Annotated in this window: 45 protein-coding genes (2 of these 45 cut by a window edge); 23 read left to right on the top strand and 22 right to left on the bottom strand. The window is 64.0% G+C overall.

Annotated features, from left to right (window positions below):
- Positions 1-74, top strand: partial view of a CapA family protein gene (locus WG900_RS02870; RefSeq protein ID WP_339964527.1) — the final stretch only. The gene continues 1027 nt to the left of window position 1, outside the view; 74 of the gene's 1101 nt are visible here — the last part of the coding sequence; the start codon falls outside the window, past its left edge; the stop codon is at positions 72-74.
- Here WG900_RS02870 and WG900_RS02865 read toward each other — a convergent pair.
- Positions 43-2052 carry a CocE/NonD family hydrolase gene (locus WG900_RS02865; protein WP_339964526.1) on the bottom strand — a complete coding sequence of 670 codons (2010 nt, stop codon included), beginning with the start codon at positions 2050-2052 and terminating at the stop codon, positions 43-45. The genes WG900_RS02870 and WG900_RS02865 overlap by 32 nt on opposite strands.
- A gap of 105 nt (positions 2053-2157) precedes the next feature.
- Between WG900_RS02865 and WG900_RS02860 the strand changes: the two genes are divergently transcribed.
- Complete coding sequence (locus tag WG900_RS02860) at positions 2158-4932, top strand: TonB-dependent receptor domain-containing protein (protein ID WP_339964525.1); 2775 nt, start codon at positions 2158-2160, stop codon at positions 4930-4932.
- A gap of 28 nt (positions 4933-4960) precedes the next feature.
- Here WG900_RS02860 and WG900_RS02855 read toward each other — a convergent pair whose 3' ends face one another.
- Positions 4961-5665, bottom strand: a complete 705-nt coding sequence (locus tag WG900_RS02855; RefSeq protein WP_339964524.1) for a GntR family transcriptional regulator — start codon at positions 5663-5665, stop codon at positions 4961-4963.
- A 40-nt stretch (positions 5666-5705) separates the two neighbouring features.
- Entirely contained in the window at positions 5706-6968 is a 1263-nt protein-coding gene (locus WG900_RS02850) for an alpha/beta fold hydrolase domain-containing protein (RefSeq protein WP_339964523.1), read from the bottom strand.
- A 108-nt stretch (positions 6969-7076) separates the two neighbouring features.
- On the opposite strand from WG900_RS02850, the gene WG900_RS02845 reads away from it, so the two are divergent.
- Both WG900_RS02845 and WG900_RS02840 read left to right on the top strand, forming a co-directional pair.
- Positions 7077-8075, top strand: coding sequence for a LacI family DNA-binding transcriptional regulator (locus WG900_RS02845; RefSeq protein ID WP_339964522.1), 999 nt, complete (start codon positions 7077-7079; stop codon positions 8073-8075).
- A gap of 100 nt (positions 8076-8175) precedes the next feature.
- A complete protein-coding gene (locus tag WG900_RS02840; protein WP_339964521.1) occupies positions 8176-9054 on the top strand; it encodes a poly(ethylene terephthalate) hydrolase family protein in 879 nt (292 codons plus the stop codon).
- A 12-nt stretch (positions 9055-9066) separates the two neighbouring features.
- Here the strand turns inward: WG900_RS02840 and WG900_RS02835 are convergent, their stop codons facing one another.
- From WG900_RS02835 to WG900_RS02795, 9 genes are all read right to left on the bottom strand, one after another.
- Positions 9067-9522, bottom strand: a complete 456-nt coding sequence (locus tag WG900_RS02835) for a DUF3237 domain-containing protein (RefSeq protein WP_339964520.1) — start codon at positions 9520-9522, stop codon at positions 9067-9069.
- On the bottom strand, positions 9506-10822 hold the full coding sequence (locus WG900_RS02830; RefSeq protein ID WP_339964519.1) for a flavin-dependent oxidoreductase: 1317 nt from the start codon (positions 10820-10822) through the stop codon (positions 9506-9508). Before WG900_RS02830 ends, WG900_RS02835 begins: the two co-directional genes overlap by 17 nt.
- A gap of 100 nt (positions 10823-10922) precedes the next feature.
- Positions 10923-11453, bottom strand: coding sequence for a DUF3237 domain-containing protein (locus tag WG900_RS02825; RefSeq protein WP_339964518.1), 531 nt, complete (start codon positions 11451-11453; stop codon positions 10923-10925).
- Positions 11450-12850: an aldehyde dehydrogenase gene (locus WG900_RS02820; RefSeq protein ID WP_339964517.1), complete on the bottom strand. Its 1401-nt coding sequence runs from the start codon at positions 12848-12850 to the stop codon at positions 11450-11452. The genes WG900_RS02825 and WG900_RS02820 overlap by 4 nt, the downstream gene beginning before the upstream one ends.
- Before the next feature lie 68 nt (positions 12851-12918).
- On the bottom strand, positions 12919-14415 hold the full coding sequence (locus tag WG900_RS02815; protein WP_339964516.1) for an alpha/beta hydrolase domain-containing protein: 1497 nt from the start codon (positions 14413-14415) through the stop codon (positions 12919-12921).
- Between the two features lie 3 nt (positions 14416-14418).
- Entirely contained in the window at positions 14419-15864 is a 1446-nt protein-coding gene (locus tag WG900_RS02810; RefSeq protein WP_339964515.1) for a tannase/feruloyl esterase family alpha/beta hydrolase, read from the bottom strand.
- Between the two features lie 44 nt (positions 15865-15908).
- Complete coding sequence (locus tag WG900_RS02805) at positions 15909-17678, bottom strand: CocE/NonD family hydrolase (protein ID WP_339964514.1); 1770 nt, start codon at positions 17676-17678, stop codon at positions 15909-15911.
- Entirely contained in the window at positions 17678-20425 is a 2748-nt protein-coding gene (locus WG900_RS02800) for a TonB-dependent receptor plug domain-containing protein (protein WP_339964513.1), read from the bottom strand. Before WG900_RS02800 ends, WG900_RS02805 begins: the two co-directional genes overlap by 1 nt.
- Before the next feature lie 205 nt (positions 20426-20630).
- Positions 20631-21134 carry a MarR family winged helix-turn-helix transcriptional regulator gene (locus WG900_RS02795; RefSeq protein ID WP_339964512.1) on the bottom strand — a complete coding sequence of 168 codons (504 nt, stop codon included), beginning with the start codon at positions 21132-21134 and terminating at the stop codon, positions 20631-20633.
- A 139-nt stretch (positions 21135-21273) separates the two neighbouring features.
- On the opposite strand from WG900_RS02795, the gene WG900_RS02790 reads away from it, so the two are divergent.
- The 8 genes from WG900_RS02790 to WG900_RS02755 are packed head-to-tail and all read left to right on the top strand — an operon-like array spanning position 21274 to position 31225.
- Positions 21274-21807: a TRAP transporter small permease subunit gene (locus tag WG900_RS02790; RefSeq protein WP_339964510.1), complete on the top strand. Its 534-nt coding sequence runs from the start codon at positions 21274-21276 to the stop codon at positions 21805-21807.
- Complete coding sequence (locus tag WG900_RS02785; RefSeq protein WP_339964508.1) at positions 21804-23111, top strand: TRAP transporter large permease; 1308 nt, start codon at positions 21804-21806, stop codon at positions 23109-23111. The genes WG900_RS02790 and WG900_RS02785 overlap by 4 nt, the downstream gene beginning before the upstream one ends.
- 5 nt (positions 23112-23116) lie before the next feature.
- Entirely contained in the window at positions 23117-24181 is a 1065-nt protein-coding gene (gene dctP, locus WG900_RS02780; protein WP_339964506.1) for a TRAP transporter substrate-binding protein DctP, read from the top strand.
- Entirely contained in the window at positions 24178-25428 is a 1251-nt protein-coding gene (locus WG900_RS02775; protein WP_339964504.1) for a CaiB/BaiF CoA transferase family protein, read from the top strand. Before dctP ends, WG900_RS02775 begins: the two co-directional genes overlap by 4 nt.
- Positions 25428-27788 (top strand): 2-hydroxyacyl-CoA dehydratase family protein, encoded by a 2361-nt coding sequence (locus WG900_RS02770; protein ID WP_339964502.1) that lies wholly within the window; start codon positions 25428-25430, stop codon positions 27786-27788. Before WG900_RS02775 ends, WG900_RS02770 begins: the two co-directional genes overlap by 1 nt.
- Entirely contained in the window at positions 27775-28935 is a 1161-nt protein-coding gene (locus WG900_RS02765) for a CaiB/BaiF CoA transferase family protein (RefSeq protein WP_339964500.1), read from the top strand. Before WG900_RS02770 ends, WG900_RS02765 begins: the two co-directional genes overlap by 14 nt.
- Positions 28932-30116: a CaiB/BaiF CoA transferase family protein gene (locus tag WG900_RS02760; RefSeq protein ID WP_339964498.1), complete on the top strand. Its 1185-nt coding sequence runs from the start codon at positions 28932-28934 to the stop codon at positions 30114-30116. Before WG900_RS02765 ends, WG900_RS02760 begins: the two co-directional genes overlap by 4 nt.
- Complete coding sequence (locus WG900_RS02755; protein WP_339964496.1) at positions 30116-31225, top strand: CapA family protein; 1110 nt, start codon at positions 30116-30118, stop codon at positions 31223-31225. The genes WG900_RS02760 and WG900_RS02755 overlap by 1 nt, the downstream gene beginning before the upstream one ends.
- Here WG900_RS02755 and rhaI read toward each other — a convergent pair.
- Genes rhaI through WG900_RS02740 form a run of 3 tightly spaced genes read right to left on the bottom strand, consistent with a single transcriptional unit; the run spans position 31222 to position 35573 of the window.
- Complete coding sequence (gene rhaI, locus WG900_RS02750; protein ID WP_339964494.1) at positions 31222-32514, bottom strand: L-rhamnose catabolism isomerase; 1293 nt, start codon at positions 32512-32514, stop codon at positions 31222-31224. The genes WG900_RS02755 and rhaI overlap by 4 nt on opposite strands.
- 4 nt (positions 32515-32518) lie before the next feature.
- Positions 32519-33442 (bottom strand): alpha/beta hydrolase, encoded by a 924-nt coding sequence (locus tag WG900_RS02745; RefSeq protein WP_339964492.1) that lies wholly within the window; start codon positions 33440-33442, stop codon positions 32519-32521.
- Between the two features lie 19 nt (positions 33443-33461).
- Positions 33462-35573, bottom strand: a complete 2112-nt coding sequence (locus tag WG900_RS02740) for a bifunctional rhamnulose-1-phosphate aldolase/short-chain dehydrogenase (RefSeq protein WP_339964491.1) — start codon at positions 35571-35573, stop codon at positions 33462-33464.
- 127 nt (positions 35574-35700) lie between these two features.
- Between WG900_RS02740 and WG900_RS02735 the strand changes: the two genes are divergently transcribed.
- The 3 genes from WG900_RS02735 to WG900_RS02725 are packed head-to-tail and all read left to right on the top strand — an operon-like array spanning position 35701 to position 39156.
- Entirely contained in the window at positions 35701-37131 is a 1431-nt protein-coding gene (locus WG900_RS02735) for an FGGY-family carbohydrate kinase (RefSeq protein ID WP_339964490.1), read from the top strand.
- On the top strand, positions 37128-38375 hold the full coding sequence (locus WG900_RS02730; protein ID WP_339964488.1) for an MFS transporter: 1248 nt from the start codon (positions 37128-37130) through the stop codon (positions 38373-38375). The genes WG900_RS02735 and WG900_RS02730 overlap by 4 nt, the downstream gene beginning before the upstream one ends.
- A 7-nt stretch (positions 38376-38382) precedes the next feature.
- Positions 38383-39156 carry a DeoR/GlpR family DNA-binding transcription regulator gene (locus WG900_RS02725; RefSeq protein WP_339964486.1) on the top strand — a complete coding sequence of 258 codons (774 nt, stop codon included), beginning with the start codon at positions 38383-38385 and terminating at the stop codon, positions 39154-39156.
- Positions 39157-39161: 5 nt separating this feature from the next.
- On the opposite strand, the gene WG900_RS02720 is transcribed toward WG900_RS02725, so the two are convergent.
- Entirely contained in the window at positions 39162-39875 is a 714-nt protein-coding gene (locus WG900_RS02720; protein WP_339964484.1) for a Crp/Fnr family transcriptional regulator, read from the bottom strand.
- 178 nt (positions 39876-40053) lie between these two features.
- On the opposite strand from WG900_RS02720, the gene WG900_RS02715 reads away from it, so the two are divergent.
- Positions 40054-40578, top strand: a complete 525-nt coding sequence (locus WG900_RS02715) for a response regulator (RefSeq protein WP_339964482.1) — start codon at positions 40054-40056, stop codon at positions 40576-40578.
- An 82-nt stretch (positions 40579-40660) separates the two neighbouring features.
- Entirely contained in the window at positions 40661-41656 is a 996-nt protein-coding gene (locus WG900_RS02710) for a DNA topoisomerase IB (RefSeq protein WP_339964480.1), read from the top strand.
- 20 nt (positions 41657-41676) lie between these two features.
- Here WG900_RS02710 and WG900_RS02705 read toward each other — a convergent pair whose 3' ends face one another.
- Complete coding sequence (locus WG900_RS02705; RefSeq protein ID WP_339964478.1) at positions 41677-42618, bottom strand: CorA family divalent cation transporter; 942 nt, start codon at positions 42616-42618, stop codon at positions 41677-41679.
- A 309-nt stretch (positions 42619-42927) separates the two neighbouring features.
- On the opposite strand from WG900_RS02705, the gene WG900_RS02700 reads away from it, so the two are divergent.
- From WG900_RS02700 to WG900_RS02690, 3 genes are all read left to right on the top strand, one after another.
- The gene (locus WG900_RS02700) at positions 42928-45327 is read left to right on the top strand and encodes a glycosyltransferase family 4 protein (protein ID WP_339964476.1); all 2400 of its coding nucleotides are present in this window, start codon (positions 42928-42930) and stop codon (positions 45325-45327) included.
- Positions 45328-45358: 31 nt separating this feature from the next.
- Positions 45359-46591: a glycoside hydrolase family 130 protein gene (locus WG900_RS02695; RefSeq protein ID WP_417596744.1), complete on the top strand. Its 1233-nt coding sequence runs from the start codon at positions 45359-45361 to the stop codon at positions 46589-46591.
- 132 nt (positions 46592-46723) lie between these two features.
- On the top strand, positions 46724-47539 hold the full coding sequence (locus WG900_RS02690; protein WP_339964474.1) for an enoyl-CoA hydratase/isomerase family protein: 816 nt from the start codon (positions 46724-46726) through the stop codon (positions 47537-47539).
- A 9-nt stretch (positions 47540-47548) separates the two neighbouring features.
- Here the strand turns inward: WG900_RS02690 and WG900_RS02685 are convergent, their stop codons facing one another.
- The 4 genes from WG900_RS02685 to WG900_RS02670 are packed head-to-tail and all read right to left on the bottom strand — an operon-like array spanning position 47549 to position 51969.
- Positions 47549-49066, bottom strand: a complete 1518-nt coding sequence (locus WG900_RS02685) for a malonate--CoA ligase (protein ID WP_339964472.1) — start codon at positions 49064-49066, stop codon at positions 47549-47551.
- 59 nt (positions 49067-49125) lie between these two features.
- On the bottom strand, positions 49126-50541 hold the full coding sequence (locus WG900_RS02680) for an MFS transporter (protein ID WP_339964470.1): 1416 nt from the start codon (positions 50539-50541) through the stop codon (positions 49126-49128).
- Between the two features lie 31 nt (positions 50542-50572).
- Positions 50573-51568, bottom strand: coding sequence for a sugar phosphate isomerase/epimerase family protein (locus WG900_RS02675; protein ID WP_339964468.1), 996 nt, complete (start codon positions 51566-51568; stop codon positions 50573-50575).
- A 20-nt stretch (positions 51569-51588) separates the two neighbouring features.
- Positions 51589-51969: a C-glycoside deglycosidase beta subunit domain-containing protein gene (locus tag WG900_RS02670; protein ID WP_339964466.1), complete on the bottom strand. Its 381-nt coding sequence runs from the start codon at positions 51967-51969 to the stop codon at positions 51589-51591.
- Between the two features lie 131 nt (positions 51970-52100).
- Here WG900_RS02670 and WG900_RS02665 point away from each other — a divergent pair, with 131 nt between their 5' ends.
- The 3 genes from WG900_RS02665 to xylA are packed head-to-tail and all read left to right on the top strand — an operon-like array spanning position 52101 to position 56492.
- A complete protein-coding gene (locus tag WG900_RS02665; RefSeq protein WP_339964464.1) occupies positions 52101-53720 on the top strand; it encodes a GMC family oxidoreductase in 1620 nt (539 codons plus the stop codon).
- Between the two features lie 7 nt (positions 53721-53727).
- Positions 53728-55167 (top strand): xylulokinase, encoded by a 1440-nt coding sequence (gene xylB, locus WG900_RS02660; RefSeq protein ID WP_339964462.1) that lies wholly within the window; start codon positions 53728-53730, stop codon positions 55165-55167.
- Positions 55168-55178: 11 nt separating this feature from the next.
- Positions 55179-56492 carry a xylose isomerase gene (gene xylA, locus WG900_RS02655; RefSeq protein WP_339964460.1) on the top strand — a complete coding sequence of 438 codons (1314 nt, stop codon included), beginning with the start codon at positions 55179-55181 and terminating at the stop codon, positions 56490-56492.
- A 551-nt stretch (positions 56493-57043) separates the two neighbouring features.
- On the opposite strand, the gene WG900_RS02650 is transcribed toward xylA, so the two are convergent.
- On the bottom strand, positions 57044-57671 hold the 3' portion of the coding sequence (locus WG900_RS02650) for a sugar MFS transporter (RefSeq protein ID WP_339964458.1). The gene runs 644 nt beyond the window's last position; only the last 628 of its 1272 coding nucleotides appear in the window; its start codon lies beyond the right edge, outside the window; the stop codon is at positions 57044-57046.

Genomic DNA, 57671 nt, shown 5'->3' with positions numbered 1-57671 from the left:
CTGGTCTCGCGACAAACTATGCCGTCCGCAGCGACGGCCTTGTCACTTGCGCTCCGGCACCACCGGCAGGGTAATGGCCGAGAGGCCGGGCCCTCGGTAGACCGTCCAGACTGGCGCGCGGGTGCCCGGTGCCTTGGGATCATTCGCCGGGCTGAGCCCCGGATGAAGCGCAAAGCTGGGCCAGTCCGCCGCGGCAAAGGACAACCGGATGCGGTGGCCTTTCCGGAACACCCACGAGGTCGGCATCATGTCCATCCGCAGCGTCAACTTGCGCCCATCGGCGAGCGGTGCGGGCTGGTAATCGGTCTTGGCAAAGCCCTGCCAGGGCAGCGAGGGCTTCGCCATCGGATGCGGGCCGCCGGGTTTCAAGCGGTGGTAATTGGCCCGCAGCTGACCTTCGGTCACGATCAGCGACGTGCCATCCGGCGCAACGTCCTCAAGATAGGCGAAGACATCGGTTTCCGCCGTGTCGGAGGACAAGGTGAGGGCAACGAGCGGATGGCCGGTCACTTCGGTATCTTTGGCCAACGGCGCTGTCAGGTACTTGAGCCGGCTTTGCGGCGGACCGTAAAAGGTCATCGGCTCCTTCGCGGTCGACAGCGCGAAATTCCAGCGATTGGCGCCCTTGGAAAGCGAGGAGGCGGCAAGGACCGTCTCGAACCTGTCCTCCCCCGCAACTGACCGCCCGGAGACCAGTTGGTTGCCCGGCGCCAACGCCAGCCGCAGCGGTTTGGCCCGTGCGATCGGCCATGTCTGCTCATAGCGCCAACCCTTGCCCATGACATAGAGCAGCACCGGCGGGCGGCGATCAAAACCGTTGGCCAGTCCCTTCACATAGCGATCGAAGAAGGCCAGCTTCTCGCGGTTCATCACCTCGTTAGTCGATACCTTGTCGCCGAACAGCGCGAGGTACGGCCCGGAACGATAGATCGCATCACCGCTTTCCGCCGGCAGGCCGCCATGCCCCACGGGTGCCATCATCACGCGGCTCGGCGTCTTACCGGCGAGCGCTGCGTGCCACATCAGCGTGTCACGCGCATGGTAATCGAACCAGCCGCCGCGGCTATAGACCGCGATGCCGCTCTTCGCGATCGATTGAGGTTTATCGCCCGGATCGAGATCGATGTAGCGATGCGGCGTGCCGGCAATCGGCGAATCCCGGAACGGTGCGGCGGTGATCCATTCGACCGGCAAGTTGCGGTTCTGCAGGTGCGCCATGCTGGCCTTGTAATAGATATCCTGCCGCTTTCTGCCGTCGGCATAGGTCGGCGGGCCGTCATCGACGAAGCTGCCGTTGCCGTTCTTGTCGATCGGGATTTCATCGACCAGTTCGCCGTCGCCATCCTCGTCGATCACCGGCACCGAAGGCAGGTGCTTGCGCGCTGAGTCCGGTAGGTAATCGTTGAGGTCGTCACGCCGGATCGAGGTCGATGCGGTTTCCGACAGCGCTACGACCTGAATGCCGCCGGGGTGGAACATCGAGCTGTAATCGTCGAACCCGGCGATCTCGGGGAAGATCGCCTTCAGCGCCGCGGGCCACTGGCTGGCGACGGCATACTGCGCAAAGCCCTGATAGGACGCGCCGATCATGCCGACCTTGCCGTCGGACCAGCCCTGCGCCGCCAGCCAGTCCACCAGATCCTCCCCGTCGCGCGCGATCTGCGGTCCGCGATCCAGTTCGCGCGTGCCGTGGGAGGCTCCGCTGCCGCGCATCTCGGCGATTGCCACGGCATATCCGTGCGAAGTGAACCAGGCGATGTCCGATGGCGACATTGTCGGGCGGATGGTTCCGGTTTTGATGTCGATGCTCTCGCGGTGACCGGGGTGATACCAGAGCAGCACCGGATAGCGGCCAGCGCTTTTCGCGGCACCCGGCAGATAGACAGTCACCGCCAACTGCGTGCCATCACTGGTTGGCGCATAATGCGCGGTGCGATGCCATTCGGTAAAACTGGCGGCAGGTGCCCTTTGCTCGAGGAAATCCGGCTCGCCGGCTTGCGCCCAAGCACTTGATCCCACAGCCAACAGCAGGAAAGCGGCAGTTGTCCGCATTATAAATACTACCTCATATAGCAAAATTTTAGTCGATGAAATCGTCGACAATCTTGCCTGAAACCGCTTTCGCGTCTAGTGGGCATGGCAGGGGAGAGTATCGACATGCAAAAAATCCATCGCCGCCCGCTTTCACGCGTCAGCGCCCTCGCGCTCGCAGTTTCCGCAATCGCCCTGCCCCAGGCAGCCCTCGCCCAGTCCGAAGAGCCTGATGCGGATGCCGCAGCGGCTGAGCCCGACAAGGAAATCGTCGTCACCGGCACGATCATCCGCGGCGCAGCGCCGGTAGGTTCCTCGATCATTTCCGTCACGGCCAGCGATATCCAGAAGACCGGCCTGCTGACCACGAACGACATCCTGAAATCGATTCCGCAGGTCTCGGGCATTGGCCTTGGCGAAGGTGCGACCAACACTTCGGCCAATAACGCCAACCTCAACATCGGCCGTGCCAACGGCCTCAACATTCGCGGTCTGGGTGTCCAGGCGACCCTGACGCTGCTGAACGGCCGCCGTCTGCCGGTCGGCGGCTTCGGCGGCCAGCTGTTCGATCCCAACTCGATCCCGGCCATCGCGCTGGCGCGTATCGACGTTGTCGCCGACGGCGCTTCGGCCACATATGGCTCGGACGCTGTTGCCGGTGTCGCCAACCTCATCCTGCGCACCGACGTCGATGGCGCCGAAGTTCGCGGCCGCTATGGCTTTGCCGACGATTACAGCACCAAGACACTCAGTGCCGTGGTCGGCAAGAAGTGGGACACCGGCCGCGCGATGATCGCTGCCGAATACAGCTGGAACGACCAGTTGCTGCAGTCCGACCGTGCCGAATTCTTCGTCTGCGACCAGTCGACCCTCGGCGGCACCAACAACTGCGCATTCGGCGGCGCGCCCGGTAATATCGTTTATGGATCGACCCGTTACGGCCTGCCCGCCGGCACCGGCATTGGCGTGACGCAGGCCCAGCTGTCGACCACGCCTAACCGCGTACCGACCTCGCTTTTGCAGACCGTGCTTCCGGCCAATAAGCGCCTGAACCTGGTCGGCACGATCCGCCAGGACGTGACGAGCAACCTGTCGCTGTGGGCTGAGGCGTTCTACTATGATCGCAAAGGCACGTTCTATCGTTCCACCCCGACGCTGGTTTCCGCTTCTGTACCCAACACCAACCCGGGCTTCGTCGTAGTTGCCGGGCAGAGCACCACGGCGCAGACGGTCGAATACGTGGTCCTCAACGATGCCGGTGGACGCGATACCTTTGCAACCGACCTGGGCAACCAGGCGGCGGCCGGGTTTGATCTGGCGCTCAGCACGAACTGGAACCTTTCCGCGTCCTATACCTATAACGACAACTACTCCGAGCTGCAGAGCACCGGTGAAGTCAACCAGGCCCAGTACAACCTGGCCGTCCGCTGCACCGTGGCGAATTTCTGCTTCAACCCTTACGGAAGCGGCGGCTCGGCATCGAACATCGCAGCCGCCGAGCGGTTCATGGGCTTCACCAATTTCCGCATCTGGTACCATTCGCACATCGCCAATGCCAAGGTTGACGGCACCCTAGCGACTATCGGCGGCGGCGATATCAAGCTCGCCGTCGGCGGCCAGTACCTGACCGAGACGCTGTTCGCCCGCAACTATACCAACTCCGGCACCCGCACGCCGGACCTGCAGACCATGGCCAAGACTGCGGAATTCGGCACGACGCGCAACATCAAGTCGGGTTACGCCGAAGTGATCGTGCCGCTGGTCGGATCGGGCAACGCAATGGGCGGCGTCCAGACGATCGAACTCAACGCCGCAGTGCGCCACGATGACTACAGCGACTTCGGCAACACCACGAACCCGAAGTTCGGTATCAAGTGGGAGCCGGTGGCCGGCCTGACCCTGCGCGGCAGCTATGGCACATCGTTCCGCGCGCCGACCCTGTCGGACAGCGATCCCCGCTCCACGCCGTCGCTTTCCGCCAGCACGACGATTGCCGGTGCCGGCCGCAACGTCCTGACCCTGCTCGGCGGCAACGCGGCCGTCGGTCCGGAAACGGCCAAGACCTGGTCGGTCGGCATGGAAGTGAAGCCTGACCTCGTTCCCGGTTTCACCGCCTCGCTCAACTACTTCAACATCGACTACAAGAATGTGATCGACACGTTGGGCAATACCCCGGCCGTGTTCTCCGATGCAGCGCTCTCGTCGTTCCTGACGCTCAGCACGGCATCCGATTTCACTGCCCAGCTCAATGCCATCCAGGCGCAGATCAATTCGGGCTTCTATGCCGCGCCGAGCCAGTTCACGCTGTTCACGGCAGGCGGCGCGCCGAACGTCTATGCCATCGTCGATGGACGCAAGCGCAACGTCGGCCGCGCCAAGATGCAGGGGCTCGACTTCGCCCTGCAGTACCAGTTCGGCATGGGTGAGCTTGACTGGACGCTGGGCTTCAACGGCACCCGTGTGTTCCATTACAATTACCAGACAGTTCCGGGCGGCGCGCTGGTTGACCGCGTCAACAACGCCAACTTCCCGCTGAAGTTCAAGGCGCGCGGCCAGGTCGGTTTCCGCACCGGCGGCCTGTCGGTCAACACGTTCTACAACTACACCAATGCGTACAACGTGGTGTCGCTGCTGGCGAACAACCTGTTCACTCCGGCAATCGTCGCCCCCGCAACGCAGAACGAGCGTGTAGCGGCCAACCTGACCGTCGATGCGACAATAACCTATGCCTTCCCGCAGGAAAGCGGCCCGCTTGCGGACCTGTCGTTCTCGGTATCGGCGCAGAACCTGTTTGATCGTGATCCGCCGTTCGCGCGGGTCTCGACCAACCAGATCTTCGATTCGGCCAATGCCAGCGTCATGGGCCGGATGGTCGCCTTCGAGATCCGCAAGAAGTTCTGATCTCTCCCGCCCGGGATTCGCTTTCCAGTCAGCGGATCCCGGGCACCCGGGAACGGAATTCCGTTTCGATCATCGAAAGCGTCGCAAAAGCATCTTCGATATGGCGCCGCATGGCCGCTTCGGCAGCCGGCCCATCGCGCCTGAGCAAAGCCTCGGCGACCAATTTGTGCCCGTCATGCGCATCGCGCAGCCTTTCGGCACTATAGAAACTCTCGAACAGCAGACGCTGGATCGGCACGTTCAGCCGGCCAAGCAGCTCGGCGATAATCGGATTGCGCGAGCCGCTGATGATCAGTGCGTGCCATTCGCTGTTGAGCCGGTTGAACCGCTCATGCGCCTCCCCGCCCACGGCATTGTCCAGAATATCCGTCAGTTCCCGCAGCCGCGCCATGTCGGCATCGGACGCATTGACCGCGAAATCGTGCGCGGAGATCCCTTCCAGCGCGACCCGCGCGCGGTAGATCTGCTGCACCTCCTCAAAGGTGACCCGGCGAACCGAAGCGCCCTTGAATTCCTCGATCTGGACCAGCCCTTCGGCCTCCAGCCGCTGCAGAGCCTCGCGCACCTTGGTACGGCTGGCCCCCGTGGCGCGCGTAATGTCTGCCTCGACAAGACGCTGGCCGGGGACGAATTCGCTCGCCCGGATGCCATTGCGCAGCCAGTCAGCCAGTTGGCTGGTCGAAATCGAGTCTCGCTTTGCGCCCTTGGGAGCGTCTTCGCCGGCATCTAGCATGCATGGTCAATCCACCATGCTGCCGGCGATTGTCAACAATTTACCGGCAAGACCCGCCCCGCCAGCACGGACGCAGCATTGGCGCAGGCCGGTGTGCAACAAATCCCTCGGGTCGCGCCGGCCAGCGCCCATTGTCCAGCCGCGCCTCGATATAGCGGATCGATGCCACCACTTGCGCGGCTGTGAAGTTGCAGTGGCCGGCCTGCGGTACCCATAGCGAGGCGAAGGTTTTTCGCGGCGCGGCCTGCTCATAGGCCAATTGCATCGAAGGTGACGTCGCCCCGTCGCCGATCGCTTGCACCGCCAGCAAAGGCACACGCGGCCGGGCGCTCGGCGTATAGTTGGCGCGCATATAGGCCACCGCCTTGGGCTGGGGCGCGATCCGGGGCGCCTGATTCAGCCGGGCGAGATCGGCATCCAGATTTAGCCCGGCCTTGGCGTAGAGCGCGGCCACTTCACTGCGCCGACCGGAAAGTGCCAGTTGCCGGCGGTAATCCACCCCGGTGTTCCACGAATAGCCCTGCCCGGCGCGCAATTCCTGCTCGGCGCGGGGGAGGAAAACGCCCATCACGAAGGCCCGCGCGATCTCGTCCACCTGCGCCTGTGTGTCACTCATGTCCGGTGCCGGCTTGCCCGCGGTGGTCCAGCCGGGGATGCCCGCCAGAACCCCGGCAAGCATTACGCGCGCGCGCCCTTCATCACTGCGCATTGCCTCGGCCAGTGCCTTTGACACCTTTTCGCCGTTGGTGCGGTCGTCCGCGATTCCGACCACAGCGATGCCCTTGTCCGGCGCGACAAGAGTGCGGAACGCGTGTGCGCCATCCAGCGCCATGTTCATCATGCCCAGCGACCCGCCGATCGAGGCACAAAAGGCAATGCCGCCATCAATAACCGGGCGCGATTGTTCGGCGAGCGCGGTCGTCACCAGTCCGCCCATCGAATTGCCGAAACCGATCACCCGGCGCGGTTTTCCGTGCCTGGCGCTGAAGGCGGAAATTGCCGCGCGCTGCGCCGGGACCGCCTCTGCCAGAGCCCAGCCGGCGCTGCCATAATCCGACCCGACCATGGCATAGCCCCGCGCCAACAGGTCGGCCTTAACCGATTCCGGAGCGCTCTCGGGCCGCCCTGCGCGGTTCGAATAGCCGCGCGACCAGACCAGCAGGGTGCCGTTCCACTTGGCCGGCATATCCGAGGTCCACTTTGCCCCGCCCGGAAGTTCGCTCACGTTCGACGGTGCCTGCGCCGTCGCCGGAGCGAGCGTCATTGCAGCCAGAAGTCCCGAAACGACAAGTCCTCGCGCCACGGCCAGATTCCTTCATGAAAGCGGTTGCAGAGCAATGACGCGGGCGCAGGCGAAAGGCAAGCGCGCAGCGCCCTTGCGTTGAACGAAACCGCCGATAGGGTGCCCCGCGTGAATATTCCGCACGAAACCATCACGCTCGATCAGGTCGCCGCTGCCGCAAGGGTCTCACCCGCCACGGTGTCGCGCTATTTCAACACCCCCGGAATAGTGGCGCGCGAGACGGCGGAACGTATTCGTGAAGCGGTGGAGCAGCTCGGCTACATCCCCAACCTGCTTGCGGGCGGGCTGGCGTCGAACCGGTCGCGACTGGTGGCGGTGATGATACCGGAACTGTCGGGATCGATCTTCGTCGACATGATCGAGGCGATGATCGAGGAACTGTCCTCGCACGGTTATGTGGTGATGCTGCTGGTTACCGGGCTCAAGCTGGAAACCCCGTCCGACCTTGTCCGCGCCGCACTGGGCCGCCGGCCAGAGGCCGTGGTGGTCACAGGCGCGGTCGATGCCGCGACGCGCAGCCTGCTGCGCAAGTCGGGGACCAGCGTGATCGAGCTGTGGGACCTCCCCGCCGAACCGGTCGACGTGGCGATCGGATTTTCGCACTTTGCCGTGGGCGAGGCGCTCGCCCGCCATGTCCACGAACGCGGCTATCGCGCGCCGCACCTGCTGATGCCCGATGCTGCACGCGCCGGGGTACGGCGTCAGGGTTTCCTTGAAACCTGGCAGGCGCTCGGCGGTGCAGAACCGCAGACCACGCAGGTCGGCACCCCTGGGACACTCAGCGATGCCCATGCCTTCATCGACGCGCTGATCGCTTCGACGAAGCGGCCGGACGTTGTCGTCTGCGGATCGGACCTGCTGGCCTTCGGTGTCGCGGGAGAAGCGCGGGCGCGTGGCTTGCGCATTCCGCAAGACCTAGCGGTGGTCGGCTTTGGCGATACCCGGCTGGCCCGGGAGGCCATCCCACCGATCACCTCAGTCGCCATCGACGGTGCCAGAGTGGGGCGCGAACTGTCCTTGCTGCTCGATGAGCGCAGCGGCAAACGCGATCTGTTGCCGCGCAGCATCGATGTTGGTTTTGAATTGATCGCGCGATCCTCCTGCTGAAAGTCGATCCGGAATTGACTTCTCGCCTTGATTTGCGATGACCCATGAAAGCCCTTTCACAAATGGGCCGTGGGACCATCCCTGTGGGAGTATCGATGCCGTGATCCGCAAACTCACCCTTATGCTGGGCGCAGCCCTGCTCTCGTCCACCATCCCGGCGGCACAGGCATCGACCGGCCCGCTTCCCGTGCGCATCGAAGTGGCCCCGGACCTGCGTTACCACACGATATTCCGCCCCGCGGCGCTTCCTGCGAAAGGTGCTCTGCCGCTGGTGGTATTTGCCGGCGGCGGCTGCCGCAATGCCGGGGCACGGTTCCGCGAACTGCTGAGCGAAGTCGCCTCGCACGGCTATTACGTGATCTCGATTGGTGAAATCGGCGAGCCGGAATGGGACGCCAATCTGAAGAACGAGCCGCGCTATAACGGCCGCCCGACCAAGACCGACGTCTCGCAGATCGACTGGGCGGTCGACTGGGCCGAGGCGCAGAACGCGCGCAAGGGCAGCAAGCTATCCGGCAAGATTGATACCTCGCGCATTGCGCTGATGGGGCAATCGTGCGGCGGCGTTCAGGTGACCGATGCGGCATCCCGGTCGAAGGGTATCACCACACTGGTCGTGCTAAATTCTGGCCTGTTCCCAGACGACCGGCAGATGGGCGGTTCCGAAGTGAAGCGCGCCGATCTGCCGAAGCTGGCGCTGCCAACGATGATCCTGCTCGGCGGCAAGGACGACATCGCCTATGACAACGGACAGGCGAATTTCGACCTGCTCACCGGCGCGCCGACCTTCCTTGCCAGCGCGGACTACGGCCACCGCGCCACCTATTTCGAGAAGGACGGCGGGTTGTTCGGCACCGTGGTGCGCGACTGGCTGGCATGGCGCATCAAGGGCGATACCGCCGCCGCCAAGCGGTTCACCGGCGCGGACTGCGGCCTGTGCAAGGACAAGGAATGGTCGGTACGTCAGCGCGGGCTGTGACCCGGCCGCGCGTTACAGCACCTGATAGACCGCGAGACTGACCACCCCGCCAACCTTGCCGCCAGTGGCAACGAACAGGGCACGGTTGACCCAGGCATAAGCCGGATGGCCGGTGCTGAGGCGGATCGCCGTGCGCATGTAGTAGTCGGACGGCGGCACCGCCTCCCCCGCAGCAATCCGCGCGGCAACTTCGGGTGCGGCATGGCGGATGCCCTGGCTGAGCACTTCGATCACCGCGCCGTCATCGGTCCGAATGGCATAGCGCGCATCAAGACTGGCCACGCCATCAGCGTCCACCGTCTGCCAGTCCGCGCCAACCGGCAGGATGGTGCCGGAAAGCCGCTCACCGCGCGCGCTGCCACCAACAATCGGGATGATCCGCCGCGCGCCCTGCCCACCGGTGCCGACCTCATGCGGCGGCGTCAGTTCGACCGTCAGGTCGCAGACATGTTCAAGCCGGAGCGACATCGGCTTCCTTCTGCTTCACGCGCGCGCCCTTGGGCACCGTGCGCGGGGCATTGTTGAGTGTGTCGCGGGCAAAACCGGCAGCCGCCTTGTAGGCCTGCATGAACTGGTCGCGCTCGTCCGCCGGGATGACATCGTCGATGTTGTCAAATTCGCCGCCGCAGCGGTCCGAGACCATCTTGAGCAAGCCGAACGGACCTGCCCCGCGGTTGCGCAAGGCGAGCTTGCCGACAGGCTCGCACAGTTCCGCATTGTATGCGGCAAGGCTGTCCTGCGACACGCCTGTCTGGGTGAATATCCGCCCGAGAATGCGCGCGTCCATGATCGCCTGCGAAGCGCCGTTCGAACCGGTGGGATACATCGGATGCGCGGCATCGCCCATCAGCGCCACCGGGCCATCGACCCAGAACGGCAGCGGATCGCGGTCGATCATCGGGTTTTCATAAGCCACTTCGGACTTGGCGAGAAGCGCCGGCAGGTCCAGCCAATCGTAGACGAAGCCGCTGAATTCGGCAGCGAATTCATCGAGCGGCACCGGGCGGAACCAGCCAGTCTTCGTCCAGTCGTGGTCCGCATCATAGGTCTGTTCCGCGATCCAGTTGATCTCGGCGAGGCCGTTTTCGTCAGGCGCAGAGATCGGATAGATCACCACGCGGTGCCGGTCAGTCCCCAGTCCGACGAATGACGAGCCGCTACGGATCGGCACACCGGGGCTGGTACCGCGCCACATGATCGTGCCGCCCCAGCGGATTGGCGGCTGGCCGGGATGCATCTGCGCGCGCACGGCGGAATGTATCCCGTCCGCGCCGATCAGCAGCGCTCCGGCTTCTTCCATCGTCTGCCCGTCGATGGTCGCGATTTCGGCGTTCACCGAGCCATCGGCCTGCTTGCGATAACCGGTGACCTTCTGGCCCAGCCGCACCGCATCCTTGCCCAGCCGCTCGATCACGTGGCGATAGAGCAGCAGGTGGAACTGGCCGCGATGAACCGCATACTGGTGCCAGTTATAGCCAGCCAGCTTGCCGCGCGGTTCGCTGTAGATGTCCTTGCCGTTCAGCCCGACCAGCGCCCATTCGCGCGCCGGCAGGCCCGCCTGGTCCAGCTCGCTCTCACCAATGCCAAGGTCTTCGAGTTCACGCACCGCGTTGGGCTGCAGGTTGATGCCCACGCCCAGCGGTTGCAGTTCGGGAACGCTTTCGAACACCACGCAGGGCACGCCGATTTCGTGGAGCGTCAGCGCGAGCGCCAGTCCGCCAATGCCGCCGCCAGCGATGAGCACGCGTTCACTTGTCGAGGTTATCATTCGGCAAGCCATAAGCGGGCCGCCCGACCGCGCCTAGACTCAAATCGGCCCGTCAGAGCGAATTTATCGCAGAAAACCGGGCTTTTAGTCGCAGTCGAAACTACTTTACCCGGTAGACGTCGACCAGCACCCGATCCGGCTTGCGAATACCCCGGGCAACGAAAGTCGATCGGCGCATCCAGTCGTGCGGGCCTTTGGTGACGGTGAAGGTCGGCGTCGTGCGGAAATAGTATTCCGAAGGATCGACCACCTGCAGCTTCGCCAGCCGGTCTGTCACTTCCGGCGACGCCACCCGCACGCCAAGGTTGGTCACCTCGATGACCGTGCCGTCCGCAGCCTTGAGGAAATAGCGCGCCTCCAGCCGGGTCAGTCCGCCCTCCTCGATCACCTGCCAGTCGCCGCCGCCGGGAAGCACCGTTCCAGTCAGTGCCGGCCCGGTAACGGTGCCGCCAGTGATCGCGATAAAGCGTTTCTTGCCGCCATCTGCCGGTCCCATTTCGACCGGCGGCGCGACATCGACCTTCACCGTGAAGGCGTATTCCAGCTCAGGCGTCGGAGCCGATGGCTGCGCGGTGGCCGGCGATGCGGCGATCGCGGCAGCAAGCCCGAGCAAACGCAGCGGGGCGATCATATCGGATAGTGACCCGGTTCGGTTTCGAACGTGATCCAGCGAGTTTCAGTGAAGGCATCGATGCCCTGCTTGCCGCCGAAGCGGCCATAGCCCGAACTCTTCATGCCGCCGAAGGGCATCTGCGGCTCGTCGCTCACGGTCGAGGCGTTGACGTGGCAGATGCCCGCCTCGATCTGCCGGGCAACCTTCAGGCCGCGCACCGTGTCGCGGGTGAAGACGGCAGATGACAGGCCGTATTCGGTATCGTTGGCCAGTTCGATGGCGTGAGCCTCATCGCGCGCGCGGGTGATGCCCACCACCGGCCCGAAGCTCTCATCGCGGAACAGCTTCATGTCGGGCGTGACCTTGTCGACCAGATGCGCGGGCATGACGACGTTCATGGTGGTGTCGCCGCCGACCAGCAGCTGCGCGCCCTTGCTCACCGCATCGCCGATCAGCGAGAGGCAGTGATCGACTGTCTTGCGGTCGACCACGGCGCCCAGCGGCGTATTGCCCGCAGCAGGATCGCCCGCCGGCATCGAACGCACCTTGGTGGCGAACTTTTCGGCGAAGGCGTCGGCCACGCTCTCAACTACGATGATCCGCTCGGTCGACATGCAGATCTGGCCCTGGTTCATGTAAGCGCCGAACGCGGCGGCCTTCACGGCCTCGTCGAGATCAGCGTCGTCCAGCACGATCATCGGCGACTTGCCGCCCAGTTCGAGCAGGACAGGCTTGAGGTGCTCGGCCGCGCGTTTGGCAATGATCTTGCCGACACCGCTCGAGCCGGTGAAGTTGATCCGCTTGACCTGCGGCGCATCGATCAGCGCACCGACCACTTCGCCGGCATCTTCAGGCGCGTTGGTCACGACATTGACGACGCCGTCCGGGAAGCCCGCTTCCGCGAACGCTTCGATAATCAGTTCGTGCGTGCGCGGGCACTGTTCGGATGCCTTGAGGATAACGGCATTGCCGCAGGCGAGCGGCATGGCGATTGCGCGTACGCCAAGGATGATCGGCGCGTTCCATGGCGCAATGCCGAGCAGGACGCCGACCGGCTCCTTCACCGCCATGGCAATCGTTCCGTCATGATCGGATGGAATCACTTCGCCCGTGATCTGGGTGGTCATCGCTGCCGCTTCGCGGATCACGCCCGCGCCAAGCATCAGGTTGAACATCGCCCAGCCGGGAGTCGCGCCGATTTCGCTCATCATCGCGGCGACAAATTGATCCTTTTTCGCCACCAGCGCATCCGCCGCTTTCGTCAAAACCGCGCGGCGGGCGTTCGGCCCCATCTTCGACCAGACCGCAAAGCCTGCCTGGGCCTTGCCTGCGATGGCGGGAATGTCCGAGGCCTTCATGGCCGTGGCCGAACTGGCCACTTCGCCGGTCAGCGGGTTGAGGCGGGTAAATTCCATGGCGATTCTCTCCGGGGGATTTAACTATTATGCATAGCAATATCGGCTGAGGCACCGGCTGGCAAGCATCACTTGACAACCTTGAAAGCAAGCCTGGCAAATGCGCGAGCTTCCATTTTCTGCACGGCCGCATCTGCGGGGAGCAGCCAGCGCTGGCGCACCAGTGCATCGGCTCGGGCATCAAACTGGGCAAGGTAGTGGCGGCTGCCGCCCGGATAGCGGGCCATCAGCGTCGCCCGGTCGAGCGGTAGCCGGTTAAGCTTGCGCCCCGGGGACTTCCCGCCGCATTCCGCCAAATCAGGTACACCATAGCGGACGAGCGGAACGTCGAGTTGGGCAGCGCGAATTCCCCCGATCGGGTTGCCGAACCCATCGCGGTTGTAGTTTTTTGTGCCTTCAGCCACCTGCAACCGACTGGCGCGCGGAGGGGCCTTACCGCCGCGAACCCAGGTATCGAGATTGACCAGCGCCGCCTGCGCTACATCGCGCATGGGGACGTCGGAAAAGGCCATGCTGCAGGTTACCTCGCGTTCGATGCCGGGGTGCCCCCGCGCTGCAAGCTGCGCGCGCGCGGGCGTTGCCTGACCTTCGACACCGGAGTCGCTGTGGCTAACGCCGCCAAGCTCGTAAATCCGGTGGCCGCCGCGCACCCCATCGCTTTCCGCGCGCATCGGATAGATATTGGTGATTGCTTCCATCTCGCTGGTGAGTTCGATTACCGGGCTGTCAATCACGCGCAACATGTCGCGCCCGCGCTCCTTGACCGGATCGACCGAATTGAGTGGCACGTTGCCGGCAGCGACAGCGCCGGCAGAAATGCCGATCAGATAACCATCGATCACCGGCCCGCCGTCGGTCCGGCGGTAGCGATCATGAAAGCCGAAATTGATGAAGCTGCGTTGCAGGCTGCCAAGGAATGACCATCCCGAAACGTAAAGCCCGCGCACTTTCAGTCCAGCGAGCGGTCCGCCATGGCTGCCGGAGCGAAGGAAGCTCGCCGCTTGTCCGATGACGTCCCAACGCACGCCGTCATCCTGCGGCCAGGAAAAGGCGGCATAGCGCGATGGGTCATACCACTTGTACAGCAGCGGCGTTGCGACCGGCCACTGCGTTGTTGAACGCTGACGCGTACCGGGATCACCGCCGATCACCAACTTTGCATAGGCCATGCCCGACCGCAGCACGAGGGTGTCGATTCGCCCCCAGTTCCCGTTCGCAAATTGTGGGTGAGCGAAACCCATTTGCACTATGCCATTGAATTTCCGCGGATCACGCGGCCGGACGATCACGAGCTGGGTGACGTAAGGCACATCGGCAGAGCGGACCTGCAAAGACCCGTCGGCATTCTCGTGGTAAATGTTGGCGGCGCCTTCGATTAGCCATTCTTCCTGCACGTAGCCAGCCGCCTTGAGCGCTGCATTCTCACGCGTTCCTGCCAGCACGATGGGCGCGAAAGTCTTTGATTGCGCGCTTTCCACCAGCGGGCCAATCCAGCGCGGCTCCTTCGCCTGCGCTGGTAGAACGATGGCGAACAAAAGCAGGAACAGCGAGGCCAGACGGCACATGGATCAGTCCTTTCGGCAAACATAACTTTTAGCGGATTCAGGTTCGTCATACCCGTTCCACATGGCACGGGCCGGCCAAACGCAGAGCAACTGCGTCCTCTCTGGAGCGCCATTGGCGGGGGGCTTCGTGGCGATAATCGTCTCAGGCGCCCTGCCCCAAAGCACCCATTCCTCGAGCGCGCTCAGCAGGTCGTGGCGCGGATCGACTAGCGGGGAATCGCCGCCCGCGCCGCCGAACAGGTCCGCACCCGGGCCGCCCCGGCAGTGATGGACGCCGGGCGCCATGAACAACCGCACCGAGGCACCGAGACGCGAACCGAAGCGCGCCGACAGCGCGTCCCAATAGCCCAGCGTCGATGTGGCCGAGACCAGTGGATCGTCCCAGCCGTGGTAGAGGATCAACTTGCCCCCTGCCGTTGTGAACGGCTCGATTGCGGGATTATCGGCGTGAAGGTTCATCAGCCGGTCGATCGCGGGCAGGTCCCGAGCCAGCGAGAATTGCCGCGCGTCCCATGCCGGATCGGCGTGGACCCCGTCAGCGAACAGCACGGTCGCGAGATAGCTCGGTCCGGGAGTGAAAGGTTCGGGCAGCGGCGCGGGTGATACCGGCGCGGTCCACAGCAGGCCCCGATCGATCCGCTTGCCGTTCTCGTCATGGAGCGGCGCATAGATCGTGCGCACCGCATCGACCTGCAGCGGGCTGAGGCACCCTGCTCCCGTTTCACCGGACTTGCATAGCAGGCGCGCAGGATCCAACCGGCATTGGCGCGGATCGGCGACAACGCCGTCCCTAACCCCGTCATCGCCGTCGCACTGGGCAATGGCCGAGCGGGTGACGAGCTTCCAGACGCTGGGAGGAACGGCCGCACCCCACCCCGAATGGCGCTGCATTTCCCACATGCGCCGCGCGCTCATTTCCGGCGTGTTCACACCCGGAGCACCGGCAATCACGCCGTCATAGTCGCGGGGATAGCGTTGCACCTCGGTCAGTGCCTGACGCCCGCCGCCCGAGCAGCCGACGAAAAACGCATGGTCGGGCCGGCGGCCATAGACATGGCGCAGCACCGCCTTGGCCTTTACCGCCAGCAGATGATGGGCGCGGTGGGCATAGTTCGCGGCGCGGTCGGGGCGCTTGAGCAACCAGTGCTTGTCCGCAGCCTTGTGACCGGTATCGGTGCTGGCGCTGGCATAACCCCGCCGCACCCCGCGCGCGAGTTCGTGGTTGTTGAAGCTCCCCGCCTGCCCGCCAACGCCGCCGGTAAGCAGGCGGCCGTTCCACGCGGCTCGCTCCGGCAGCCAGAGTTCGACGCCAATCTCCTTCTCGATCGTGGCTTCGAGGCGGCAATAGGGCACCGGCTGCGTCTTCGGGGTCGCGCGGTCAATGCGGAGCGCGGGCACGCGCAGGCCTTTCAGGCTGTCGCAGGGGGCTGCCTCAGCGCTGTTCGCCACCAGCGCGGCAAGCGCTGCTGCCCAAGCTAAGGCGAGCGAACGCTTCACTTCGAAACGAGCGGCAGGCTTACCGAGGACGGGTGGTCGCGGTCGCTTATCAAGGTGATCCGCGCTGGCTGGGCCTGCGGATCGCGGGCGCGCTCACGGTGATCGGAGCCAGTAAAGGTGAACTGGATCCTGTGTCCCTTGGCGAAGGTGTAAGAGGTCGGCATGAAATCGAACTGGAGCCTCACAGGCACGCCCGGTGTCAGCGGCGCGGCATCTTCGGCAAAGGCGCGGTGCCACGGGATTCCAGGCAGGCTCCACGGCGCGGTGGCCAGTTTGCGCAGGCTTGCTTTCAAGCGGCCCTCGGTCACGATCTTTATCTTGCCGTCCGGGGCAATGTCTTCAAGATAGACGAACAGGTTGGCATCGGGGGTGTCGGCGGCGATCCACAGATCTGCAAGGCCATGGCCGGTAACCTCGACTGGCCGTGGCAGTGGCTTGCCGGCCAGCGAGAGCCCTTGTCCTGGCTGGTGGCACGGCTGCACGCGTGAGCCTGAGAGTGCTTCGGGACAGGGCTTGACGGTGTAATCGACCGAAAATGCAGTCGAGAAAGGAGCGGTGAAGACCTTGTCCTGCACAAGTCCTTTGGCGCTGAGGCCGAACGGCACGAGCCTGCTCTGCGGCAGCGGCCACTGGCCCGCGCGGCGCCATTCGCCCTTGGAGCCGTTCGCGCCGACGACGAAGTAGTGGATCGGCGGATCACGATCGATGCCGGTATCGATGCCTTTCAGGTGGCGGTCGAAGAAGCGGTGCGCCTCCTGCACCAGCGCGAAATCCTCGTTCTCGCAGTGCAGCCAGTCGCCAATGACGATCCGCGCGCCCGGGATGTTCATCCGCGCAATGAGGCCTTGATCGCGCAGTTCATCGCGCCAGCCGCCAACGATGTAGAGCGGCACCTTGCCTTGCAGGATCTGCGGCTTGTAGCTGGACGCGCTGCCCTCGAACCAGAACGTGCTTTGCAGCTGGGGCGAGAAGCTGTCGCGATAGGGAAGCGCGTTCCACACGTCGAACAGCCGCACGCCGCGCTGGTGTTCTTCGGCCGCCTGGCGCAGCAGCACCTTGCCTTCGTCGCCCGCGACCGGCGGCACGGCCATGTCCTGCTCGACCGTGCGGGTGGGACCTGTGCCCCACTGCGCGAAAATGCCGCCGCGCCGCATGGCATCGTACTTGTTCCACGAAAAGCAGCCGGCAAAGACCGCGGCAAGATGCGGCGCATTGACCGTCATCGCATGCATCGCCGCATCGCCAGTGTTCGAGCAGCCGTACTGCCCGACCTTGCCGCTCGACCACGACTGGGTCCCGAGCCATTCGATCAGTTCATAGGCGTCATGCGCCTCGTTACGGTCATGATAACCACGCATCGTGCCGAACGACTGGCCATTGCCGCGCCGCGCGACCTGCACCACGACATAGCCGTGATCGGTGAGCCCCGGCATCGAACTGAAGCCGCCCTTGCGCGGGCCCACGCCGTCGCCGTCCTGCTGGGTCGAGCTGAGCGAGTGATGCCAGATCACCGGGAAACGGCCCTCTGCCGCCTTGCCTCCAACCGCCGGCCGCGCGACCAGCACCGCGAGCCGGGTGCCATCGCGCATGGGCAGGTAGAACGTTTCGGTGACTTGCTCGGTAAACTGTTTCGGCGGGGCATATTGCCCGAAGGCCGAAGCGGTGGAGGCCGGCGCTGTTGCCGGTGCTGGCCCCTCCGTCTGCGCCCCTGCTCCTGCCCCCGCCGGGACCATGGCGAGCAACAGGGCAAGGAGCGCAGGACGCATCAGAACTTGGTCCGCAGCGAGACCGAAACGATGCGACCAATCGGGCTGGCCACCGTCGGATCGAAGCCGCCGCCGCCGTTGTTGCTCGGCGCAAGATCGGCGAACGGCGGATCCTTGTCGAACAGGTTGGTGACGTTGACGCCCAGCTGGAAGCGCTTGGTCACGCCCAGCATCTCGCCAAAGTCGTACGAGGCCGAAAGGTCCACAGTGGTGCTCGAAGCGATCTTCGGCTTCAGGGTCGAGAAGGTGTTGTTGTAGCCGTTCGTGTAGTTGGCATAGAGGTTGAAGTTGAACGGCCCGTGATCGAGCATCAGCGCCGCGCGGGCGCGGAATTTCAGCGGATAATCGATGTTGTTGAGCTGCTCGAGGATAGTGCCGCCCGGAGTCAGAGCGACCTTGTACGAGAAGAACCGGCTGCCGCGCACCGATGCGCGCAGCGTGGTGTCCGCGCCCAGTTCGAACGGCACGACCAAGCCGAAGTCGATGCCCTTGGCGAGTGTCAGACCGAGGTTGTTCGTCCGGCCATCGACAAAGGCACGGTTACCTGCCGCCAATGCATCGGCGACCGAACGGCCGTTGGCGATGTTGATACCGTTGTTGAGCTGGGTCTGGACCGCCGCCTGACCAGCGGTGCCGCGCGTGATAATCGAAGAGAACAGCGATTCCTGGCGCAGCAGGTTGAGGTTCGACAGGTAGGAAACGATCTGCCCTTCGTATTTGAGATCGAAGTAATTGATCGAAAGCTGGGCGCCGGGCAGGAACGACGGATTGTATTCGAAACCGAACGACCACGTGCGCGCGGTTTCCGGCTTGAGACCCAGGTTGCCGCCCGACAGGGCGATGCCCTCGACCGTAGCCCCGGCACCGCCATTGGCGGTGGGATCGAAATAGTTCTGCAGGAACAGCTGGCTGCCACCGGCGCTCACCAAATTGGTCAGGAGCGGCGCGCGGAAGCTTTCGCCATAGCTGGCATGGATCTTCAGGTCCTCGACCGGCGACCAGTTGATGCCGAACTTCGGGTTTTTGGTCGAACCGACATCACTGTAATGATCGATGCGGCCGGCGATGTTGATATCGAGGCTGTGGAAGCCCGGAGTGGCATTTTCTTCGCCGAAGACCGGGATCAGCAATTCGGCATAGGCCGAGCTGACGTTACGGCTCAGCTTCTGATCGGTGCCGGTCTGTGCCCCCTTGCGGCCACGGACCTGGCCGGTGCGCAGCTGGGTCTTCTGCAATTCGACGCCGAAAGCCACCTTAATGTCACCACCCGGAAGGGTGAACAGCGAACCGTCCAGCTTGGCGCCGGCGTCCATGAACTTCGTCCTGCCGTCAGTGTCAGTCAGGTTGTCGAACACCGAGGCGATCGTCGCCGCGCTGTTGCCGCCGGCGGTGCCGAACGGGTTAAGCGCGGTGGCCGGATCGTTGCTCCGCAGCGCCGCCGCCAGGTTCGCCGCATCGGTGCCGCCGCCTACGGAAAACACGTGGTCATGATTGTAACCGCCGGTGACATAGGCGTTCATGTTCCACTTGGGCGACAAGGCAATGTCGACGCCGCCGGTGATCTGATAAACTTCTGAAGTGATTTTGCTGGTCCCGTTCGGGCCATAGATATTGGCAAAATTGAGCTGGACGGTTTCGCAGCGTACAGTCGAAGCCACCCCGGCACTCGCCGGGCAAGTCGCGAGCGTCGCGCCGGCAGGCGACACGAAGAAGGGGTTCGTGTTGGGCACAACCACGTTTGCGCTACCAGTGGCCGAACGGCGGAAGCCATCGCGCCGGGAATAGAGCCCGGTCACGAAGAAATTTGCTCCCTCACCCAGCTCCTGATCAAACGTCAGTACGCCGCCGTTGATTTCCTGCTGCGGCAAGATGTCGGTGGTCTTCAGGCTGTCGCAGCGATTGACCGTGCCGGCAACCAGATTGGTCGACGTCGCACCACCCGCCGGGATGGCATAGGTCGTGCCGCCAAGCGAAATTGTGCCGGGGGCGCACTGACCAACCGTGCGATAATCCGCACCGCCAAAAGGCCGCAGGTCGGCAACGTAGAAATCGCGGTCAGCGCCTGAAAGCGCGCTGCGATAGGTGTGCTGCCCGGAAAGCGTGAAGTGGCCGGTATCCCATTCCATGCCAATGATCGCATTGGCCGTGAACTCGTTGTAACCGTCGGCCCAGCCGTACTGAACGTCGGCGCCGATACCGTCGTACTTACGGCGCAGGATCAGGTTGGCGACGCCGGCGACGGCATCGGAACCATAAACCGCCGAGGCACCGTCCGCGATGATTTCAATGCGTTCCAGCGCAATCGCCGGAATGTTGCCTGGATCGACCGAGGCACCAAGCGTGCCCTGGCCAACGGCCCGGCGACCGTCGATCAGCGTCAGGGTTGCAAATGGCCCGAGGCCGCGGATGTTGATCGAGTTGCCATAGACGATATTGCCCGCGCCGCCCGATTGGTTGCGCGCAGAATCAGTAACGCCGAAATTGAATATCTGCGGCACTTCACGAACCAACTGTGTGGTCGTCGTCGAAACCGAAGCGTCGATATCGCCGCGTCCGACCTGAATCAGCGAAGAGCCGACCGGTGCTTCGCCGCGAATCGACGTGCCGGTGACGACGATTTCCTCGTCCGCCTTCGCTTCATCGGCTGCATTGTCCGCCGACTGGGCAAAAGCAACGCTCGGCGCGATCAGCGCGAGAGCCATGATGCATGTCGACGTGCCGAACCTGGTTTTACCTGAGATCCTCATATCATCCTCCCGCTTGAAAGCGCTTTCTTACCAAATTGCCGAGAGGACCGATCGGGCACCTGAACCTGCGGTGCGCTAGCAATCCTCTCACCATCTTCCGGATTGAAGTCGCGCTATCTGCGCGCCGACCACCGGCTTGCTCTTGTGAATTTCAAAATTAGTGGAATTAGTCAACTATTCTTTATCTGGACGGTTATCTTTTTCCTCACCCCTCATCACGCATGCAGGCCGCATACATCCGGTCGAGCAGTTCGCTGAGCAGGTGCAGTTCGGCCGGCGACAGCTGGTGAAGCACGGCATCCTCGGTCTTGCCGACGATGGTGAAAAGCTCGTCGAGATGGGCCTTGCCCTCATCGGTGATGAACAGTTCATGCCGCCGGCGATCTTCCTTCGATCGTTCGCGCACGGCCCAGCCGAACTTCTCCAGCTCGTCGACGATGGTGACGGTGACCGACTTGTCGAGCCCCACTTCGCGCGACAATTCGCTCTGCGAGATGCCGGGATTGGCTTCGATGATGCCCAGCGAGGAGAACAGGCCCGAGCGCAAGCCCTTGGCCGAAGTGGCCGCGGCGAAATCACGCGAGAGCTGGTTCTGCACGCGGCGCAAGCGGAAGCCGACGAAATCACCGAGCCGCCCCAAGCTGACCCGTCCGGTGTCGGGCATCTGACGCGAGGCGGAGCCGCGCGCGGCAGTGCTGTGTGTCTTCATCGCTTTTACCTCAATAGTTGACAGAGCAGATGATTGAAATAATCTACCGTCTCGACTTGTGCCCTAATAGACGATTCGGACAGACACCTGTCAACCGTCGCCGTATGAACGGGAAGCGCAGGCTGGGGAGTGGACTGAAATGGACCTTAGCGATGCGGCGGATGGCGGCGCCAGCGATATCGGCACGGCCGAACCGTCGAAGCCCGACAGCAAGCTCGCCCGGGTGGCCTTTGCGGTTGGCGGAGGGGGCCTGATTGGCGCGACGCTTTCGGACGCAATTGCGGTCACCGGCCGGCATGCCGGGTTCAACCTGCTCGGCTCGATCGAACTGGTTCAGGCGGCGGTGGTCCTGCTGGCAACCTCGGCCATGCTGATCGCCACGATCACGGACAACCACGCCTCGGTCCACATGCTGACCAGCCGGCTTTCGAGCGAACGGGCGCGGATGATGGCGCGGGTGGCGGCATTTGTCAGCGGCGTGACGTTCCTCGTCATCCTTGCCGGTTCAGCCTGGATTTCCGCCGAAATGTGGAACGCGCACGAACAATCTGAACTGCTCCACATTCCCTTCCGCTGGCTGCGGCTGCTGTGGCTCGTCGTCGCGCTGCTGATCGCCTGGCAGTTCTTCAAACGCGCCTTCGCTTCCACTCCCCGCGAAGGAGAAAAGGCGTGATCACGACCGAACTCATCGGCATTTTCGGCATTGTCCTGCTGCTGGCACTGTTGGCGGGCGGCGTGCCGATCGGCATCGGCCTGCTCGTCGTTGGTCTTGGCGGGCTGGCCGTCCTGATTTCGCCCGAGGCGGCGCTGATCAAGGGCGGCGTGGTCTCGTTCGAGATCCTCTCCAAATATGAACTTGGCGTCCTGCCGCTGTTCCTGCTGATGGCGCATATCTGCTTCGCCGCCGGGGCGAGCCGGGACTTTTTCGACGTTGCCGCCAAGTTCGTCGGCCATCGGCGCGGTGGGCTGGCGCTTGCTTCAATCGGCGGCTGCGCGGGCTTCGGCGCGATCAGCGGATCGAGCCTTGCCACGGTCGCGACGATCAGTTCGGTTGCGCTCCCCGAGATGCGCAAGGCCGGCTATCATCCGGGCTTTGCTTCGGGGGCACTGGCCGCCGGCGGCACACTGGGATCGCTTATCCCGCCATCGGGCGCGCTCATCGTCTTCGGCATCATCGCCGAACAATCGATCGGCAAGCTGTTCGCCGCCGCCGTGGTGCCCGGCCTCAGCCAGGCAGTGTTCTACCTCATCACCATCGTCATCCTCTGCGCGATCAAGCCTGAACTCGGACCGGCGACGGCGCGGGTTCCTTGGCGTGAGCGCCTGCCTGCCCTGCGCAAGGTGATCGACATCTTCGCGCTGATCTTCTTCGTCATCGGCGGCATGATGATCGGCTGGTTCACCCCGACCGAGGCGGCATCGGTTGGCGTGGTTGTATCGCTGGTGCTGCTCGCCATTCGCGGCGGGTTCAAGCTGCCAGCGATCACCAGAGCGCTCAAGGACACACTGCGGACCACCGGCATGATCTATGTCGTGATCATCGGCGCGCTGGTCTTCGCAGCCTTCGTCGGCGTGTCGGGCATAACCGAAGCGCTTTCGGCACTTGTCACCGACCTCCACGCCAGCCCGCTGCTCGCCATCGTAGTCATGGCTCTGGTGCTGCTGCTGCTCGGCTCGTTCCTTGACGGGGTCGCGCTGATGCTGCTGACAACGCCGATCTTCCTGCCGATTGCGGAACAGCTTGGCTATAGTCCGATCTGGTTCGGCATCTTCCTGGTCCGCACCATGGAGATCGGCTTTGTCCATCCGCCTCTGGGGCTCAACATCTATGTCATTCAGGGTCTGGCCAAGGACCTGTCGCTCGGCACGATCTTCCGGGGGGTGATCCCCTTCCTCGTCGCCGATTTCATCCACCTCGGCGTGATCATCGCCGTTCCCGCGCTGACCTTGTGGTTGCCGGGCATCGTTGCAGGATGAAGCCGATGCGCCAGATCCTCACCCTCCTGCTCTGCCTCGCTCTCGCCGCCTGCGGCAAGCCTGCGCCCGTGGCCGAGCATGTCATCAGCTATGCCTCGCCCTATCCGCCGGGTCATCCGTTCAGCAAAGCGGATATCGAGTGGATGAAGCATGTCGAAACCGCGAGCGGCGGGCGCATCGCCTTCAAGACCTACTGGTCAGGCGCCCTGCTCAGTTCGGACATGAGCATGACCGAGATCCGCCACGATCTTGCCAATATCGGCCTGATCACCCCGATCTATTCGCGCGGCGGCGCGCATATGCTGCGCGCCCAGTCAGGCTTTTACGGCGGCATCCAGACGATCGAGGACCAGGTCGCGGTCTATGACTGCCTCAATGCGAAATTCCCCGAATTCGGCCGCGAACTCGAAGGCCTTGTCGTCCTCGCCGCGCAGGGCGGCAACTTCCCCGGCGTGATGACGCGCCACAAGCCGATCCGCACCCTCGCCGATTTCAAGGGCCTGCGCCTGCGCGCGCAAAGCGACGCCATCGACGTGCTGCGCGCGCTCGGTGCCGATCCGGTCAACATGCCGATGGGCGAGGTTTACTCCGCGCTGGCCAAGGGTGTGATCGACGGCGTGGTTGCGCCCGCCGACACGATCAAGAGCCTGCACTTCTCGGAAGTCGCGCACCACTTCACCGCGCTGCGTTTCAGCCGCGGCGCCTATCCCGCGCGCGCCATGTCGAAGCGGGCGTTTGACCGGCTGCCCGCAGACCTGCAGGCGCTGCTGCTGGCGTCGAAGCCGGTCTGGGAAAAGGCGCTTAACGGCCAGATAAGCCGCGCCGACAAGGCAGGCCTACAATTCGCCACTACGCACAAGGTGGAGATCATCCCCTTCCCGCAAGCCGAGCAGACCAAGCTTGACACGCTCTATAACCATTTTGCCATCGATCAGGCCAAGCGGCTTTCCGTTTTCGGCATCGATGGCATGCCCGTTTTCGAAGAGGCGCAGCGCCTCATCGCCGCCGGCAGTAAGCCCTGCCCCGCCTCGCCCATTGGAGACAATCGGCCTATTGGAGATACAAAGTGAGTAACGGCAGCGATCTGATGCACCGCCCGCTTGAAGGACTTGTCGTTATCGACCTGACCCGCGCGCTGGCCGGCCCCTATGCCACGATGCTCCTCGCCGGACTTGGCGCCCAGGTGATCAAGGTGGAAGAGCCCAAGGGCGGCGACCTTGCCCGCGAAAACAGCCCTTACGTGGGCCGCGACGGCATTCAGGTAGTGCGCAGGCACGACGACGACATCTCGATCAGCCACCTGACCCGCGCGCGCGGCAAGTACGGCGTGTCGCTCGATCTCAAGACGCCCGAAGGCCGCGCGGTCTATTTCGACCTTGTCGCCAAGGCCGACATCGTGGTGGAGAATTTCACCGCCGGAACCGCTGACCGCCTCGGCGTCGGTTACCAAGCCTGCAAGGCAGTGAACCCGCGCGTTGTCTTTGCCTCGCTGTCCGGCTTTGGCGCCACCGACCACGATGGCAAGGCGATGGACGTGATCATCCAGGCGCTGTCGGGTGCCATGTACACCAGCGGCGAACCCGGCCACCCGCCGGTGCGCATTGGCGTTCCGATGGCCGATATGCTGGCCCCTGTCTTCACCGTCATCGGCATCCTTGCCGCCATCGAGCAGCGCCACAAGACCGGCACCGGCCAGCATGTCGACGTATCGATGCTGGGCGCGCTGACGTCGTTCGTCGCGATCGAGAACTGGTCCGCCATGGCCGCCGCCGGAATGCCGGCGCGCACCGGACTGACCGTGCAGCGTCTCTCCCCCTTCGGCGTGTTTGAATGCGCTGATGGCTATGTTGCGGTGGTCGCTGTTCACGAGCCGCTGGCGCGCGGGCTGTTCGCCGCCATGGGCCAGCCCGAACTGGGGGAAGACCCGCGCTTTTGCAGCCGCGATGTGCGCGTGGCCAATGCCACTGAACTGGAAGCGACGATCAATGAATGGTCGCGCAAATTGCCACTGGTCGAGGTTGTTCGCGCGCTTGAGGCGCAGAACGTGCCCGTGGCCCCGGTCCGCCATCCCGAAGACGCGCTGGTCGATCCGCGGGTGGTCGCCCGTCAGGAAACGATGGCGGTCAAGCACCCGCTTTACCGTTCCAGCATAGACCTGCGCACTGCCGGCATTCCGATCCAGTTTTCCGGCGCGACGACCGGCTTCGACGATGCGCTCCCGGTTGCCATCGGCGAGCACAACGAGGCGATCTTCCGCGACCTGCTCGGCTATGACGAAGACCGCATCGCCGCGCTGAAAGCCGCCGGCGCGATCTGATGATCGACAGCCTGCGCCGCGCCACCACCAATCCCGAAGGCGAAGTCGCGCGAGCGCTTGCCGAAGGTCGGCGCCCGATCCGTACGTTGGGCTACGATGCCCCGCGCGCGCACCTGATCGCGGCGGGTTTTCAGCCCGTGCGCCTCGTTGCGCCAAGGCTTGAGGCGACCCCGCGCGCGGATGCCATCATGGGCGCGGCCGAAATGGGCCCGCGCGGGCGGCGTTTGCTCGAAGCGCTGCTTGGTCCCGCACATCCTGACGTGCCGGTGTTGATCACCCAGGCTGATGCCGACCAGCCGCAGATATTCGCCGCCCTGCGCGAGCTTGGCCGACTGGGTGAGGCGGTGCCGCACCATGTCCATTTCTGCGACCTGCTGCACATCGATCGGCCCGCTTCGGCGGCCTACAACGAAGCGCGCCTTGCCCAGTTGCACGACTGGCTGGCCGGTCTTCGCGGGTCGGCTGTAGATGCCGGTTCGCTCGCCGCTGCCCGCGAAAAGCTGGAGCGCATCGAGGGTCTGCTTGGCGAACTGGAAGGCGCCATCCCGGCCAGTGAGCACCTCGAATTGGTCGCCGCCTGCGCAATCCTACCGGTGGATGAAAGCCTTGCCGCGCTCGAAGCGGCACTGGCAGTACCGACTGAAGCGGTCGCCCCCGCAGGCCCCAGAGTGTTCCTTTGCGGCACCGCGCATGAGGGCGCGGAATTGTACCGCGCGATCGAGGAGGCAGGCGCAACCATCATCGGTGCCGATCACGGCTGGGCCAGTCTCCACGCCGCGCCGGCCCGGGTTTCTTCGCCGTTTGCGGTCGCCGAAGGCATCGCCCAGCGCGTCCGCAACCTCTCGCCCGACCTCGTCCTGCACATTGCCATCGACGGCGATGAGGCCGCGCCATGGGACATCGCCGCCATTCGCGCCGCCCTTCCCGTTGGCCAGCGCTTCGCCGCGCTGCGCTGTGGTTCGATCCCTGACGCCGCAGTTCGCGCGGGCATTTCGGCAGCGCTGGCTGGTGACGAAGTTCAGCCCGCCAGCGCCCCGCCGCCAGCGCCGCCTGCCAAGCCGAAGCCCCGCTCCGAACAAGGCCGCAGCCGCAAATCGCTGACCTCCACGGCAGACGTCAACGCCTATCAGCGCGACTGGTTCGCCCGGGTGCGCGAGGAAGTATCCGCCGGATCGCCCTTCGCCGTGGTCAATGCCAATGCCCCGCAGGAAATCCTGCGCGCGATGGACGTGCCTTTCGTGGTCAACCAGTGGTGGGCCTCAATCGTCGCCGCCAAACAGCAATCGCGCCACTATCAAAGCCTGCTGCGCGCGCATGACTATCCCGCCGATGTCGAGGCCTATTCGGCGCAAGGTCTGGCCGCCGTATTCGATGACGATGCAGACAACGCCCCCTGGGGCGGCCTGCCGCGACCGGACTTCGTCCACGCCGTCGCCTCGTCCGATCCCACTCTCAAGATCTTCGAGCATTGGGGCAATGAAGCCGGCGCACAGAGCTTCGTCTATGAACGCACGATCGACCCGCGCCCGGATCTCTATTCGGACTGGTGGGTGCAGCTTCCCGGTAATTGGGAGCAGGCTGTCGAAGCCGAGCGCGTCGATCTGATGGTTGCGGAAATGCGCGAGGTTATCGCCGCTATCGAGGAGAAGACCGAACGCACATTTTCGATGGAGCGCCTGCGAGAGGTCATGGAGCTCGTCAACGAGCAGGAGGATTACTACCGCCAGACCCGCGACCTCGTCGCCCGCACCGTGCCTGCGCCGATCAGCGTGGTCGATTCGATGCCCGCGACGATGATCCCGCAGTGGCAGCGCGGCACGCCATGGGCGCGCGATGCGGCCAAGGCGTTCTACGAAGAAGTCAAGGCGCGCGCCGATGCCGGCCTTGCAGCTTGCCCCAATGAGCGCGTGCGGCTGATGTGGGTCGGACGCGGGTTATGGAGCGAGATGGGCTTCTACCAGAAGTGGGAAGAGAGCCACGGCGCGGTCTTCGTCTGGTCGATGTACCTCGCTCTGGCGGCAGACGGCTATGTCCGCGACATTTCCGGCGACCGCGATCCTTTGCGCGCGCTCGCCAGCCGCGTGGTCTGCATGGGCGATGAACTGCGTATGCCCACCTGGGCCGGGCCGTGGTACGTCCACGAGGCGGACACCCACGCGGTCGACGCCGTGGTCGCCTTGCAGGACGCCGATCCCTTCGTGGTTCGGGCCTTGCGCGCAGCGGGCTATCCGGTGCTTGAACTCACCGCCGACAATTTCAATCGCGATGGCGAGGACGGCGCGGCGATCGAAGCGGCGATCACCGCGTTTATCGAAGGCCCCGCATCTGCCCGGGCGGAGGCGCGACATGTCGGCACTTGAAGGCCTCAAGATCGTCGATTTCTCGCGCTTCCTGCCGGGCGCCTATGCCAGCTGGATCGCCGCCGACATGGGCGCGGAGGTCATCCGCATCGAACACCCGCGCGAGATCGCCAAGCAGGAAGCGATGCTTGGCGCGCAATCCGCCCGCGCCCGCGCTCGCCCCAGCTACACACGCAGCAAGCGCAGCCTGAAGATCAACCCCGGTGCCGCTGCCGCACGCCCGGTGCTCGAAAAGCTGATCGCCGCGGCCGACATTCTGATCGAGGATTACCGCCCCGGCGTGATGGCCGGCATGGGCCTCGGTTATGACGCAATGGCCGCACTTAACCCGCGCCTGATATATCTTTCGGTGAGTTTCGCCGGGCAGACCGGGCCGCTTGCGGGACAGGCAGGTCACGATCCGCTGGCTCTGGCGCTCGCCGGAACGCTGGGGCGGCTTAACGGCCTGCCGGTGCCTTCGCTCCCCGGCCTTCAGGTGGCCGACGTGCTCACCGGTGCCCATGCGACTATCGCCATGCTGGTGGCGCTGCAGGCCCGCGAGCGCAGCGGGAAAAGCGCTCATGTCGATGTCGCCATGTCCGACGCCTCGATGCCACTTCTGCTCGTCGGCATGGGGCGCGAGGACGATCTGGAGCGCTTGCCCCCGCTCGGCCAGTGGCACCCCAAGGGCGGCGTTTGGCTGTGCCAGGACGGCGGCTATCTCTGCACAACCGACATGGAGCCGGCTTATTGGGCGCGGTTCTGCGCGGCGATGGGCAAGCCGGAATTCGCCGCGCTCCAGCACACCATTGCCGAACAGCCGCGCATGCACGCCGAGCTTGCCGCTCTGTTCCTCACCCGCCCGCGCGGCGAATGGCACGCGCTGCTGACCGAGGCCGGAACGCAGGCCATGCCGGTCTATTCCCCCGCCGAAGCGCTCGCCCATCCGCACAACCGCGCGCGCGGCATGGTGCTGGAGGTGCCGGTGGATGGACAGGAACCGGTGACGCAGCTTGGCCTGCCTTTCGCGATTTCCGGCACTGCTCTGACCGCCCCGAAGGCCGCTGGCGCAGCCGGTGCGGACAATGCCGCGATCCTTGCGGAACTGGGCTTTGACAAGGCAGACCTCGCCGCCCGGGGCGCCTTTTCCACGGAGCGCGAAGCATGAAGCCGCTTGCCGGAATTCGGTTGCTCGATTTCACCCACGCCATCGCCGGGCCGACCTGCACCCAGATGTTGCAACAATTGGGCGCGGAAGTGATCAAGGTCGAACCGCCGGAAAAGGGCGACGATTTCCGTCACTATACCGAACACGCGGGCCTGCCCGGCATGAGCGTTCCCTTCGCCTCGGCCAATGCCGGCAAACGGTCGGTAACGCTCAACCTCAAGAGCGAGGACGGCCGCAAGATCGCTCGCGATCTCGCCGCGCGCGCCGATGTTCTCGTTGAGAATTACCGCCCGGGAGTGATCGCGCGGCTCGGGCTCGGCTGGGAGGAACTGCAGACGGCAAACCCGCGCCTGATCATGCTCTCGCTCAGCGGCTTCGGGCAGAGCGGCCCCCTGCGCGACTGGGGTGCCTACGATCACATCGCGCAGGCTGTGTCAGGCATGGCGATCATGAACGGCACCGATGCCGGCCCGTTCAAGATCGGCCTGCCGGTGGTCGATTGCTTCACCGGATATCTGGGCGTGATCTCGGTGCTTTCCGCCTTGCGCGAACGCGACGCGAGCGGTTTCGGCAAGCGCATCGACGTCGCCATGCTCGACGCCGCGCTCAAGATCATGGGTAGCGCGGCCAGTGTCTGGTCCTTCACCGGAGTTGCCCCGAAAGGCACCGGCAACCGCGGCTTCCGATTGGTGGCGACCGCGGAATACTATGCCTGCGCCGATGGCTGGATTGCGCTGGGTGCCAACCACCAGCACCAGATAGAAGTCCTGTTCCGCGTGTTCGGGCGCGAGGATATGCTGGCAGATTCGCGCTTTGCCACCCATGCCGCGCGGGTGGAGAACTATGCAGCGCTCAAGGGCTGGCTGACCGAGTTCCTGCTGGAGCAGTCTGCCGCCGAACTCGAAACAGCGCTCACCACTGCCGGCGTGCCTGCCGCCATGCTGCGCGATGTCGGCGAGATCATGCAACACCCGCACATGGCCGCGCGCGGACTGGTACAGCAGGCGTCATTGCCGGGGACCGACAGGTTGCTCGACGTCCTCGGACCGGGCTTCGCGGTCGATCACGAAGCGGTGCCGGACCATGTCCCAGCGCTTGGCGAACATACCGACGCGGTGCTGGGCGAACTCGGCTATGATGCCCCGGCCATCGCGGCGCTGCGCGCAGCAAAGGCCATCTGATGGCGGCCGACGAAATCCTGCTGCTCGGCGACCTGATCCTCGACGTACCCGAACCCGATCACTGGCTGTCGGGCATTGCGCCAATCCTGCGCAGCGTGGACCTCGTCATCGGCCACCTTGAGGTGCCCTATACCACCAGTCAGGAGGAAATGCCGGGCGACGTCCCCGCCCCCGGAGCCAATCCTTTGCACCTCGATGCAATGGCGCGGGCTGGCATTGGCGCGGTCTCGATGGCGGGCAATCACATGATGGACTGCGGCGTGCCGGGTCTCGCCGAAACCATCGCGGGCCTGGATCGCAACGCCATCGCCCATGCCGGCGCGGGCATGTCGCTGAGCGAGGCGCGCCGGCCGGCCATACTGACTGTCGGCAATCGCAAGCTGGCCCTGCTCAGCTATAACTGCGTCGGGCCGGAGCTGTGCTGGGCCGGCGAGGACAGGCCCGGCTGCGCCTATGTCAATGTGCTCGCTACCGACGGCGGGCCGAGCCGGCCGCAGGCAACCCTGCGCGACATCGATCCGGCTTCCCTTGCCGCGATGGAGGCCGATATCGCCGCGGCCCGCCTGGCTGCCGATGGCGTGATCGTCGCGCTGCACAAGGGCGTCACGCATAGCCCGGCAACGCTTGCCGCCTACGAGCGCCCGCTGGCACAAGCCGCGATCCGCGCCGGGGCAGATGCCGTTGCCGGCCATCATGCCCATGTGGCGCAGGGTATCGAAATTTTCGAAGGGAAGCCGATCTTCCACGGTCTCGGCAACGGATGCGTCGTCACCCATGCGCTGGCACCGGCTCAAGATCACCCGGCGCGTGCGGAATGGGCGCAGCGGCGCAAGACCATGTTCGGGTTCGAACCCGACCCCGCCTACCCGCTCGCGCCGTTCCATCCGCAGGCGGTCAACGGCATGATCGGGCGGCTGCTGTGGCATGCGGACGGGCGCATAGAAGCGGGGCTGATCCCGATCTGGTTCGAACCCCCGGGCCGCCCGGTTCCGGCTGGCGACAAGGCAGGTGAGATCGCCCGATACCACCTGACCAGCGGCGCGACTGCGCGCTTGCCCAGCCTCTCCGCGATGGACGATGGCCGGGCCTACATGCTCTCCCCGCTTTAAACGATCCCCGCGCCCAGCCCTACAGCCTTGCGTTCCTGCGCCTTGCGGTCGCGCCACTTGGACTCGCGGTAGACCGCCAATACGTCGATCGCCCCGCCGGCCTCGACGCGGGCCTTGGCAACGATCGGAGCGACATCGACGTTGTAGGCGCGGCGCAGGGCCTGAAACGCCATCATAGTGTCGTTGCTTTCCTGCGCGCCGTGGAGCGCAGCGCGGTCAACCAGGCTGGCCTTGGCATAGCATTGGGTGATGGCTTCGGCGGAGGACAGCATCGATTCAATCGGGTCGGTCACGTTGTGCGACTGGTCGATCATGTAGCTGGGGTTGAAGCCGTCCCGAGGATTGAGTTCCGCCTCAATCAGTTCGTTGAACACGAGGAACAGCTGGTGCGGGTTGATCGATCCGGAATCGAGATCGTCGTCGCCGTACTTGCTGTCGTTGAAGTGGAAACCGCCCAGCTTGCCGAAGCGGTGAAGGCGCGCGACGATCTGTTCGATGTTCACGTTGGGCGCATGGTGGCCGAGATCGACGAGGCACTTGGCCTTGGGGCCGAGTTCCTGCGCGGCGAGGATCGAGCTTCCCCAGTCGGAAATCACCGTGGAATAGAACGCTGGCTCGAACATCTTGTGTTCGAGCAGCATCCGCCAATCGTGCGGCAGGGCGGCGTAGATCTCGCCCGCTGCATCAAGATAGCGGTCAAGGCTGCGGGCGAAGTCCTGCTGGCCAGGGAAATTGGTGCCATCGCCGACCCAGACGGTCAGATCCGTCGAGCCGAGCTGCTTGCCAATCTCGATACATTCGATGTTGTGTTCGACTGCCTGTGCTCGCGCGCCGGCATCCTGCGAGGACAGCGAGCCGTTGGCATAGGTGTGGGCCTGCCCGACCTGATCCTGGAACGTGTTCGAATTTACCGCATCCCAGCCGAGGCCCAGCTCCGCGGCTTCCTCACGCAGGGCGGCAAAGTCGCTGACCTTGTCCCACGGAAAGTGCGGCGACACGCGCGGCGTAACGCGGGAGAGCTGGTTGATCACCGCGCAGTCCTCCAGCTTTTCGTGGATGTTGGTCGGTTCACCCGCAATCGGGAACTTGGCAAAGCGCGTCCCCCCGCGCCCAGCGCCCCAGCTGGGCACGGCAACCGAGAAGCCGGCCACGCGGTCCTTGATTGCATCGATATCAATGCCGGTGCGCGACAGCTTGCGACCAAGCGCGGCATAGTCCTCGTCCAGCGCCGCCATGTCGCGGGAATTGGCTTCGGCAATCAGGTCAGCGGAAAGCGGGAGGCTGGTCATGGGATCACTTCTTTGTGGGCGTGAGGAACGTGTTCATCGCAAGCCAGGTGACGAACTGATTGAGCATCATGGCATGAGTCGTGCCCGGCTGCCCAAGGCCGAAGCCGTGGTTGCCCGACTGGTATGCGTGGGTTTCCACCGGCCGTTTGGCTGCGTGCCAGGCGGCGGCAATCGGGAAGCCCTTCGATGGAAAAAGCATGTCATCCATTGCGATCGCATTGAACAGCGGCGGTGCATCGGCCGGCACTGGCTCGGCATCCTGCGGACCATAGATATAGCCGACGAAATTGGGCCGACCGGCCGGATCACCATCGAGCGCAGCGCGGCGCGCGGTCATGGCGCCGGCGGAGAAACCGATGATGCCGACGCGCGCCGGATCGATCTTCCACTTCGCCGCATTGGCGCGGACCATGGCGAAGGCGGCACGGGCATCCTCGGGGGCCTTGGTCCGCTTGATCAGCTCACCCTCCATGGGCTTGCCCACTTCCTTCATCATCTGCTGGCCGACAAAGCGCATGGCCTCGGCATTGTCGTTCGGCGTTTCGATGAGGCGGTACTTGAGGACGAAGGCGGCAATCCCGCGATCCGCAAGCGCCTTGGCAACAGCCCAGCCTTCTTTCTCCATCGACAGCATCATGAAGGCACCGCCGGGCGCGACGATCACTGCCGCGCCATTGCCCTTTCCTGGCTTTGGCAGAAACGGCGTGAGAGTTGGGCGCGAGACATTGCGCACGCCCATGCTCGACCAGACCTCGGTAGCGGCAGACCCGGGAGTCTTGTCGCCATAAAGCGGGATAGCGCCGGGTTCAGCAGGCGCAGCCATCGGCGTGGGTATTGGCATACCTTGGGGCATGCCAGCCGGCTGCGCGGCCAGCGGCTGCACGGTCATGGCCAGTACGGCCAAAACGGCGAACGTCTTCTTCATCATATGCCTCTCCCGCGGCATCCTAGCGAGTGAATGCCTGCGCATTTCCTGCATCGACGTTGATCATGTTACCAGTCGATTTGCTCGATAGCTCGCTAGCGAGCCAATAGGTGGCCTCAGCAATGTCTTCGGGCAGGACATCGCGCTTCAGCATCGAACGGTTGCGGTAGTGCTCTTCGAGTTCCGCGCCCGGATCGATCTTGTTGTTGGCCGCGCGTTCCTTGCGCCAGTCGCCGTCCCAGATCTTGCTGCCTTTTATGACGGCATCGGGGTTGACCACGTTGACGCGGATACCCTCGGGCGCGCCTTCCAGCGCGAGGCAGCGCGCAAGATGGTTCGCCGCCGCCTTGGCCGAGGCATAGGCCGAAGCCCCGCTCGCCGCAGCAACGGCGTTCTTCGAACCGATGAACACCACCGAAGTGCCGCCCTGCGCCTTCATTGCTTTCAGCAGCGGCCAGGCGTGCTTGGCGGTGAGGAAATAGCCCTGAGCGAGGACATCGAAATTGCGGTCCCACAATTCGACCGTGGTTTCCTCGATCGGCGCGGAAGAAGCGATGCCGGCGTTGGCCACCAGAACGTCGAGACCGCCGAATTCGCGGGCGCAGAGATCGAAGGTAGCCTTGACCTGAGCCTCGTCAGTGACGTCGCAAGTTGCGGCGCGGACGACGTCCTTGCCGAACTGGGCGGCAAAGCCGTTGCAGACCTCTTGCACTGCGCCCGCATCGCGGTCGGCGAGCATTACGCAGGCGCCTTCGCGCAGCAGCCGCGCCGCGGTCGCCGCGCCGATGCCGCCGGCCCCGCCGGTAACCAGCGCGATCTTGCCGACCATCGGGTTGGGTGCGGGCATCCGCTGCAGCTTGGCTTCCTCAAGCAACCAGTATTCGATGTCGAAGGCTTCCTGCTCGTCGAGGGCTATGTAATCACCGATGGCTTCGGCGCCGCGCATCACGTTGATCGCATTGCCGTAAAACTCTCCGGCAAGTCGCGCCGTGGTCTTGTCTGTGGCTAAAGTCATGCGGCCAAGGCCGGGAACCAGCACCACGACCGGGTTGGCATCGCGCATCGCGGGTGAGTTCGGGCGCTTGCAGCGGTCGTAGTAAGCGGCGTACATCGCGCGGTAATCGGCAATTTTTTCCGCAAGATAAGCGTCATCACGCAAGCGCGCGGGATCAAGTGTCAGCGGCGCGATCTTGGTGCGCAGGAAGTGATCCGGGCAGCTTGTGCCAAGGCCGGCGAGCCGTTCGAATTCGACCGAACCGGTGAATTCCAGCGCCTCGGCATCGTCAGACCAGTGGCCCAGCTTGCGGCGAGCGCCGGTCATCAGCCCGCGCAGGCGCGGCATCAGATCTGCAACAATTGCGGCGCGGTCGGCGTCGGGCGCAGTTACCTGGCCGCCGAAAGCGGGACCGGCAGCGAGCTTGGCGTTAAGGTAATTCGCGGCATCGGCGATCAGCTCGACCGTGTGTTCGTAACAGGCCTTGGCGCTGTCCCCCCAGCAGATGATCCCGTGGCCGGCGAGCATGACACCCTCGACGCCGGGGTTCGCGGTAACGTAATCGCGCAGCATTGCGCCGAGCGTGTAGCCGGGGCGCTTCCACGGCAGCCAGCCGATCTTTCCGCCCCAGATTTCCTGCGTGGCAGCCTCGCCGCCCGAGCTTGCGGCAAGCGCGATGATCGCGTCGGGGTGGACGTGATCGACATGGGCAAAGGGCAGCAGCGAATGCAGCGGCGTGTCGATGCTCGCAGCGCGGCCGTTCAGGTTGAACGTGCAGTGCGGCAGATAGCCGACCATCTTGTCGTCATCGTCCGGGCCGGAATAGTGCGCTTCAAGACCGAGCAACTTGTCCTGATAGAGCGTGGCAAAGCCATCGAGCTTCATCGAGCCGATGTCGCCGCCTGATCCCTTGACCCACAGAACTTCGATCGCCGCGCCGCTGAGCGGATCGGTCTCGACGATCTTCGCCGAGGTGTTGCCGCCGCCGAAATTGGTCACGGTCAGGTCGCTGCCAAGCAGGTTCGAGCGATAGAGCAGCAGCTCCGCTTCGCTCAGCTTCGCGGCTACCGAGTCGTCCCAACGGCTGGATGGAACGGCGAACGGCAGGGCAGTGGCGGAAATTTGGGTGTGGGCGTTCATGACGATCCTCTCCAACCCTTACGGGCGGGTATTGGCGGTTGACTCGGCTTGGCGATCCTGTAGCAATTTAACTGGAAAAGATCAAACATGATCGTTATTGATTGTTTGAATCGTTCGGGAGGGGGCATTGGCCCAAGGTGCTTACATCGTCGTCGACTTCGGCAAGACGCTCAGCAAGGTGTCCCTGTGGACGCGCGACGGATGCTGCCTTGAACGCCTGACGCGCGCCAACCAACCGCAAGCTGCGACCCCCTATATTCCGCTCGATACCGCGGCGAATAGCGCGTGGTTGCTTGAGGCACTGGCGACATTTGCCGCGCACCCGGTAGAGGCGATCATCCCGGTTTCGCACGGCGCAGCGGTCGCCGGGATCAGGGACGGCGCACTCGCTTTCCCTTGCATCGATTACGAATGGGACATGCCTGCCGACCGCATGGCGGCCTACCGCGCCCAGCGCGACAGCTTCGCGCTGACCGGCTCTCCCGCCCTGCCCGCCGGTCTGAATTTCGGCGCGCAGCTGCATTATCTTGACGCCGCCGGCGCGCTCGATGGCGTGACGCTGATGCCTTACGCGCAATACTGGGCATGGTTGCTGACCGGCGTGGCGGTGAGCGAAGTTACCAGCCTTGGATGCCATTCCGACCTTTGGAACCCATCGACAAGCGATTTCTCGCATATGGCCAAGACGCGCGGCTGGGCCCAGAAATTTGCTCCCCTTGTCCGCGCCGGCGACACGGTCGGCATCCTCCGCCCGGAAATCGCGCAGCATACCGGCCTGCCCGTCAATACGAGGGTCCTTGCCGGCCTGCACGATTCCAACGCCGCCTTGCTCGCCGCGCGCGGCTTTGCCGAGATTGCTGACAATGAGGCGACCGTCCTGTCCACCGGAACATGGTTCATTGCCATGCGGCTGGCCGGCGAAGTGGTGGACAGCGCCAGCCTGCCCGAAGCGCGCGATTGCCTGGTCAATGTCGATGCATATGGCCGCCCGGTGCCCTCCGCCCGCTTCATGGGCGGGCGCGAGATCGAGACGCTGATCGAGATCGACACCCGCCGCGTCGACGTCAAGCCAGACCAGCCCGCACTCCTCGCCGCGGTGGACAAGGTGGTGAGCGATGGCGCGATGGTGCTGCCGTCGCTTGCGCCGGGTAATGGCCCCTTCCCCCGCATCGAAGCGCGCTGGCTGAACCGGCCGGAATGCTGGTTCGAACGCCGTGCCGCCGCCTGCCTTTATGCCGCGCTGGTGGCCAGCACCTCGCTTGACCTGATCGGATCGAAGGACCGCTTGCTGGTTGAGGGCCGCTTTGCCGAGGCGGAGGTTTTCGTGCGCGCGCTTGCCTCGCTGCGTCCGGGAACGCGGGTCTACACCGCAAATGCGCATAACGACGTATCGTTCGGCGCGCTGCGGCTGATCGATCCGGCGCTGCGCCCGCAAGGCGAACTGGTGCCGGTCACGCCGCTGGGCACCGACCTTACCCAATACCGCGCGCAGTGGTGCGCCGCCATCGAACACGGCGCTGCCCCGGCAGACGCAATTACACAGGGAGAGACTGCATGAGCACGGCCACTTCGGGTCAAGGCAGCTGGCGGGACACGATCCTGGCCGGTCTGGCGAATTATATCGATGCCGGCTCGATTGTCGCCGGATCGGTGGCGCTGGCGCTGTGGAAGGACATCTACGGCCTGTCAGACAATTTCATCGGCCTGATCGCCGCCTTCAGCGCAAACGCCATTTCGGCCGGTATCGGCGCCTTTATCGGCGGCTGGCTGTGCGACAAGTTCGGCCGCAAGAAGATCTACCAGTACGACATGCTGTTCTACGCCTTCGGCATGCTGTTCCTGATCTTCGCCAGCTCGGCGTGGATGATCATCGCCGGCTTCCTTCTGGTCGGCTTGGCGGTGGGCGCGGATATTCCCGCCAGTTGGTCGCTGATCGCCGAACAGGCACCCGATACCAAGCGCGGCGCCCATTCCGGCGTGGCGCAGGTGCTGTGGTATCTCGGCCCGGTCGTGGTCCTGCTCGCGGCCTATTTCCTCAAGCCTTTCGGCATCGACGGTGTGCGCTGGCTATTCATCCACCTCGCAGTGCTGGCACTGGCGCTCACATTCCTGCGCAGCCGCATGAAGGAATCGCAGCGCTGGGAAGAGAGCCAGGCGGCCAAGGGCGATGCCCCGTCTGGCATCGACTGGCGTGAACTATTCAGTCCGCGCTACGTCAAATCGATGCTCTACCTAATCTGCATGTACGGGCTGTGGAACCTGTGGGCCGGCTACAACGGCTTCTTCACACCCTACCTTATCGAGCAGAACAACCTGCCCGAATGGGCGGCTACCGTGGTTCCGGCGAGCTACTTCGGCATCGGCATCGTCTCGATCCTGACGATCTTCATGACCCTGTCCGACAAGGTCAGCCAGCGCACGATGTTCGGCATTTCGGCGCTGATGCACGTGGTCGGCATGGCGTTGCTGGCGGTGCTGCCCTTCACACTGCCGGTGGTCATCGTCCACATCGTCATCATGGGTATTGCCGGCGGCTTCGGCGCGCAGAGCTTTTTCCAGCTGTGGAGCGCCGAACTTTTCCCCACCGCGATTCGGTCAACCGCGCAGGGCGTGACCTTTGCCGTGGTGCGTATCGGGCTTGGCATCTGGAGCCTTGCCGTGCCCGCCCTCGCCTCGGCAGATTTCCACACGCTGGCGTGGATTCTCACCGGTTTCCTGGTTGCTTCGGGGCTGATCGGGTATATCTGGGCGCCCAGCAATCAGGGCAAGTCGCTCGAGCAGCTGGAGGCCGAACGGGGGTAACCACACGATGCACGCAGAGGAGCGCGAGCGACTCATCCTCGATATCATGCAGCCGGCGGGCTTCGTCAGCTACCGTGATCTCGAAGCGCGGCTCGACGCCAGCCCGGCGACCATCCGGCGTGACCTGACGCGGCTGGAAAACGCCGGGCGCATCACCCGCGTGCATGGCGGGGCGAAGCTTTCCGAAAGCGACGAGGCATCGACTCGCCTGATCGGCACGCCGTTCGACAAGTCGATAACCCTGCATCTTGCCGCCAAGCAGGCAATCGGCAAGGCAGCGGCGGCGCTCGTGCAGCCGGGCGAAGGGATCATGGTAGATGGCGGCACGACCACGCTGCAGATGGTCCCGCACCTTGCTGGTCTCGACTGCCAGGTGCTGACCAACTCGCTCTACATTGTCAACGCGCTGCTCCCCCAGCCGGGCACGCGTATCCTGCTGCCTTCAGGCACGGTGTTCCGCGAACAGAACATCATCCTTGCCGCAGCGGGCGAGGAATCGATGCCGCGCTTCCACGCACCAAAGCTGTTCATGGGCGCTGCCGCCGTGGGGCCGCAGGGGATCATGCAGGCCGACGTCGTGCTGGTCGCCGCTGAGCGCCGGTTGATCGACCGGGCGGAAGAGGTCATCCTGATGGTCGACAGTTCAAAGTTCTCGTCGCAATCAGGCACGATCGTGTGCGGGCTGGAAGAAATCGATACGATCATCACCGACGCCCTTCCGGATGGCTTCGCCACCGTGCTCGAAAAGGCCGGCGTTCGCGTGATCATCGCCGGCGCCTGAGCGGATCATGGCTCCGGATAGACCCCGGCCAGCACTTCGTTGAAGTGCCGCTTGACGGATTCGTTGCAGTCACAGGCCATCCCCTGCATCGCTTCCAGATCGACCACGGTCAACTGCCGCCAGCCGGTCTGGACCATGCCATCATCCTTGAAACGCGAGATAACGCGGGTGATGTAGCTGCGCCCTACTCCCAACATGTCCGCCAGCTGGTCCTGCGTGATACGCAATGATCGGCTGCCGGTGCGTTCATAAGTGGCAACAATCCATTTGGCCGCGCGCTGATCGATATTGTGGGCGGCATTGCAGGCGACTGACTGGAACACCTGCGCCATCAGGCAATCGGCATAACGGGCAAACAGGTGACGCACCGTTTCCGATCGGCCCTTCAGCTCCTCGAGCACTTCTGACCGGATGGTCATGAAAGTGCCGCCGGTCTGCACGGTGCAGCGTGAATAGCTGGGCAACCGTCCCTGGCTGACAATCCCGCCCATCGCACCCTCGCGGCCGATCAGCGCGGTCTCAACACCCTTGCCCTCGGGAAGCTCGACCAGATAGGCCGCCATCGCCGGGCCGCAGGGGAAATAGACCGTCTGGACAAAGTCCCCAGGCCGATAAAGCGTCGACCCCGCCTCGATCTGGACCGCGTTGAGATAGGGCTCGACGATGTCGTAATCCTGTCGCCGCAGCGCCCGCAGGAGATTGTTTTCGTTACCGTGCATCATGATTCCCGTTCGGCAGAATACCTGCCTCAACGCACGGCAGCCGCGTCGGTTCCGTTCCATTGTATACTAGTGGGCTGATTACTTCGGGAGGACTGCCTAGTAGAGCACAATTGCGTTCGGTACCTCATTTCAGAAGGCCTGCTGTGCTCTTATGCGACCGAACGTTGTCCTCAAAATGAAAGCAAAATTGCTTCGCGCGTTGGCATCGACGCGCAAGAGCAGTGTTACGATCATGGACGGGCCGCAAAATCCCGTTGCCCCGATCTGCGGTCTCGCTACGGCAGAGGCAGAAGGCGAGTCCCGCAAGGGCGGTAGGGAGAACAGGGCCGTGCTTCACGGAGACGTATTGATCGTTGAGGACATGATGATCATCGCCATGGAAGCGGAGGACATCTTGCGCGATGCCGGTGCTGCGGAGTGCCACGTAGCATCGTCCGTCGCCACCGCTCTGGAGCTCCTTGATCACAAGGACCTGTCCTTCGCGCTGCTCGACGTGAACCTGGGCATCGAGGTTTCCGAGCCGGTTGCGGAGCGGCTGCTTGAACGCAGCATACCTTTCGTTGTCGCCAGCGGATATGGCGATAACAACAGCGCCTATCCGGCGCTCAGTTCGGCGCCATCGATCACCAAGCCCTATACCATGGAACAATTGCACACCGCGATTGCCTCAGCCTTCGCCAAGGCCGGGCGCGGCGACTGACACAGCAATCCGCAAATGATGGCGGAACCAAACCGCCACCGGCACCGTTATCCGCACACCAGTTCAGTAAGCGGTGCCAGTGATGAAGCTTATCTACGTCAGCGATGATTTGCCGGGCATCGGCCGCAAGCAGGTACGCGGAAAATGGGCCTATTTCGCTGCCGACGGAACACGGATTACTCACCGTGACGAGATAACCCGGCTCAATGCCATCGCCCTGCCCCCGGCCTATATCGATGCGTGGTTTGCGCCTGCTGCCAACGCCCATATCCTGGCCACCGGGATCGATGCCCGCGGACGCAAGCAATACCGCTATCACCCCGATTTCCGCAGCCAGCGGGATGCCCGCAAATTTGATGGTTGCGCCTGCTTTGCCCGGCTGCTGCCGCTGATCCGCGAGAGGGTGGAGGCTGACCTGCAAGCCCCTGTAATCAGCCGCGAACGGGCGATCGCCTCGATCGTGCGTCTGCTCGATACCGGCGGCATCCGCGTGGGCAACGAGGCCTATGCCAAAGCCAACAAGAGCTTCGGGGCGACAACGCTGCGGATGCGCCACGCCAAAGTCGTCGGCAATACCCTGCACCTGACCTTTCGCGCCAAGAGCGGCAAACAATGTGCAATGCGTGTGTCTGACAGAGGCCTCGCCCGCTTTGTGCGCGCCATGCAGGACCTGCCCGGCCAGCGCCTGTTCCAGTATGTCGACGAGCACGGCGAAACCGTCCCCATCGCCTCGACCGACGTCAACGATTACATCCGCGAGACGATGGGCGGCGAATTCACGGCCAAGGATTTTCGCACCTGGGCAGCCTCTGCGGTCGCCTTCGAAACGGTGCATTCGGCCGGTTCGAACGTGCCCAAGCTGGCCGTACTGGAGGCCGTCGCCGACCAATTGGGCAACACGCCGGCGATCGCCCGCAAGTCCTATGTCCACCCGGCGATCCTGGCGGCGCTGGACGACCAGTCGGTGATCCGCTCGTTGCGCCTGCCGCGGGCAACGCGCTGGCTATCGCGCTACGAGCGCGGACTCATCGATTTCCTTGAAGACCAGCCGGGCTCGCGCGAACTGCTCTGCGCCTGATGGCCTAGCGTGTCCGCGTCTTAGGACCGGCGCGTGGCCATGAACAGCGTGACGGTGGCGATCGCCGCCATGCCTGCGACAACCATCAGAAATGCAGGGGCTTCGCCCTTGAACAAGGCAAGTTCAAAATTCATCCCGAAGATGCCTGCAAGCGCACCGATCAGGCCGATGCCAACAGTGATTACAGTCAGCCGCTGGAGCAGCCGGTTGGTATTCTGCGCCACGCGTGTTGCATAGAGATCATAGCTGGAAAGCACGGCATCGCGCGTTCGGTCGATAGTGTCGACGAGCCGGTGATAGGCCCCAGCCAGATGAGTCAGGTGGTGCCGGTCCTCCTCGCAGACTGCCGGGCCGAAATCGGGCCGGTCTAGCGCGGCGATCGTGCTGCGGTGCTGCGCGACAAGCCCGCGCAAGCGCGCCGCGCGGCGCCTGAGCACGGCCAGAGTATTGAGCGGATCGTGCCGCTGTCGCGAGCGGAAGACCTGCTCGTCAAGCGCGTCGAGCTTTTCCTCGATTGCGGAGAGATGGGTATGGAATTCGTCGAAGTGTGCAAGGAGCAAGGACACCGCCAAAGCGGGCGCAGTCAGGCTGCCTTTCAGCGTCTCGCCCGTGTCATGTTCAAGATAGCGCTCAGTCAGGCTTAGCGGTGCGTCCGAACAGGTCACCAGCCAGTTGCGCCCGACGACAAGGATCATCGCGTCCTCCGAATGACCGCCTTCGTTTGGCGCGACCGGGACCGAAAAGCAGAAGCGGTCATCGCTGACAACAACGCCGCCCCGCCGCAAAGCCGCGCGGTCGATCCCGTCCGCCGGGTGGGGCAGTTTCCCGGCGCCCTGGCCCGATACGATCAACCAGTAGATCTGCTTGTCCGGAATGTGCGCGACATCGGCGAGCGGCGCGATTTCGCGGTCCATACCGTTCGCGTCGAACAGGATGGCCTTGACCTTTTCGCCCTTCGGCATCTGAACGCTCCTGGCTGGCATTCCGTCGCAAAACTCCGCTTTGCGATGAAAGTTCCGGCATTCTGCAGGGGTTCAAACCAAACTCTGCCGAGTCGCACTGGCCACCTGCCATGTGGGCCAACCAGCGCCCGCAACATTCGCTCGCTATCGCAATGCCAAACGCTCGCAATTGCAACATTTCAGCAGGCTTATCGCTTGATTGAGCAGCATTTGCGATGAACAGAGGTTTATGTTGCGCTGCAGCAGGAACTCTATAGCCTCCTTCTTGTTTAGCTAGCGACGGAACGGCTCAGACGGGAAATCTACGGCATGCAACATCAGGTCTTTACGCCCGCTTCGCTTCTCAGCGCAGGCTCGCCAACTGGCCAGCGCAAGGCCGCAAGGATTGTCCCGTTTTTTGAATCTCCGGCCCGCATCGCGGTTGCTGGTACGGCCAAAGTCGCAGTTATCGGAACCTTTACGCCGCGCAAATGCGGCATCGCGACCTTCACTGCAGACCTCACCGAACAACTCGCCATCTGGAACCCCGAAGTGGCGACCGACGTCTTCGCGCTAGATCATGCGGGCAGCCCGCATTGCTATGAAAACGTTGCTGCGGTGATCGATTGCGACAGCCCGGCCTGCTACAGCCGGACCGCGCGCCAGATCAATGAGGGCGGCTATGACGCCGTCTGGCTGCAGCACGAATTCGGCATTTTCGGCGGCCCCGACGGCGAGATGGTCTGCGATTTTATCGACCGGGTCGCCGCGCCGCTGATCATCACCTTCCACACCGTCCTTGCCGAGCCATCACCCAATCAGGAACGCATCGTGCGGCGTCTGCTCGCCCGGGCATCGCGCGTAATGGTCATGTCGCGCCACGGCCGCGACCTGCTGGCATCACGCTACGGCGCGGAAAATTCGCGGATCGAAGTCATCCCCCACGGAGCGCCAGACCGGCCATTTGGCCGCGAGGAGCAGTTCAAGCAGCCGCTCAGCCTTGAAGGCCGCAATGTCATCATGACTTTCGGTCTGCTCGGCCCCGGCAAGGGGCTGGAACACATGATCGAGGCGCTGCCAGCCATCCTCGAGCGCCATCCCGGCACCGTCTATCGCATCGTCGGCGCCACGCATCCCAACCTCGTCGCTCGCGATGGGGAAGCCTACCGAGAGGGCCTCGCCGCGCTGGCGGAGCGGCTCGGCGTCAGCGCCAACGTGATGTGGGACAACCGCTTCCTCGACACCGAGGAACTGCTCGACCAGCTCGAAGCCTGCGACATCTACGTCACCCCCTATCTGGGAATGCAGCAGGCGACTTCGGGTACGCTGAGCTATGCCGTGGCGCTGGGTAAGGCCGTGGTCTCCACCCCCTACGTCCATGCCCGCGAATTGCTTGACGGCGGCGTGGGGATCCTTGTCGAACCTAATTCGGTCAGCTCGATTGCCCGCGCGGTAAACGCGTTGCTCGATGACCGTGAGCACCTAAACGCAACCAAGCGCCGCGCCTATCGCGCCGGACGCGAAACGATCTGGCCGCGCTTTGCCGCTGCCAGTGCGGAACTGGTCAGCCGCTCGGTCGCCAAGCCGGTCAGCGACCTGCCGATCACCGCAATCCCCGGAATGACCGGCGTTTTCGCGATGTGCGACGGCACCGGCATGATGCAGCATTCGATCGGCGTGATCCCCGATCGCCGCCACGGCTACTGCCTTGACGACAATGCCCGCGCATTGATCCTGATGAACGTGTCCGAAAGCGTGTCACCGGCGGAACGGCTGCAATGGTCATCAACCTTCGCCAGCTTCATCCAGTACGCGTGGAACCCGGACCGGGGGGCATTCCGAAACTTCATGCGCTATGACCGTACCTGGTGCGAAGAAACCGGCTCGGAAGACTCCTATGGCCGCGCGCTATGGGCGCTGGGCCACACGGTTGCCAACGCGCCTGATAGCGACATGCGCGATTGGGCGCAGCACTGGTTCGACATTACGTCGGCCCCGTTTGCGGTCATTGATTCGCCGCGCGCACTGTCCTTCGCCATGCTGGGCGCATCCTGCGTGCTTTCGGCGCAGGGTTTCCACAAAGACGCTTTTGCCACGCTTGAGCGCGGCGGCACCTTGCTCGCCCATCTGCTTGCTTCCGCGCGGCGTCCCGACTGGACATGGTTCGAGGCCGTTCTCGCCTATGATAACCCGCGTATGCCGCAGGCTTTGATTGAGGCGGGCATGGTGCTCGGCCGCAGTGACTGGACGGCTATCGGCCTTGAGACGCTCGACTGGATCAACGCCCGCCAGACCGCCGATCAGGGCCACTTCCGCCCCGTCGGTTCTGAAGGGTTCGGCCAGCCCTATGAGCAGATGCCCTTCGACCAGCAGCCGCTTGAAGCGCAGGCAGCGATCGAAGCTGCGGTCAGCGCCTTCAAGGCGAGCGGTGATCGCCGCTGGATCGACCGCGCGGTGACCGCCTATCGCTGGTACTTCGGCGCCAATGACCGCGGCGTCGTGCTGGCCAACATCACAACCGGCCGCTGCCGCGATGGCGTTACCCCGCGCGGGGCCAATGCCAATTGCGGGGCGGAATCGATCCTCGGCTTCCAGCTGGCACATGCTGCCGTGACGGGATTGCTTCGCAGCGCAAAGCCGCTCAATACGGACACGACAGCGGGTAGCATGAACGGAATGACGGTTGGTTCGACAGCGGAAAGACAGCGCCAGTCCTTTGCGAATACTTGACCAGAGACTTCATGCCGACCCATCGCGGGTCGTGCTGCGGCCATTCCATCTGGGCTGGCAATCGACCTCCGCACCCGGCGGAAGGGCGCTCAAGCTGGTCGAGGATGTCGCGGCCATGCCGGAGGAGCGCGTCAACCAGGAATACGCCCGGGTTGCGCACGATTTCCTTGAGCGGCACTGGCAGACCGAGCAGATGTTCGGACGGCGCTATACCGAGGTCGAGGCGAACCTCGGCCTTGACGGATCGCGCTTTTCGCTAACACGCAAGCGGCTGATCGGTGCCTATTTCTGCCACGAATACACCTATGCCGCCGCAGCGCTGATGAACCCTTCGATCGTCCCTCACCCTGATCAGAGCGGCATGATCGATGGCTACATCCGCTTCGTGATGAGCCTGCGCGCGGTCGGCGAAGGCCACATCAGCTCGATCGTCTTCCGCGAAGGCATCGCCGCTCCCGACGGCACGTTTGAGCTTTGGCCGCAAAGCGCCTTCGCCACCTCGGTCGAGCTTGAGGAAGAAAGCATGAACGATGCCGATGCCGGCGTCACCGTGCTGCGTCATGCCGATTCGAGCCTGTCGAACACGGTCATCTTCCCGATTACTGAACAGCAGCGCGGCGGGCTGGAAGACCTGCGCATGGTGAAGTTCGAGCACGATGACGGCTCAACCGAATGGATCGGCACCTACACCGCCTATTCCGGCAGCTCGATCCGCTCTGAATTGCTGCGTACGCGCGATTTCCGTGAATTCGACCTTGAACCGATCGAAGGCGCGGCGGGGCGCAACAAGGGCATGGCGCTGTTCCCGCGCAAGATCGACGGGCAATACGTGATGGTCGGCCGGCAGGACGGCAAGAACCTGTTCCTGCTGCGCTCTGACCGCCCGAACGTCTGGGACGACGAAGGCATCCTGCTGATGGAGCCCAAATACCCGTGGGAGTTCATCCAGATCGGCAATTGCGGCTCGCCAATCCTGACCGACGCCGGCTGGCTGATGTTTACTCACGGCGTCGGCGCGATGCGAAAGTATGCGCTGGGCTGCGCATTGCTTGACCGGGATGATCCTTCCAAGGTGATCGCGCGAACGAGCGAACCGGTGCTGACGGCGGAGAATGCCGATCGCTCGGGTTACGTCCCCAACGTGGTCTACACCTGCGGCGCGCTGAAGGTGGGGGAACAACTGCTGATCCCCTACGGCATTTCGGACAGCGCGGTCGGTTTTGCTTCGGTTGCGGTCAAGGACCTCATCGCCTCGATGGAGTGAGCCGCGCCGGTCTGCCGCCAATCGCGCGGACGATCAGCGCGGGGCGCCACTGGACAAGCCACTCCCCCTTGCCCTTTCACTTACGGCGAAGCGCGCTATCCATGCGCGGTACATGATCCTGGAGACGGCCCGATGTCCGAAGAACCGCACCTGCTTGTCGAAACCGTGGACGACACGATTCTGGTCGCCACGTTCAACCGGCCGGACAAGCTCAATGCGATGAGCAACGAGCTGATGCGCCTGCTCGAAGAGGCGGTCGATCATTACCGCGAAACCCCCGAATTGAAGGTCATGCTGATCAAGTCGCATGGCCGCTATTTCTCGTCAGGCGCGGACCTGCGCGAAGGCGGCGGCGGAGAGGCCAAGGGTTTCCCGACGCGCGGTTCACAGATCCGCGAAAGCCACCGCCGCCTGCCCAGCGGCATGCGCCGCGTGTGGGACGAAATAGAGGGCATGGAAAAGCCTTTTGTCGTCGCGCACCACGCGCGCTGCGTTGGCGGCAGTCTGGAAATGTCGCTGTCGTGCGATTTCCGGCTCGCTGCGAAAAGCGCGAGCTATGCCTTCCCCGAAGCCAAATTCGGCGTCCTGCCGGCCACCAACGGCGTCAGCCGGCTGGTCCGCATCGTCGGCACCCACTGGGCGCGCTGGATGATCACCGCCAACATGCCGGTCGATGCCGATGACGCGCGGATGATGGGCCTTGTCCACAAGGTCTACCCGGACGAGACATTCGAGGAAGACGTGCTCGCTTTCTGCCGGCACCTGGCAAAGCAGGACAGCGAAATGGTCGGCGCATCCAAGATCGCCATCGAGCTGGCAAAAGACTTGCCCGCGCATCAGGCCGCATCGGTCGAGCGGCTGGTCAATTCATCGCTGATGCTCAGCCCGCATTACAAGGACTTGATGACGGCCCACGTCGCCAGTGTCGGCAAAGGTAAAGGCGGCTGAAACAGGCACTTACACCGGCTTGAAACTGTCGCCAAGCTGTTCGCGCAACACGGTCTTCTGCACCTTGCCCATGCCGTTCTTGGGCAGTTCGTGGACGAAGACCACGCGGCGCGGCATCTTGAAGCGGGCGAGCCGGTCAGCCAGCGCGGCGGTGATCGCCGCGCCATCGGCGAAGCCCGGCTCCATCGGCACGACAACTGCGACCACGCCCTCGCCCATGTCCGGATGGGGGACGCCTATGACGGCGCTCTCGCGCACTTGCGGCAGTTCATCGATCGCGGTTTCGACTTCCGCCGGATAGATGTTGTAGCCGCCAGAAATGATCAGGTCCTTGGCGCGGCCAACAATCGAGACATAGCCGCGCGCATCGATGAGGCCCAGATCGCCCGAGATGAAATAGCCGTCGCGGAATTCCTCGGCAGTCTTTTCCGGCATCCGCCAATAGCCCTTGAAGACGTTCGGGCCCTGGATCTCGATGACCCCGATCTCGCCTTGCGGCAGCACGCGGCCCGTCTCCGGGTCAGCGATGCGGATCGACACTCCCGGCAACGGATGGCCGACCGTGCCGGCAATCCGATCCCCGTCATAGGGGTTCGACGTGTTCATGTTGGTCTCGGTCATGCCATAGCGTTCGAGGATGGCGTGGCCGGTCAGCTGCGAAAATTCGCGGTGGATGTCGGCGGAAAGCGGCGCCGAGCCGGAGATGAATAGCCGCATGTGAGCCACCAGATCGCGGGTGAAGGCGGGCTCCTTGAGCAGGCGGATGTAAAAGGTCGGCACGCCCATCATCGCCGTCGCGCGCGGCAGGGCGGCAAGCACTTGGGCAGCATCGAAGGCCGGCAGGAAGATCATCTGCGCGCCGCTCGAAAGGACGATGTTCGTCGCCACGAACAGCCCGTGCGTGTGGAAGATCGGCAGCGCGTGAAGCAGCACGTCATCCGCGGTAAAGTGCCAGTAATCGCACAGGTTGAAGCAGTTCGATGCCAGATTGCCGTGGCTCAGCATCGCGCCCTTCGAACGCCCGGTGGTGCCCGAGGTATAGAGAATGGCGGCGAGGTCATCGTCCTCCATCGCGAGGGTCGCAAAATCTTCCGCGCAGCCCCTCGCGCCTTCTATCAGCGTCCCGGCGCCGCCAACACCCATCGTCTCGACACGCGCCACACCGGCGGCCTTGGCCAGCGGCGCAATCGTGCCAACCGCGTCCGGAGCGCAGACGAACAACGCCGGCGAGGCATCGCGCATGAAGTAATCGAGCTCGCCCGCCGTGTAGGCCGTGTTGAGCGGCAGGAACACCGCCCCCGCCCGCAGGCAGGCAAGGTAGAGCATCAGCATGTCGACGCTCTTGGGTGTCTGCACCGCGACCCGGTCGCCCGGCCTCACGCCAAGTTCACCCAGCCGGTTGGCCAGCCGCGCCGACCGCGCCTCAACATCGGCATAAGTCGTCACCGCGCCATCCAGCTCGCTCGCGAAGGGCTTGGAGCGATCCGCCGGAAATCCGGCGCGCAGACTGTCGTAAAGATTGGGCATAGGGCGTTGGTCCTTTGCCCTTGCCATATTCACCAAGCAGGCATTGCGTCCAGCCGAAATCAGTGCGCCAGGGCCTTGGCGAAGATGGTCGCGGGAAGCTGGGCCGCAAGCAGCGCGCAGCCGAGCAGCAACGGCAGCAGGGCATAAAGCGCCGTCGCCGAGCCGGGATGGCCGGTCAGCGTTGCGCCAGCAAAATAGGCACTGCCGACGAGCGCGATGCCGAGCGCTGCCCCCGCCTGCTGGCCGGTCTTGAGCAAACCGCTCGCCGCGCCCGCATGATCGCGGTCAACCTGCGCCACGGCGACAGGGTTGATGCAGCCCGAGAGCATCCCCATGCCCAGACCAGCCGTAACGAGGGCGGGAACCAGCACGGCGAATTCGAGCCCCAAAACGCCGATCCCGAGCAAAATGACCGCACAGGACGCGGCCATGACGACTCCGCCCAGCACCAGCACCCAGCGCCCCCAACGCGGCAGGAAGCGACGCCCCAGAACGGCAATGCCGACCATCGCGCCGAAGCCGAACGGCACATGCATCAAGCCAGTGGTCAAGGGTGTCTGCCCGCGCTCGGCCTGCAAGGCGAAGGCGAAACACATCAGGAATCCGGCATTGGCGGCGGCGAAGGCCACCGACAGCGCCATGCCGATGGCGAACGGGCGGTTGGTGAAAAGCGAGGGATCGAACAGCGCCGCCCTGCCCTCTGCCACCCGGCGCGAAACGTGCCTCCAGCCGAGCCAGCCGAGCGGACCGGCAGCGGCGAGCAGCGCCCATTCGGTCGCTCCGGGCGCGCCGTGATCGCCCCGCACCAGCGGCCAGAGCAAGGCGGCGATGGCCAGCCCGAACAGCACGATGCCGCGCAGGTCGACACCCGCCGGCCGGCCCGATCGCGCTTCGGGAAGGTAGATATAGCCCATGACCATGGCGATCATTCCCACCGGCAGGTTGATCAGGAAGATCAGCCGCCAGCCAAGGCCCAACGTATTCGCCTCGATCAGAAGGCCACCGATGATCGGGCCGATAATCGCCGCCAGACCGCCGATCACACCGAACATGGCAAGCTTTGATATCCGCTCGACCGGCTGGAACATCACTTGCATCAGCGCCATGAACTGCGGCGCCATCAGCGCTCCGGTGGCGCCTTGCAGCAGGCGGGCGAGCACCAGTTCGGTGCCGCTCCCCGCCGCGCCGCAAAGCGCCGATGACAGGGTGAAACCGGCCACGCCCCACAGGAACATCCGCCGATAGCCATAGGTATCGCCCAGCCTTCCCCCCGCCATAAGCAGCAGGGCGAAGGCCAGTGCATAGCCCGCGATGATCCACTGCGACGCCTGTGCATCGCCGCCGAAATCGGCCTGGATCGCCGGCAGCGCGGTGTTGATGATCGTCAGGTCGACAATCTCCAGCACCAGCGCGACGACGAGCGCCAGCAGCGCGAGTGTCTTCTGCCGCGCAGTCATGGTGTCAGCGTCGATCATCGCGCTGGTCCGGTGTCAGTCCGCTTGCCCGTCAAGCTGCGAACAAGGCCTTGCACATCGCCTGATGGCGGCTGACCTGCTCAAAGGCATCGCGCGTGTCATAGGCGTGGCCTTCCCATTCGCTGACCAGCGTGCCGGTGAAGCCGCCATCGCGGAACAGGGGCAGGATCGTCTGATAATCGATCGCTTCCTCGACGAGGTCCTCGCTCACGCCATAGAACTTGCCGTGAATGTGGATCGTGCGGTCGACCATCGCAGCCCAGCTCTTGGGATCGTGGTTGGCAAGGATGAAGAACGCGAGGCAGGCGGCCTGGATGTGCAGCGGCGCATGGCCGTTGGCGAGGCCCCATTCGCGCAGCTTGCCGGCCTTTTCGTGGCTCATGCCCGGTTCAACCCAGATCTCCTTGAGCATGTCGAGCAGGCTCTCAGCAGCACCGGTCTTGCGCGCGGCATCCAGCATCGATTCAGGGATGCGGCTGGCCGTGCCGCCGAAGTCCGGAATCCAGCCGAGCACCGGGGTGTTAAGCTTGTCATACATCTCGCCATAAGCCTGCACCGCCGGATGGCCGGCCCACATCGGCGCGTGGACTTCAACACCCATGCGGATGTCGAGCTCTTCGGCATAGGGCGCGATCTGGGGCAGCAGTTCGACCGGAAGGGCGAACTGATAGCGGACGAGCGAAAAGCCCATCTTCTTGGCGGAGCGCAGCTGGCGCTTGTGGTATTCCACCAGGCTGGCATCGTCGATCGGCTGCTGGCCGGGCCTCAGGAAACGGTCCGAATTAATCGCACAGCTGACCAGATTGAGGCCGATTTCTGCGACCATGTCCTTGAAGCGGGCGGCGAAATCGTCGGAAACGTCCGGGAACTCCTTGAAGTTCTGGAAGCCAATGATCTCGATATTAGGGCCCATTCCGCGCTTCGCGACTTCGCGCAGCAGGCCTTCTAGATCGAACTGGCGGGTCAGCCATTCGTTGGTGAAGGAATAGAGCGTTACGCCCACCTGGGGGCCGGTTGCATTGGTCATTTCAAGGTCCCTCCGGGTGGTCAGTTGACGCGCAGCGTAGTGGTCTGCGGGTTGGCGCGCTTCATGCCGGGGATGTACGGCGGGTTGACGTTGACCGTCAGCGAAACGCTGTGCTCGCTACCCGGCTCGGCGGTGCGGCCGGGAAGCAGCAGGAAGGCGCTGTCACGCACGAACCAGAAGGCGTTGGTCTGTTCGCCAAGTTCGGCCAGCGGCCAGCGCGCGCCGTCGTATTCCACAATGGCGCCGGACAGGTCGACCGCTTCGCCATCGATGGCGCATTCGGGAATTTCGACGGTCGAGAACGGCAGCGAGCGATACCACGGCAGGCGCATGGCCAGCTTCAGCCCTTCAGATGTGGCGCTGAGCCCCTCTTCGCCAATGACTCGTTCGACCGGCAGCATCGCATTCCTCTCCCTTGCGTCTAATTAGAATGTCATTTCTAATTGATGCTTGACAGGCGGTCAAGCCCCGTGCTGTAGAAAATAGAACAGTGGGTCTTATTCTGACTCTGGGTAGGGATGCCGATAGCTCCATGGATACGTTCGACTACATCATAGTCGGAGCCGGCTCGGCCGGCTGCGTGCTCGCCAATCGCCTCAGCGCCGATCCAAGCAACCGCGTGGCGCTGATCGAGGACGGGGGCGACAACCAGCACCCCTTCATCTCGATGGCCGGCGGCTTTGTGAAGATCATGGGCAACCCTGCCTATTTCCGCGCCTTCCCGGTCAAGCAGCAGCCCGGCCGGCGCAAGGAAATGCACGTCTATGGCCGCGGCCTTGGCGGTTCCTCGGCGATCAATGGCACCTGGTACCTCCCCGGAATGCCGGCCGACTATGACGGCTGGGCCGATCATGGCCTGACCGGCTGGGGCTGGGACGAAATTGCTCGCTGCTTCGCCAGGTTCGAGGATTATCGCGATCCCGGCGCTCACCCCGGACGCGGCCGCGGCGGCGAACTGCAGATCACGCCTTCGACCTATATCTCGCCGGTATTCGACGCGCTCGCCGCTGCCTTCGCGCATCAGGGCATGCCCTGGGTCAGCGACATCACCGCCCCCGGCATCACCGGCGCGGGCCGCTCGCAATATACCGTTGATCGGCGCGGCAAGCGGGCCTCGGCCTATGAGGCTTTCGTCAAGCCGATCAAGTCGCGCCCCAACCTCGCCATCTTCACCCAGACCCGCGTCAAGCGCGTGACCATCGCCGATGGCCGCGCCACCGGCGTGATCTGCGAGCGCGATGGACAGGAACTGATACTGGCCGCCAGCGGCGAAGTGATCATGTCGGCGGGCGTCTATTCCTCGCCGCAATTGCTGCAATTGTCGGGCATCGGCGGCGGCGCGGCGCTGCAGGCGCTGGGCATCGACGTGCTGGCCGACCTGCCAGCCGTTGGCCGCAACCTGGCCGATCATCAGAAGTTCGGCCTGTCATTCGATCTGCCCGGCCATCCCGGCACGAACCGCGAATTCATCGGCTGGCGGCTGTACCGCAACGCCATGCGCTATTTCCTCACCGGCACTGGCCCACTGGCGCGCGTCGGCATGCCGATCACCGGCCTCATTTCCAGCGAGGGCAACCCCGAATGGCCCGACCTGCAGGTCGCCGCTGCGCCTTTTGCCATGCGCACGGTGAATGAAATGGCCGCCCAGCCGGGTAGCCCGATCACCGCCAAACCGGGCCTCACTTTCTCCGGCTATCACCTGCGCCCCCGCAGCCGCGGGAGCGTTACCTTGACCTCCTCCGACTATCGCGATGCGCCGCTTATTGACATGGCGATCTGGTCTGACCACTACGACCAGCAGAAGGCGCTGGACCTGTTCCGGCTGTTCCGCAAAATCGCCGCCGACCCTGCCCTTGCGGGCTTCATCGGTGCCGAACGGATGCCCGGCGCCGAGGTTGAGGATGAAGCGGCAATTCTGAGCGATCTTGCCAAGATGGTCGAAGCTGGCCTGCACGGCACCGGCACCTGCGCGATGGGCAATGACCTGCGCACTTCGGTGACCGATGAGCGTACCCGCGTGCACGGCATCGGCGGTTTGCGCGTGGTCGACTGCTCGATCATGCCGACGCCGGTTTCGGGCAATACTAACGGCCCTGCAATGGCCGTGGCAGAACGCGCCGCCGAACTCATCCTTGAGGATCGCAAGGCCTGATCGCACCATGTTTCTCGGGATCGATCTCGGCACCTCGGGGGTAAAGGCGGTCATCGTCGACGAGAGTGGGAGCGTGGTAGCGCAGGCGACTGCCCCCCTCACCGTCTCGCGCCCGCAGCCGCTGTGGTCCGAACAAGACCCCGCCGACTGGTGGAGCGCCACCGAAGCCGCCGTGCTTGGCCTTCCCGCAGACAGCCGCGCCAAGGTACTAGGCGTTGGTCTCGCCGGCCAGATGCACGGCGCGACATTGCTCGGCGCGGACGACAAGGAGCTGCGCCCCGCCATCCTGTGGAACGACGGCCGCTCCTTTGCCGAATGCGCGGAGATCGAGGCGGCCGAGCCCCGGACTCGCGCGATTACCGGCAATATCGCCATGCCCGGCTTCACCGCGCCCAAACTCGCTTGGGTGCGGAAGCATGAACCAGATACGTTTGTACAAGTCCGCACGGTGCTGCTGCCCAAGGACTACCTGCGGCTGTGCATGACCGGCGAAAAGGCGGGGGACATGTCTGACAGTGCAGGCACGCTGTGGCTCGATGGCGCGGCACGGGACTGGTCCGACGCCATGCTCGCCGCGACCGGCCTGACGCGCGACCAAATGCCCCGCCTGCTTGAAGGCACCGAAGTCAGCGGCACGCTGCGCGCCGAAGTAGCCGCACGTTGGGGCATGGCGCCAGTTCCGGTCGCCGCCGGGGCTGGCGACAATGCCGGCGGCGCAGCAGGCGTTGGCGTGGTGCGCGATGGCGATGCCCTGCTCTCGCTCGGCACTTCGGGCGTGATCTTCGTCGCAACGAAAGAGTTCCGCCCCAACCCGGCCCGCGCCGTCCACGCGTTCTGCCATTGCCTGCCCGGCCTGTGGCACCAGATGAGCGTGCATTTGTCTGCCGCAAGCTGCATTGACTGGGCCGCACGGCTGACCGGGATGGACGTACCCGCCTTCTTCGCCGCGGCTGAAGCTGCCGGCCCCTGCTCCGGCCCCGAACTGTTCCTGCCTTACCTGTCGGGCGAGCGCACGCCGCATAACGATCCGCACGTGCGCGGCGCCTTCCTGGGCCTCGACAACGAGAGCGATCCCGGCCGCATCGCCGCCGCCGTGCTCGAAGGCGTGGCTTTTGCCCATGCCGATGGCCTGTCGGTGCTGCGTGAGGCAGGCACCCAGGTCGATAACCTGAGCGTTATCGGCGGCGGTGCCCGCTCGCGCTATTGGGGGACGATCCTGTCGGCTGCGCTGGGCGCGCGGCTGACCTATCTCGACGGCGGCGAAGTCGGCCCGGCACTGGGTGCGGCAAAGCTCGCCCAGATCGCCGTTACCAAAGCCAGCGCGGAAGACGTTTGCACCCGGCCGCCCGTGGCCCATATCATCGAGCCTGATCGGGAACTCGCCGAACGGCTCGCCCCCAAGCTCGCAAAATTCCGCGCCGCCTACCCCGCGATCGCGTCCATCTGAGAGGAAGCACCATGTCCGCCGACTATTTCGCCCCGTTCGACACCGTCCGCTACGAAGGACCGGACAGCACGAACGACCTTGCCTACCGCTGGTACGACAAGGACCGCGTGGTCATGGGCAAGCGCATGGAAGACCACCTGCGCTTTGCCGTGTGCATGTGGCACACCTTCTGCTGGCCGGGCAGCGACGTGTTTGGTGCGGGCACCTTCTCGCGCCCGTGGCACGCCGGCCCGAACGATGCGACCCGCGCCGCGCAAAAGCGCGAGGCGGCGCTGGCCTTCGTCGAGAAGCTCGACCTGCCGTTCTACTGCTTCCACGATGTCGATGTGATGGCCGATGCCGACGGCGTTACCGATTTCCGCAAGAGCTTTGCCGAAGCCGTCGACCACCTCGAGGAACTGCAGGGCAAGCATGGCCGCAAGCTGCTGTGGGGCACGGCCAACCTGTTCAGCCACCCGCGCTATATGGCCGGTGCGGCCACCAATCCCGATCCCGAGATCTATTCCTGGGCAGCGCTGCAGGTGCGTGACGCGCTTGAGGCCACGCACCGCCTTGGCGGCGCGAACTACGTGCTGTGGGGCGGCCGTGAAGGCTACGATTCGATCCTCAACACCGAGATCGGCGTGGAGCAGGAGAACTTCGGGCGGTTCCTCAGCCTCGTCGTCGATCACAAGCACCGCATCGGCTATACCGGCACGATCCTGATCGAGCCCAAGCCGCACGAGCCGACCAAGCACCAGTACGATTTCGATACGCAGACGGTCTACGCCTTCCTCAAGCGCTTCGGGCTGGAGAACGAGGTCAAGGTCAACATCGAGGCGAACCACGCCACGCTTTCGGGCCACACATTCGAACACGAAATCGCCATGGCCCGCGCGCTAGGCATCCTGGGTTCGATCGACGCCAACCGCGGCGATCCGCAGAATGGCTGGGATACCGACCAGTTCCCCAACTCGGTCGAGGAAATCACCCTCGCCCAGCTTGAAGTCCTGCGCGCCGGCGGCCTTGGCAATGGGGGCTGGAACTTTGACGCCAAGGTGCGCCGCCAGTCGATCGACGCGGCCGACCTGTTCCACGGCCACATCGGCGGTGTCGACGTGATCGCCAAGGGCCTCCTGCGCGCCGCCGCTGTGATCGAGGACGGCCAGCTCGAAAAGTTCCGCGCCGAGCGCTATGCTGGCTGGAAGGGCGAACTTGGCCAGATGGTCCACGCCGAGGGCACCACCCTCGCCCAGATCGCCGACCGCGCCGTATCAAGCAACGCCGCGCCCGAGCCGAAGTCCGGCCGCCAGGAATGGTGCGAGAACCTCGTCAACCGGTTCTGACGCCAGCAACTGACAAGATGAGAACCCCGCGCAGCAATGTGCGGGGCTTTTCGCGTCCGGCGATGTTGGAAGTTGGTAGCGGAGGAGGGATCCACAAAAATGGTATATGCAACTGATTGCAAACGATATTTTTTCTCAATTTTGTCATAACACCCCCATCGCTACCCCCAAATCGGCTACTTTGCGACGAGATGGGCTCGGCTTGCGTCAGGCCGATAAGCCAGACGACATGACGCTGCGTGGGCAGCAGGCAGACGATCGGAAATGAATCTTGCTCTTAATCAGCGGGCCCTTGGTTCGAGCCCATTTATTCGGCACTCGGGATGCAGCGACCGATAGGCTTTGCGCGCTCGGTCGCTCTCTAGGTAGCAGTACGCGAACGCACCCGATGTCCCGCTAGATCGTCAACCTTAAACACATTGAGCGCTATAGCGGCGCGAGAGAAGCGCATCGCGTCAGCAGTTGCGACGGCGTACCGCGATTGGGTAGATTTCAATGCTCAACGGCTTGGGCCTCAAACTAAGCACTGGTGCAAGGATAGGTGGCGACAGTCATCCGGCTGCTCTCCGAGAGACCCAGCCATAAAATGCGATTGCTAGGTAGCAGCAAACCGGCACGAACAAGGCTGTGGCCAAGCCACTGGCATCCGCGACCGTGCCAAAAAGCAATGGGATCAACGCCCCACCGACAATTCCCATGCAAAGCAGCCCCGACCCTTGTGGGGTGCGCTCGCCAAGCCCATCTACTCCCAACGAAAATATCGTCGGGAACATGATGGAATTCATAAGACCGACTGCGAGCAGCGCATAGGCGGCAAATGGTCCACTGCTGAGCCCGGATATTGTTGCCAACGCTGCTGCACCGAATGCGAATGCGGCCAGTACTAACCCTGGCGACACAAAGCGAAGGATGATCGAACCAATAAAGCGGCCCGCCATGGCTCCGCCCCAGTAAAACGCAATGAAGGCTGACGCGGCCCGCTCTGTGACACCGAGGATGTTTGGCTGAACAAGGTAGTTGATCAACATCGAGCCAATCGAGACTTCGGCACCGACATAGAGGAAAATGGCTGCAACGCCGCCACCAAGCCTCTGCTCTCGCAGCAACGCGAAGGAACCACCGTAGGAGATCTGCGGCTCGCTCGTACGAGGCATTTGGTTTCGCTGCAGCCAGAAGAAA

It is taken from the genome of Novosphingobium aquae (assembly GCF_037572715.1).
Lineage (GTDB): Bacteria > Pseudomonadota > Alphaproteobacteria > Sphingomonadales > Sphingomonadaceae > Novosphingobium > Novosphingobium aquae.
Note: the sequence above shows the minus strand (reverse complement) of the source record. Positions and strands in the feature narration are given on the sequence as shown.

What these genes read in the sequence shown, in the direction of transcription:
- WG900_RS02865 (WP_339964526.1), bottom strand. Translation starts at nt 2,052, where the DNA reads ATGCGGACAACTGCCGCTTTCCTGCTGTTGGCTGTGGGATCAAGTGCT.
- WG900_RS02860 (WP_339964525.1), top strand. Translation starts at nt 2,158, where the DNA reads ATGCAAAAAATCCATCGCCGCCCGCTTTCACGCGTCAGCGCCCTCGCG.
- WG900_RS02855 (WP_339964524.1), bottom strand. Translation starts at nt 5,665, where the DNA reads ATGCTAGATGCCGGCGAAGACGCTCCCAAGGGCGCAAAGCGAGACTCG.
- WG900_RS02835 (WP_339964520.1), bottom strand. Translation starts at nt 9,522, where the DNA reads ATGTCGCTCCGGCTTGAACATGTCTGCGACCTGACGGTCGAACTGACG.
- WG900_RS02830 (WP_339964519.1), bottom strand. Translation starts at nt 10,822, where the DNA reads ATGATAACCTCGACAAGTGAACGCGTGCTCATCGCTGGCGGCGGCATT.
- WG900_RS02825 (WP_339964518.1), bottom strand. Translation starts at nt 11,453, where the DNA reads ATGATCGCCCCGCTGCGTTTGCTCGGGCTTGCTGCCGCGATCGCCGCA.
- WG900_RS02820 (WP_339964517.1), bottom strand. Translation starts at nt 12,850, where the DNA reads ATGGAATTTACCCGCCTCAACCCGCTGACCGGCGAAGTGGCCAGTTCG.
- WG900_RS02815 (WP_339964516.1), bottom strand. Translation starts at nt 14,415, where the DNA reads ATGTGCCGTCTGGCCTCGCTGTTCCTGCTTTTGTTCGCCATCGTTCTA.
- WG900_RS02805 (WP_339964514.1), bottom strand. Translation starts at nt 17,678, where the DNA reads ATGCGTCCTGCGCTCCTTGCCCTGTTGCTCGCCATGGTCCCGGCGGGG.
- WG900_RS02800 (WP_339964513.1), bottom strand. Translation starts at nt 20,425, where the DNA reads ATGAGGATCTCAGGTAAAACCAGGTTCGGCACGTCGACATGCATCATG.
- WG900_RS02795 (WP_339964512.1), bottom strand. Translation starts at nt 21,134, where the DNA reads ATGAAGACACACAGCACTGCCGCGCGCGGCTCCGCCTCGCGTCAGATG.
- WG900_RS02790 (WP_339964510.1), top strand. Translation starts at nt 21,274, where the DNA reads ATGGACCTTAGCGATGCGGCGGATGGCGGCGCCAGCGATATCGGCACG.
- dctP (WP_339964506.1), top strand. Translation starts at nt 23,117, where the DNA reads ATGCGCCAGATCCTCACCCTCCTGCTCTGCCTCGCTCTCGCCGCCTGC.
- WG900_RS02770 (WP_339964502.1), top strand. Translation starts at nt 25,428, where the DNA reads ATGATCGACAGCCTGCGCCGCGCCACCACCAATCCCGAAGGCGAAGTC.
- WG900_RS02765 (WP_339964500.1), top strand. Translation starts at nt 27,775, where the DNA reads ATGTCGGCACTTGAAGGCCTCAAGATCGTCGATTTCTCGCGCTTCCTG.
- WG900_RS02760 (WP_339964498.1), top strand. Translation starts at nt 28,932, where the DNA reads ATGAAGCCGCTTGCCGGAATTCGGTTGCTCGATTTCACCCACGCCATC.
- WG900_RS02755 (WP_339964496.1), top strand. Translation starts at nt 30,116, where the DNA reads ATGGCGGCCGACGAAATCCTGCTGCTCGGCGACCTGATCCTCGACGTA.
- rhaI (WP_339964494.1), bottom strand. Translation starts at nt 32,514, where the DNA reads ATGACCAGCCTCCCGCTTTCCGCTGACCTGATTGCCGAAGCCAATTCC.
- WG900_RS02745 (WP_339964492.1), bottom strand. Translation starts at nt 33,442, where the DNA reads ATGATGAAGAAGACGTTCGCCGTTTTGGCCGTACTGGCCATGACCGTG.
- WG900_RS02740 (WP_339964491.1), bottom strand. Translation starts at nt 35,573, where the DNA reads ATGAACGCCCACACCCAAATTTCCGCCACTGCCCTGCCGTTCGCCGTT.
- WG900_RS02730 (WP_339964488.1), top strand. Translation starts at nt 37,128, where the DNA reads ATGAGCACGGCCACTTCGGGTCAAGGCAGCTGGCGGGACACGATCCTG.
- WG900_RS02725 (WP_339964486.1), top strand. Translation starts at nt 38,383, where the DNA reads ATGCACGCAGAGGAGCGCGAGCGACTCATCCTCGATATCATGCAGCCG.
- WG900_RS02720 (WP_339964484.1), bottom strand. Translation starts at nt 39,875, where the DNA reads ATGCACGGTAACGAAAACAATCTCCTGCGGGCGCTGCGGCGACAGGAT.
- WG900_RS02715 (WP_339964482.1), top strand. Translation starts at nt 40,054, where the DNA reads ATGAAAGCAAAATTGCTTCGCGCGTTGGCATCGACGCGCAAGAGCAGT.
- WG900_RS02710 (WP_339964480.1), top strand. Translation starts at nt 40,661, where the DNA reads ATGAAGCTTATCTACGTCAGCGATGATTTGCCGGGCATCGGCCGCAAG.
- WG900_RS02705 (WP_339964478.1), bottom strand. Translation starts at nt 42,618, where the DNA reads ATGCCGAAGGGCGAAAAGGTCAAGGCCATCCTGTTCGACGCGAACGGT.
- WG900_RS02700 (WP_339964476.1), top strand. Translation starts at nt 42,928, where the DNA reads ATGCAACATCAGGTCTTTACGCCCGCTTCGCTTCTCAGCGCAGGCTCG.
- WG900_RS02690 (WP_339964474.1), top strand. Translation starts at nt 46,724, where the DNA reads ATGTCCGAAGAACCGCACCTGCTTGTCGAAACCGTGGACGACACGATT.
- WG900_RS02685 (WP_339964472.1), bottom strand. Translation starts at nt 49,066, where the DNA reads ATGCCCAATCTTTACGACAGTCTGCGCGCCGGATTTCCGGCGGATCGC.
- WG900_RS02680 (WP_339964470.1), bottom strand. Translation starts at nt 50,541, where the DNA reads ATGATCGACGCTGACACCATGACTGCGCGGCAGAAGACACTCGCGCTG.
- WG900_RS02675 (WP_339964468.1), bottom strand. Translation starts at nt 51,568, where the DNA reads ATGACCAATGCAACCGGCCCCCAGGTGGGCGTAACGCTCTATTCCTTC.
- WG900_RS02670 (WP_339964466.1), bottom strand. Translation starts at nt 51,969, where the DNA reads ATGCTGCCGGTCGAACGAGTCATTGGCGAAGAGGGGCTCAGCGCCACA.
- WG900_RS02665 (WP_339964464.1), top strand. Translation starts at nt 52,101, where the DNA reads ATGGATACGTTCGACTACATCATAGTCGGAGCCGGCTCGGCCGGCTGC.
- xylB (WP_339964462.1), top strand. Translation starts at nt 53,728, where the DNA reads ATGTTTCTCGGGATCGATCTCGGCACCTCGGGGGTAAAGGCGGTCATC.
- xylA (WP_339964460.1), top strand. Translation starts at nt 55,179, where the DNA reads ATGTCCGCCGACTATTTCGCCCCGTTCGACACCGTCCGCTACGAAGGA.